This window comes from Micromonospora sp. NPDC048040, assembly GCF_055587185.1.
In genome coordinates this window covers 363,454-419,402 of record NZ_JBVJGT010000001.1, presented here as the reverse complement: position 1 = coordinate 419,402, position 55,949 = coordinate 363,454, and the positions used below count along the sequence as shown (strand labels likewise).

53 protein-coding genes (2 of these 53 only partly in view) are annotated in these 55,949 nt (G+C 75.0%); 21 read left to right on the top strand and 32 right to left on the bottom strand.

Annotated features, from left to right (window positions below):
- On the top strand, positions 1 to 132 hold the 3' portion of the coding sequence (locus ACZ6O2_RS01885; RefSeq protein WP_466021662.1) for a Prokaryotic metallothionein. 129 nt of this gene lie to the left of the window's left edge; only the last 132 of its 261 coding nucleotides appear in the window; the start codon falls outside the window, past its left edge; its stop codon occupies positions 130 to 132.
- A 7-nt stretch (positions 133 to 139) separates the two neighbouring features.
- Here the strand turns inward: ACZ6O2_RS01885 and ACZ6O2_RS01880 are convergent, their stop codons facing one another.
- Entirely contained in the window at positions 140 to 1,042 is a 903-nt protein-coding gene (locus ACZ6O2_RS01880; protein WP_466021661.1) for an EamA family transporter, read from the bottom strand.
- 89 nt (positions 1,043 to 1,131) lie between these two features.
- Between ACZ6O2_RS01880 and ACZ6O2_RS01875 the strand changes: the two genes are divergently transcribed.
- Both ACZ6O2_RS01875 and ACZ6O2_RS01870 read left to right on the top strand, forming a co-directional pair.
- Positions 1,132 to 1,632, top strand: coding sequence for a MarR family winged helix-turn-helix transcriptional regulator (locus ACZ6O2_RS01875; protein WP_466021660.1), 501 nt, complete (start codon positions 1,132 to 1,134; stop codon positions 1,630 to 1,632).
- 19 nt (positions 1,633 to 1,651) lie between these two features.
- Entirely contained in the window at positions 1,652 to 2,119 is a 468-nt protein-coding gene (locus ACZ6O2_RS01870) for a GNAT family N-acetyltransferase (protein WP_466021659.1), read from the top strand.
- Between the two features lie 158 nt (positions 2,120 to 2,277).
- Here the strand turns inward: ACZ6O2_RS01870 and hemQ are convergent, their stop codons facing one another.
- Genes hemQ through hemE form a run of 3 tightly spaced genes read right to left on the bottom strand, consistent with a single transcriptional unit; the run spans position 2,278 to position 5,488 of the window.
- Positions 2,278 to 2,979, bottom strand: a complete 702-nt coding sequence (gene hemQ, locus ACZ6O2_RS01865) for a hydrogen peroxide-dependent heme synthase (protein ID WP_350711044.1) — start codon at positions 2,977 to 2,979, stop codon at positions 2,278 to 2,280.
- Complete coding sequence (gene hemG / locus ACZ6O2_RS01860) at positions 2,976 to 4,385, bottom strand: protoporphyrinogen oxidase (protein WP_466021658.1); 1,410 nt, start codon at positions 4,383 to 4,385, stop codon at positions 2,976 to 2,978. The genes hemQ and hemG overlap by 4 nt, the downstream gene beginning before the upstream one ends.
- 5 nt (positions 4,386 to 4,390) lie before the next feature.
- A complete protein-coding gene (gene hemE, locus ACZ6O2_RS01855; protein WP_466021657.1) occupies positions 4,391 to 5,488 on the bottom strand; it encodes a uroporphyrinogen decarboxylase in 1,098 nt (365 codons plus the stop codon).
- 197 nt (positions 5,489 to 5,685) lie between these two features.
- Between hemE and ACZ6O2_RS01850 the strand changes: the two genes are divergently transcribed.
- Positions 5,686 to 6,258, top strand: coding sequence for a DUF3000 domain-containing protein (locus tag ACZ6O2_RS01850; RefSeq protein ID WP_350711038.1), 573 nt, complete (start codon positions 5,686 to 5,688; stop codon positions 6,256 to 6,258).
- 16 nt (positions 6,259 to 6,274) lie between these two features.
- On the opposite strand, the gene ACZ6O2_RS01845 is transcribed toward ACZ6O2_RS01850, so the two are convergent.
- Positions 6,275 to 7,159: a hypothetical protein gene (locus ACZ6O2_RS01845; protein ID WP_466021656.1), complete on the bottom strand. Its 885-nt coding sequence runs from the start codon at positions 7,157 to 7,159 to the stop codon at positions 6,275 to 6,277.
- Positions 7,160 to 7,237: 78 nt separating this feature from the next.
- Entirely contained in the window at positions 7,238 to 8,440 is a 1,203-nt protein-coding gene (locus ACZ6O2_RS01840; protein WP_466021655.1) for a S1C family serine protease, read from the bottom strand.
- A gap of 207 nt (positions 8,441 to 8,647) precedes the next feature.
- Between ACZ6O2_RS01840 and ACZ6O2_RS01835 the strand changes: the two genes are divergently transcribed.
- The 4 genes from ACZ6O2_RS01835 (at position 8,648) to ACZ6O2_RS01820 (ending at position 14,657) form a co-directional block, all read left to right on the top strand.
- Positions 8,648 to 9,976 (top strand): ribonuclease D, encoded by a 1,329-nt coding sequence (locus ACZ6O2_RS01835; RefSeq protein WP_350711032.1) that lies wholly within the window; start codon positions 8,648 to 8,650, stop codon positions 9,974 to 9,976.
- A gap of 287 nt (positions 9,977 to 10,263) precedes the next feature.
- Positions 10,264 to 11,460 carry a thiolase family protein gene (locus tag ACZ6O2_RS01830; RefSeq protein WP_350711030.1) on the top strand — a complete coding sequence of 399 codons (1,197 nt, stop codon included), beginning with the start codon at positions 10,264 to 10,266 and terminating at the stop codon, positions 11,458 to 11,460.
- Positions 11,457 to 13,523, top strand: coding sequence for a 3-hydroxyacyl-CoA dehydrogenase NAD-binding domain-containing protein (locus ACZ6O2_RS01825; protein WP_466021654.1), 2,067 nt, complete (start codon positions 11,457 to 11,459; stop codon positions 13,521 to 13,523). Before ACZ6O2_RS01830 ends, ACZ6O2_RS01825 begins: the two co-directional genes overlap by 4 nt.
- A 162-nt stretch (positions 13,524 to 13,685) precedes the next feature.
- Complete coding sequence (locus tag ACZ6O2_RS01820) at positions 13,686 to 14,657, top strand: RodZ family helix-turn-helix domain-containing protein (RefSeq protein ID WP_350711026.1); 972 nt, start codon at positions 13,686 to 13,688, stop codon at positions 14,655 to 14,657.
- A gap of 63 nt (positions 14,658 to 14,720) precedes the next feature.
- On the opposite strand, the gene ACZ6O2_RS01815 is transcribed toward ACZ6O2_RS01820, so the two are convergent.
- The 4 genes from ACZ6O2_RS01815 to ACZ6O2_RS01800 all read right to left on the bottom strand — a co-directional run bounded on the left by ACZ6O2_RS01815 (position 14,721) and on the right by ACZ6O2_RS01800 (position 17,588).
- Entirely contained in the window at positions 14,721 to 15,107 is a 387-nt protein-coding gene (locus tag ACZ6O2_RS01815) for a VOC family protein (protein ID WP_350711024.1), read from the bottom strand.
- Positions 15,104 to 15,514: a VOC family protein gene (locus ACZ6O2_RS01810; protein ID WP_350711022.1), complete on the bottom strand. Its 411-nt coding sequence runs from the start codon at positions 15,512 to 15,514 to the stop codon at positions 15,104 to 15,106. Before ACZ6O2_RS01810 ends, ACZ6O2_RS01815 begins: the two co-directional genes overlap by 4 nt.
- A gap of 167 nt (positions 15,515 to 15,681) precedes the next feature.
- Positions 15,682 to 16,863 carry a sensor histidine kinase gene (locus tag ACZ6O2_RS01805; protein WP_350711021.1) on the bottom strand — a complete coding sequence of 394 codons (1,182 nt, stop codon included), beginning with the start codon at positions 16,861 to 16,863 and terminating at the stop codon, positions 15,682 to 15,684.
- Between the two features lie 56 nt (positions 16,864 to 16,919).
- Positions 16,920 to 17,588: a response regulator transcription factor gene (locus tag ACZ6O2_RS01800; protein ID WP_350711019.1), complete on the bottom strand. Its 669-nt coding sequence runs from the start codon at positions 17,586 to 17,588 to the stop codon at positions 16,920 to 16,922.
- A 149-nt stretch (positions 17,589 to 17,737) separates the two neighbouring features.
- Here ACZ6O2_RS01800 and ACZ6O2_RS01795 point away from each other — a divergent pair, with 149 nt between their 5' ends.
- A complete protein-coding gene (locus tag ACZ6O2_RS01795) occupies positions 17,738 to 19,033 on the top strand; it encodes a peptidase C39 family protein (RefSeq protein WP_466021653.1) in 1,296 nt (431 codons plus the stop codon).
- A 70-nt stretch (positions 19,034 to 19,103) separates the two neighbouring features.
- Here ACZ6O2_RS01795 and ACZ6O2_RS01790 read toward each other — a convergent pair whose 3' ends face one another.
- Together ACZ6O2_RS01790 and ACZ6O2_RS01785 are read right to left on the bottom strand one after the other, a co-directional pair.
- Positions 19,104 to 20,381: an outer membrane protein assembly factor BamB family protein gene (locus ACZ6O2_RS01790; RefSeq protein ID WP_466021652.1), complete on the bottom strand. Its 1,278-nt coding sequence runs from the start codon at positions 20,379 to 20,381 to the stop codon at positions 19,104 to 19,106.
- A gap of 19 nt (positions 20,382 to 20,400) precedes the next feature.
- Positions 20,401 to 21,684: an outer membrane protein assembly factor BamB family protein gene (locus ACZ6O2_RS01785; RefSeq protein WP_466021651.1), complete on the bottom strand. Its 1,284-nt coding sequence runs from the start codon at positions 21,682 to 21,684 to the stop codon at positions 20,401 to 20,403.
- Positions 21,685 to 21,791: 107 nt separating this feature from the next.
- On the opposite strand from ACZ6O2_RS01785, the gene ACZ6O2_RS01780 reads away from it, so the two are divergent.
- A complete protein-coding gene (locus ACZ6O2_RS01780; protein WP_466021712.1) occupies positions 21,792 to 23,639 on the top strand; it encodes a DUF6311 domain-containing protein in 1,848 nt (615 codons plus the stop codon).
- A gap of 4 nt (positions 23,640 to 23,643) precedes the next feature.
- Here ACZ6O2_RS01780 and ACZ6O2_RS01775 read toward each other — a convergent pair whose 3' ends face one another.
- Together ACZ6O2_RS01775 and ACZ6O2_RS01770 are read right to left on the bottom strand one after the other, a co-directional pair.
- The gene (locus ACZ6O2_RS01775; RefSeq protein ID WP_466021650.1) at positions 23,644 to 25,434 is read right to left on the bottom strand and encodes a DUF6311 domain-containing protein; all 1,791 of its coding nucleotides are present in this window, start codon (positions 25,432 to 25,434) and stop codon (positions 23,644 to 23,646) included.
- Entirely contained in the window at positions 25,434 to 27,470 is a 2,037-nt protein-coding gene (locus ACZ6O2_RS01770) for a DUF6311 domain-containing protein (RefSeq protein WP_466021649.1), read from the bottom strand. Before ACZ6O2_RS01770 ends, ACZ6O2_RS01775 begins: the two co-directional genes overlap by 1 nt.
- A gap of 187 nt (positions 27,471 to 27,657) precedes the next feature.
- Here ACZ6O2_RS01770 and ACZ6O2_RS01765 point away from each other — a divergent pair, with 187 nt between their 5' ends.
- Positions 27,658 to 28,851: a hypothetical protein gene (locus ACZ6O2_RS01765; RefSeq protein WP_466021648.1), complete on the top strand. Its 1,194-nt coding sequence runs from the start codon at positions 27,658 to 27,660 to the stop codon at positions 28,849 to 28,851.
- Between the two features lie 145 nt (positions 28,852 to 28,996).
- Here the strand turns inward: ACZ6O2_RS01765 and dxs are convergent, their stop codons facing one another.
- The 4 genes from dxs to ACZ6O2_RS01745 form a co-directional block, all read right to left on the bottom strand.
- Entirely contained in the window at positions 28,997 to 30,946 is a 1,950-nt protein-coding gene (gene dxs / locus ACZ6O2_RS01760; RefSeq protein ID WP_466021647.1) for a 1-deoxy-D-xylulose-5-phosphate synthase, read from the bottom strand.
- 146 nt (positions 30,947 to 31,092) lie between these two features.
- On the bottom strand, positions 31,093 to 32,259 hold the full coding sequence (locus tag ACZ6O2_RS01755; RefSeq protein ID WP_466021646.1) for an anhydro-N-acetylmuramic acid kinase: 1,167 nt from the start codon (positions 32,257 to 32,259) through the stop codon (positions 31,093 to 31,095).
- Positions 32,260 to 32,268: 9 nt separating this feature from the next.
- Positions 32,269 to 33,519, bottom strand: coding sequence for a class I SAM-dependent RNA methyltransferase (locus ACZ6O2_RS01750; protein WP_466021645.1), 1,251 nt, complete (start codon positions 33,517 to 33,519; stop codon positions 32,269 to 32,271).
- Positions 33,516 to 35,591, bottom strand: coding sequence for an APC family permease (locus tag ACZ6O2_RS01745; protein WP_466021644.1), 2,076 nt, complete (start codon positions 35,589 to 35,591; stop codon positions 33,516 to 33,518). The genes ACZ6O2_RS01750 and ACZ6O2_RS01745 overlap by 4 nt, the downstream gene beginning before the upstream one ends.
- Before the next feature lie 163 nt (positions 35,592 to 35,754).
- Here ACZ6O2_RS01745 and ACZ6O2_RS01740 point away from each other — a divergent pair, with 163 nt between their 5' ends.
- Positions 35,755 to 36,420 carry a potassium channel family protein gene (locus ACZ6O2_RS01740; protein ID WP_466021643.1) on the top strand — a complete coding sequence of 222 codons (666 nt, stop codon included), beginning with the start codon at positions 35,755 to 35,757 and terminating at the stop codon, positions 36,418 to 36,420.
- Between the two features lie 3 nt (positions 36,421 to 36,423).
- On the top strand, positions 36,424 to 37,113 hold the full coding sequence (locus ACZ6O2_RS01735) for a potassium channel family protein (protein WP_350681297.1): 690 nt from the start codon (positions 36,424 to 36,426) through the stop codon (positions 37,111 to 37,113).
- A gap of 150 nt (positions 37,114 to 37,263) precedes the next feature.
- Here the strand turns inward: ACZ6O2_RS01735 and ACZ6O2_RS01730 are convergent, their stop codons facing one another.
- The 4 genes from ACZ6O2_RS01730 to dut all read right to left on the bottom strand — a co-directional run bounded on the left by ACZ6O2_RS01730 (position 37,264) and on the right by dut (position 39,776).
- Positions 37,264 to 37,986 carry a DUF3159 domain-containing protein gene (locus tag ACZ6O2_RS01730; RefSeq protein WP_350710995.1) on the bottom strand — a complete coding sequence of 241 codons (723 nt, stop codon included), beginning with the start codon at positions 37,984 to 37,986 and terminating at the stop codon, positions 37,264 to 37,266.
- A 31-nt stretch (positions 37,987 to 38,017) separates the two neighbouring features.
- Positions 38,018 to 38,398, bottom strand: coding sequence for an OB-fold nucleic acid binding domain-containing protein (locus ACZ6O2_RS01725; protein WP_350710993.1), 381 nt, complete (start codon positions 38,396 to 38,398; stop codon positions 38,018 to 38,020).
- Positions 38,399 to 38,524: 126 nt separating this feature from the next.
- Positions 38,525 to 39,199 carry a DUF3710 domain-containing protein gene (locus ACZ6O2_RS01720; protein ID WP_350710991.1) on the bottom strand — a complete coding sequence of 225 codons (675 nt, stop codon included), beginning with the start codon at positions 39,197 to 39,199 and terminating at the stop codon, positions 38,525 to 38,527.
- Positions 39,200 to 39,224: 25 nt separating this feature from the next.
- Positions 39,225 to 39,776 (bottom strand): dUTP diphosphatase, encoded by a 552-nt coding sequence (gene dut, locus ACZ6O2_RS01715; protein ID WP_350710989.1) that lies wholly within the window; start codon positions 39,774 to 39,776, stop codon positions 39,225 to 39,227.
- 90 nt (positions 39,777 to 39,866) lie between these two features.
- Here dut and ACZ6O2_RS01710 point away from each other — a divergent pair, with 90 nt between their 5' ends.
- Positions 39,867 to 40,367 carry a DUF3093 domain-containing protein gene (locus ACZ6O2_RS01710; protein WP_350711075.1) on the top strand — a complete coding sequence of 167 codons (501 nt, stop codon included), beginning with the start codon at positions 39,867 to 39,869 and terminating at the stop codon, positions 40,365 to 40,367.
- A 97-nt stretch (positions 40,368 to 40,464) separates the two neighbouring features.
- On the opposite strand, the gene ACZ6O2_RS01705 is transcribed toward ACZ6O2_RS01710, so the two are convergent.
- Positions 40,465 to 41,349, bottom strand: coding sequence for a hypothetical protein (locus tag ACZ6O2_RS01705; protein WP_466021642.1), 885 nt, complete (start codon positions 41,347 to 41,349; stop codon positions 40,465 to 40,467).
- Between the two features lie 137 nt (positions 41,350 to 41,486).
- Complete coding sequence (locus tag ACZ6O2_RS01700; protein ID WP_007075406.1) at positions 41,487 to 41,783, bottom strand: DUF4193 domain-containing protein; 297 nt, start codon at positions 41,781 to 41,783, stop codon at positions 41,487 to 41,489.
- A gap of 433 nt (positions 41,784 to 42,216) precedes the next feature.
- Between ACZ6O2_RS01700 and ACZ6O2_RS01695 the strand changes: the two genes are divergently transcribed.
- Positions 42,217 to 42,732 (top strand): LytR C-terminal domain-containing protein, encoded by a 516-nt coding sequence (locus ACZ6O2_RS01695; RefSeq protein ID WP_350711073.1) that lies wholly within the window; start codon positions 42,217 to 42,219, stop codon positions 42,730 to 42,732.
- Positions 42,733 to 42,867: 135 nt separating this feature from the next.
- Here the strand turns inward: ACZ6O2_RS01695 and ACZ6O2_RS01690 are convergent, their stop codons facing one another.
- Positions 42,868 to 43,683, bottom strand: a complete 816-nt coding sequence (locus ACZ6O2_RS01690; protein WP_350710985.1) for an inositol monophosphatase family protein — start codon at positions 43,681 to 43,683, stop codon at positions 42,868 to 42,870.
- A 288-nt stretch (positions 43,684 to 43,971) separates the two neighbouring features.
- Between ACZ6O2_RS01690 and ACZ6O2_RS01685 the strand changes: the two genes are divergently transcribed.
- Both ACZ6O2_RS01685 and ACZ6O2_RS01680 read left to right on the top strand, forming a co-directional pair.
- Positions 43,972 to 45,585 carry an RNA polymerase sigma factor gene (locus ACZ6O2_RS01685; RefSeq protein WP_350710983.1) on the top strand — a complete coding sequence of 538 codons (1,614 nt, stop codon included), beginning with the start codon at positions 43,972 to 43,974 and terminating at the stop codon, positions 45,583 to 45,585.
- 244 nt (positions 45,586 to 45,829) lie between these two features.
- Entirely contained in the window at positions 45,830 to 46,063 is a 234-nt protein-coding gene (locus tag ACZ6O2_RS01680; RefSeq protein ID WP_036374862.1) for a DUF7455 domain-containing protein, read from the top strand.
- 387 nt (positions 46,064 to 46,450) lie between these two features.
- On the opposite strand, the gene ACZ6O2_RS01675 is transcribed toward ACZ6O2_RS01680, so the two are convergent.
- From ACZ6O2_RS01675 to ACZ6O2_RS01665, 3 genes are all read right to left on the bottom strand, one after another.
- Positions 46,451 to 48,181 (bottom strand): DEAD/DEAH box helicase, encoded by a 1,731-nt coding sequence (locus ACZ6O2_RS01675; RefSeq protein WP_350710981.1) that lies wholly within the window; start codon positions 48,179 to 48,181, stop codon positions 46,451 to 46,453.
- Positions 48,182 to 48,489: 308 nt separating this feature from the next.
- Positions 48,490 to 49,140 (bottom strand): trimeric intracellular cation channel family protein, encoded by a 651-nt coding sequence (locus ACZ6O2_RS01670; protein WP_350710979.1) that lies wholly within the window; start codon positions 49,138 to 49,140, stop codon positions 48,490 to 48,492.
- Between the two features lie 40 nt (positions 49,141 to 49,180).
- Positions 49,181 to 49,399, bottom strand: coding sequence for a DUF3039 domain-containing protein (locus tag ACZ6O2_RS01665; protein WP_091096469.1), 219 nt, complete (start codon positions 49,397 to 49,399; stop codon positions 49,181 to 49,183).
- Positions 49,400 to 49,486: 87 nt separating this feature from the next.
- Here ACZ6O2_RS01665 and ACZ6O2_RS01660 point away from each other — a divergent pair, with 87 nt between their 5' ends.
- Together ACZ6O2_RS01660 and ACZ6O2_RS01655 are read left to right on the top strand one after the other, a co-directional pair.
- On the top strand, positions 49,487 to 50,416 hold the full coding sequence (locus tag ACZ6O2_RS01660; RefSeq protein ID WP_466021641.1) for a pseudouridine-5'-phosphate glycosidase: 930 nt from the start codon (positions 49,487 to 49,489) through the stop codon (positions 50,414 to 50,416).
- Positions 50,413 to 51,309, top strand: coding sequence for a carbohydrate kinase family protein (locus ACZ6O2_RS01655; protein WP_350710976.1), 897 nt, complete (start codon positions 50,413 to 50,415; stop codon positions 51,307 to 51,309). The genes ACZ6O2_RS01660 and ACZ6O2_RS01655 overlap by 4 nt, the downstream gene beginning before the upstream one ends.
- A gap of 46 nt (positions 51,310 to 51,355) precedes the next feature.
- Here the strand turns inward: ACZ6O2_RS01655 and ACZ6O2_RS01650 are convergent, their stop codons facing one another.
- Entirely contained in the window at positions 51,356 to 51,712 is a 357-nt protein-coding gene (locus ACZ6O2_RS01650; protein ID WP_350711071.1) for a DUF3099 domain-containing protein, read from the bottom strand.
- Positions 51,713 to 51,818: 106 nt separating this feature from the next.
- Here ACZ6O2_RS01650 and ACZ6O2_RS01645 point away from each other — a divergent pair, with 106 nt between their 5' ends.
- A complete protein-coding gene (locus ACZ6O2_RS01645; RefSeq protein ID WP_245724613.1) occupies positions 51,819 to 52,106 on the top strand; it encodes a hypothetical protein in 288 nt (95 codons plus the stop codon).
- 13 nt (positions 52,107 to 52,119) lie between these two features.
- Positions 52,120 to 52,431 carry a hypothetical protein gene (locus ACZ6O2_RS01640; RefSeq protein WP_350710973.1) on the top strand — a complete coding sequence of 104 codons (312 nt, stop codon included), beginning with the start codon at positions 52,120 to 52,122 and terminating at the stop codon, positions 52,429 to 52,431.
- 145 nt (positions 52,432 to 52,576) lie between these two features.
- On the opposite strand, the gene ACZ6O2_RS01635 is transcribed toward ACZ6O2_RS01640, so the two are convergent.
- The 3 genes from ACZ6O2_RS01635 to ACZ6O2_RS01625 all read right to left on the bottom strand — a co-directional run.
- The gene (locus tag ACZ6O2_RS01635) at positions 52,577 to 53,158 is read right to left on the bottom strand and encodes an HhH-GPD-type base excision DNA repair protein (RefSeq protein ID WP_350710971.1); all 582 of its coding nucleotides are present in this window, start codon (positions 53,156 to 53,158) and stop codon (positions 52,577 to 52,579) included.
- A 133-nt stretch (positions 53,159 to 53,291) separates the two neighbouring features.
- On the bottom strand, positions 53,292 to 53,963 hold the full coding sequence (locus tag ACZ6O2_RS01630) for a response regulator transcription factor (RefSeq protein ID WP_350710969.1): 672 nt from the start codon (positions 53,961 to 53,963) through the stop codon (positions 53,292 to 53,294).
- Positions 53,960 to 55,949: the 3' portion of a sensor histidine kinase gene (locus ACZ6O2_RS01625; RefSeq protein WP_466021640.1), read on the bottom strand. The gene runs 386 nt beyond the window's last position; 1,990 of the gene's 2,376 nt are visible here — the last part of the coding sequence; the start codon falls outside the window, past its right edge — the gene reads right to left on this strand; its stop codon occupies positions 53,960 to 53,962. The genes ACZ6O2_RS01630 and ACZ6O2_RS01625 overlap by 4 nt, the downstream gene beginning before the upstream one ends.

Genomic DNA, 55,949 nt, shown 5'->3' with positions numbered 1-55,949 from the left:
TGCCAGATAAAGATCGTCGGGCACGGGGTGGAGGTGTCCGGCCGGTTCTTCTGCTGCGCGCACTGCGCCCGGTCGGAGGAGGGCGCCCAGGGCGCCGAGATCCGCGACGCGGTGGGCGCCCGCCCCGCCTGACGCGGGTTCACCGGGGGGCCGCCGTCGACGGGGTGATGCGGCGCGGCGATCGGGCCGGGCGGGACGCCCGGGACTGCACGACGATGGCGGCGAGGACGACCAGCCCGCCCGACAGCTGCGCCGGGGTGAGTTCCTGGGCGAGCACGAGCCAGCCCAACGCCGTCGCCACCAGCGGGCTGAGCAGGCCGAGGAAGGTGACGGTGGTGGGTGTGAGGGCGCGGATGCCACGGAACCAGAGGGCGTACGCGAGGGCGGAGCCGACGAGCGTGAGGTAGCCGTACCCGATCAGGTTCCCGGCTGTCAGCACCGCCGGCGGGGGACCCTCGACCAGCACGGCGACCGGAAGGAGCAGCAGGCCGCCGGCGGCGAGCTGCCAACCCGTGGTGGCCAGCAGCGGCGCGGGCGACGACCACCGCTTGCTGAGCACCACGCCGCCGGCCATCACCACCGCGCCGCCGAGCGCGGCGGCGACGCCGACGCCGTCGAGGCGGGCGTCCGCCCGCAGCACCAGCAGCCCGACCCCGGCCACCCCCGCCGCGCCGGCGAGGATGGTACGCGGGGTCAGCCGGTCGCCGAGCACGCCGGCGGAGAGCGCGGCGACCAGGAGCGGCTGCACCGCGCCGACGGTCGCGGCGACCCCGCCCGGAAGCCGGTACGCGGCGACGAACAACAGCGCGAAGAAGAAGCCGATGTTCAGGGCGCCGAGCACCGCCGCCCGCCACCACCACGCGCCCCTGGGCAGTTGCCGGGTGACCGCGACCAGGAGGAGACCGGCGGGCAGGGCACGCACCACCGCGGCCAGCAGCGGGCGCTGCGGGGGCAGCAGCTCGGTGGTGACGAGATAGGTGGTGCCCCAGATCGCCGGGGCCAGCGCGGTCACGCCGAGGACGAGCGTTCGGTTCTTTAGCACTGAGATAATTTAGCTCAGCGCTAAGGTAAGTCCCGAGGTGTCCGCCGTGAACTACCTCACCGCTAAGGCACCGCTGCTAGGGTGATCGGATGGCCGATCACGTCGACCGGGTGCTGGCGCAATGGGCCGCCCAACGACCGGATCTGGACGCCTCCCCGATGGGGGTGTTCGGTCGCCTGTCCCGGCTCTACCGGCTCACCGGGGCGGAACTGCACCGCACGTTCAGCGCGCACGGCCTCGACTCCGCGTCCTTCGACGTGCTCGCCACGCTGCGCCGCAGCGACCCGCCCCACCGGCTGACCCCGACCCAGCTGATGCACTCGTCGATGGTCACCTCCGGCGCCGTCACCCAGCGGCTCGACCGGCTCGAGGCACGCAACCTGGTGACCCGCACCCGCAGCGACACCGACGGCCGCGCGGTGCAGGTCGGCCTCACCGACGAGGGACTGGCGCTCATCGACCGGGTCCTGCCCGACCACGTCGCCACCGAGAACCGGCTGCTCGCCGCGCTCACCCCGGCGCAGCGCGACACCCTCGCGGACACCCTGCGGACCCTGCTGGAGTCACTCGGCGACACGCGCAGCCCCTGAGTCGATCTACCATCGCCGCATGCCGCCGCAGAACCTTCCGGTCCGGGTCGCCTCGTTCGCCGACCTGGACGCCCGCACCTTCCACGACCTGCTCCGGCTCCGGATCGACGTGTTCGTGGTCGAGCAGGCATGCCCGTACCCGGAACTCGACGGGCGGGACGTCGAGCCCGGCACCCGGCACCTGTGGCTCGACGACGGCGGCGCGCCGACGGCGTACCTGCGGATCCTCGCCGACCCGGGCGGCGTGGCGCGGATCGGGCGGGTGGTGGTCACGCCGCGGGCGCGCGGCGGCGGGCACGCCGGTCGGCTGATGGCGGCGGCGCTGGAGGTGGTCGGCGACCGCCCGTGCGTGCTGGAGGCTCAGTCCCACCTGGTCGACTTCTACGCCCGGCACGGCTTCGCCGTCAGCGGCCCCGACTACGTCGAGGACGGCATCCCGCACACCCCGATGCTCCGGGAAGGCATCGCCCAACGCCAACAGACATGACTGCCTCCGGGCAGAGCGGAGCGCCGGGCCGCCCGGCGGGCCAGCCCTCCTCCGGGCACTGTCGAGCTGCCCCACCGGTGAGACCGGCGCCGGAAGGGCCGCCGCCCCACCGGACGGGGCAGCTCGACAGCGCGGTGCGGGCCGGTCTCGGGCCTACGTCAGACGAGGCCGTTGACGATGTCGGCGACCGAGCGGCGGCGGCCGGTGTAGAACGGGATCTCCTCCCGGACGTGCCGGCGGGCGCCGGAGCCCCGCAGGTCGCGCATCAGGTCGACGATCCGGTGCAGCTCGTCGGCCTCGAACGCCAGCATCCACTCGTAGTCGCCGAGCGCGAACGAGGCGACCGTGTTGGCCCGCACGTCGGGGTAGCCGCGGGCCATCTTGCCGTGCTCCGCGAGCAGCTCGCGCCGCTCGGCGTCCGGCAGCAGGTACCACTCGTAGGAGCGGACGAACGGGTAGACGCACAGGTACGGGCGCGCCTCCTCGCCGGCCAGGAACGCCGGGATGTGGCTCTTGTTGAACTCCGCCGGCCGGTGCAGCGCCATCTGGGACCAGACCGGGGTGAGCGCCCGCCCCAGGGTGGTGCGACGGAACCGCAGGTACGCGTCCTGGAGGTCGTCGCTGGAGGCGGCGTGCCACCAGATCAGCAGGTCCGCGTCGGCGCGCAGGCCCGAGACGTCGTACGTGCCGCGGACGACCACGTCCTTGCCGGCCAGTTCCTCGAAGAGGGTCTCGACCTCGCCGGTGACGTTCTCACGCAGCGACGGAAGTGGGCTGCTGGCCCGGTACACCGACCACATGGTGTAGCGGATGCTGGCGTTGAGCTCCCGCAGCCGGGCCGCGTTGGTCTGCTCGGTCATGTCCCCGATCCTCCCAGTGCTGTGATGATCTCTTCGGCCGCCGTCTCGCCGGAGCGGACGCAGACCGGGATACCGACGCCGTCGTACCCGGCGCCGGCCAGGACGAGCGTCGGGTGGTGCGCCCGCAGGACCGCCCGCGCGGCGGCCACCCGGTCGGCGTGACCCGGGGTGTACTGCGGCAGCGACCCGCCCCAGCGCTGCACGTGCCCGGCGACCGGGGTGGGCAGCGGCACACCGAGCACCGCCGACAGTTCCCGGTGCACGGTGGCGACCAGGTCCTCGTCGGTGCGCTGCACCTGCCGCTCCTCGCCGTACCGGCCGACGGAGGCGCGGACCAGCGCCAGCCCGTCCGCCCGGCGCAGGTGCCCCCACTTCGTGGTGAAGAAGGTCGACGCCTTGATCAGCAGCCCCTCGGTGCCGGGCACCAGGAAGCCGGACAGCTCGGGCAGCTCCGGCTCGGGCAGCGCGAGGGTGACCAGCGCGACGCTGGCGTAGTCCAGTTCGCCGACACGCTCGGCCGCCGCTGGCGCCGGACCGCCGAGCAGCCGCGCCGCCGGCCGGGCCGGCACGGCCAGCACCACGGCGTCGACGTCGACCAGCTCCGGGGCGCGGGTCGGGCCGACGGTCAGCCGCCACCCGGCCCCGGTCGGGGTCAGCTCGCGCACGGCCGCGTCCCGCCGGATCGTCGCCCCGCTCGCCGCCGCCGCGGCCCGGACCAGCGTGCTGAGCCCACCGGCCAGGGTGCCGAAGACCGGCGTACCCGGCGACCGGGGAGCGGCGGCCTGCGCGGCGCGCACCGCCCCCACCAGGGTGTGCTCCACCCGGGCGGCCCGGGCCAGCGCCGGCATGGTGGTCGCCAGGGACAGGTCGTCGGCCCGGCCGGCGTAGACGCCGCCGAGCATCGGGTCGACCAGCCGGTCGACCACCTCGTCGCCGAACCGGGCCCGGACCAGCGCGCCGACCGAGACGTCGTCGTCCGCGCCGAGCAACGGCCGGCCGGCGTCGGTGTCGGCGTCCGCCGCCGGGCGCGCGACCGTGGTCACCCGCTCCAGATCCCCCGGTACGCCCACCAGCGTGCCGCCCGGGATCGGGCGCAGCGCGCCGTCGACCACCAGCGCGGCCTGCCCGACGGTGGGGTGCACGATGCGTTCGCCCAGGCCGAGCCGGCGGACCAGGGCCACGGCGGCGGACTCGCCCCCGGCCGGGTCGCGCATCAGGAACGACTCCGCCCCGAACTCCACCGCCGAGCCGGCCAGCTCGCCGGTGCGCAGCTTGCCGCCGAGCGCGCCCGACTGCTCGTACACGGTGATCTCGGTGTCGGCGGGGGCGCGGTCGCGCAACCGGACCGCGGCGGCCAGCCCGGCGATCCCGCCGCCGACCACCGCCACCCGCCACGGCGCCCGCATGCCGCTCAGCCCCTGCCCGCCGGCTCGGCGGACAGCTCGTGCACCAGGGCCACCACCCGGGTCAGCACGTCGGGGTCGGTCTCCGGCAGCACGCCGTGCCCCAGGTTGAACACGTGCCCGGGCGCGGCCCGGCCCTGCTCCAGGATCCGCCGCACCTCGCCCTCGACGACCGGCCACGGCGCGAGCAGCACGCACGGGTCGAGGTTGCCCTGCACGGCCTTGTCCGGGCCGATCCGGCGGGTCGCCACGTCCAGCGGCGTACGCCAGTCGACGCCGACCACGTCGGCGCCGGCCTCGCCCATCGCGCCGAGCAGCTCGCCGGTGCCCACCCCGAAGTGGATCCGGGGCACGCCCGCGTCGGCCAGCCCCGCGAGCACCTCGGCGGAGTGCGGCAGCACGAAGCGGCGGTAGTCGGCCTCGGACAGCGCGCCGGCCCACGAGTCGAAGAGCTGCACCGCGGAGACCCCGGCGGCCACCTGGACCCGCAGGAACTCCAGCGTCACCTCGGCCAGCCGGCGGCAGAGCGCGTGCCACAGCTCCGGCTGGCCGTACATGAGGGCCTTGGTCTTCGCGTGGGTGCGCGACGGGCCGCCCTCGACCAGGTAGCTGGCCAGGGTGAACGGCGCGCCGGCGAAGCCGATCAGCGGGGTGTCGCCCAGCTCGGCGACGAGCAGCCGGACCGCCTCGTCCACGTAGGACACGTCGTCGCGGGTGATCGGCCGGATCCGTTCCACGTCGGGCAGGGTGCGCACCGGCTCGGCCACCACGGGGCCGGTGCCGGGCACGATGTCCAGGTCCACCCCGGCGGCGGCGACCGGCACGACGATGTCGCTGAACAGGATCGCGGCGTCCACCCCGTGCCGGCGTACCGGCTGGAGGGTGATCTCGGTTACCAGCTCGGGGCGGCGGCAGGACTCCAGCATCGCCACGTTGGCCCGGATCTCGCGGTACTCCGGCAGCGACCGGCCGGCCTGCCGCATGAACCAGACCGGGGTGTGCGGGACGGGCCGACGCCGGCAGGCCCGGACGAAGGGCGAGTCGGCCGGTCCGCCGGAGCGGAGGTCTTCGTCTCGGGCGTCGTCGCCCGTCGTGGTGGTGGTCATCGCGGCCATCGTGCCACGCGGCATGCTCGCGGCAGCGGGCAGCGCCGCCTTTTGTGACCCCCGTCAGCCCGCCGGGACGAAGGCGCCTCCAGCGGGGCTTCCCCGGCCCTCAGGGCCACCGCACACGGGCCGCGGGAGGGCCGGCTCCCGGCGTGCCGTTTCCGGCGGCGACGGGTCGCCGGGCATAGGCTGCCGGCATGGCCCCCCCGATCGCGCTCCCGGAGACCTTCGCCCGCGCGGTCGCCGGGCTGCGGTCCGCGGCACCCCGGTCGGAGATCGTGCTGGAGGAGATCGGCGCGCCGCAGCGCCTCGCCCCGTACGCCTTCGCGCTCTCCGCCACCGTCGTGCGCGACGACGACGAGGTGGCCTCCGGGCGACTGATCCTGCTGCACGACCCGGCCGGGCACGAGGCGTGGCGGGGCGACCTGCGGCTGGTCACCTACGTGACGGCGGAGCTGGAGGTCGACCTGGCCGCCGACCCGCTGCTGCCCGGAGTGGGCTGGACGTGGCTGACCGACGCCCTGGACGCGCAGGACGCCGGTCACACCGCGATCGGCGGCACGATCACCCAGACCATGTCGACCCGGTTCGGCGACCTGGCCGGGCCGCCCGCGGCCGGCGACATCGAGATCCGCGCCTCCTGGACACCGGTCGACGACGACCTCGCCCCGCACCTGCTCGCCTGGTGCGCACTGCTGGCCTCGACCGCCGGGCTGCCCCCGCCCGGGGTGACCGCGCTGCCGGAGCGTCGCCCCGCCGGCGCGGCCTGACCCCGCGACGGTCACCTCACAGGTACTTCTCGGCCTCGTTGCAGATCTTGTCCATGCCCTGGACGGCCTTGTCGTAGGCCGCCTTGTTGCCGGCCGCCGCCGCGCCGAGCGCGGTGGTGAGCTTGTCGAGGCAGTTGGCGATGACCTTCTTCTGCCGGGCCTGCTCGTCCCGGTCGTTGCGGGTGCCGGTGAGGTCCTGCTCGGTGTCGTCCAGCTTGTCCTTCACCGACTGCAGGTCGGCCTTGAGCTTCTCGATCTCCTTGCCGTTGGCCGCGATGGTGCCGTCGCGCTGGCTGACCTCGCTGGCCATCTTCTTCTCGGTGCGGTCCAGCTCGCTGCTCGTGCTGACGAACAGGCCGGTCATCACCCCGCCGAGGACGAAGAGCAGCCCGGCCACCACGGCCAGGACCAGCACCTTGCGGCTCTTGCCGGCACCCGGCGCGGGGGCGCCGAAGGGCGGGGCGGAGCCGGGCGGGCCGGACATCGGCTGCCCGTACGCCGGCCCGGACGCCGGGGGCACGGACATCGGCTGCCCGAAGGCGGGCGGAACGGAGACCTGGCCGGCCTGGGGCGCGGCGGCCGGCGTGCCGGCCGGGGCGTAGCCGGACCCGGCCGGCGGCGCGGACTGCGGATAACCGGCGGACCCGGCCGGCGGCGCGGACTGCGGATAACCGGCGGACCCGGCGGGCGGCACGGACTGCGGGTAGCCGGCGGACCCGGCGGGCTGGGCGCCGTACTGCTGCGGCACGGCCGGCTCGGGGGTGTGCTGGCGGGGGGTGCCGTAGGTGGTGCCGTAGGTGGTGCCGTGCGGGGCGCCGCCCGACGGCGGCTGACCGGGCGCGACCGGCGGCTGCGGCGGGTACGGCGGGTAGCCGCCCGGCCCGGTCGGTGGCTGGGACATGTCGTTCTTCCTCCACGTGAGCTGGTCCGGGCGGCATGGTCCGCCGGACCGGTGGGTACGGGTCGGGTGCTGACCGGGTCAGCAGATCTTGAAACCGTCGCAGGCGACCTTGATCGGCACGGCGAGGCCGATCCCCTCGGCGTCGCGGGCCTTGGCGGTGGCGATGCCGACCACCTGCTTGCTGCCGTTGATCACCGGGCCGCCGGAGTTGCCGGGGTTGATCGGGGCGTCGAACTGGATGACGGGACCCTGGCCGCCGCCCGCCTCGCGGAAGGCGCTCACCACGCCGGTGGTGACGCTGTCCTCCAGGCCGAGCGGCGCGCCGACGACGACGATCTGCTGCCCGGACTTCACGGCGGCCGGCGCGGCGACCAGGCCGGTGAACTTGCCGGTGGTCCGCAGGTGGGCGACGTCGTTCGCCTCGTCGACCCTGACGATGGTCGCCGGGAAACGCTGGTCGGTGCGCTCCAGGAAGACCTCCCGCTCGCCGGCCTCCCAGACCGACTCCACCACGTGGTAGTTCGTGAACAGGTTGGTGCCCCCGCCGGCGGCCGGCTTGCCGATGGCGAACGCCGTGCCGGTGGAGTTGCCGGCCCGGACCCGGAACACGCTGGGCAGCACCGCGCTGGCGACGGCCTCCGGGTTGAACGCGGCGCCCGCCTGCTTCTCCAGCGCCTCGGCCCGGCTCTCCAGCCCGTCGAGCCGGGTCCCGTCGGCTGCCTGCGCCGCGTCCAGCCGGCGGTCGGTGTCGCCGAGCCGGTCCGAGAGCCGGTGGATCTGGTACGCCTGCACGCCCGTCACCACGGCCAGCAGGCCGGCGAGCACGAGCGCGGTGACGGTCAGCCAGCGGCCCCGGGAGGCCGGCGCGGCGCCCGCCTGGACGGGGCCGGCGGGGTACGGCTGGGCCGGCCCGGCGGCCGGCGGCTGGCCGGGCACGGGCGGCTGCCCGGGGGCGCCCGGGGACGCCTGCCCGGCGGCGGGAGGCCAGCCGGCGCCCGGGGCGACTCCGGCGGACGTCGGGCCGCCGGGGGCTGTCGGGGCGGCGGACGGCGCGCCACCCTGCCCCCAGCCGGCGGGGGCGACCGGGGCGGCGCCCCACTGGCCCTGTTGCTGCGGCGGTGACCAGGTCGTCCGTGGCGGCGCGGCGGGGGCCTGCCCCGGGACGTTCGGCGGGTACGCCGGCGCGGGCGGCTCGATCCGGGGCGGCAGCGGCCCCGGCCGGTAGCTCCCGTCGCCCGGCCCCGCCGGACCCGTGTCCGCCGACCCGTAGCCAGCAGTCATGATCGCCTTGCCCTCCCCGTAGCCGCCCCGCGGTGTCCCGGGGCCTGATGATGCCGTACCGGCGCAAACGGCTCGATGGACCGTACCTGCGTGAAAGGGGTTTGTCTTCCCCGATGTCCGGCTGGGGGAGGACCCGGCCGACCGTCCGATCGACACGCACCGGACCGGCTGCACCCGCCGGATCGCGTCGCGCACTAGGGTTGTCAGGTGACCGACGAACCACCCCTGCGCCGTCGGGCCGCCGAAAGCCGCACGGGAAACGAAGCGCACCACCCGCCGTCGGCCCGGCCGGAGCCGGAGGACGCGGGGACCGAACCGCACGCCGACGGGCCCGTTCCGCTGACCGCCCCGCGCGAGGGCACACCCCAGCCGGCGGCCACGCCGGACGAGCTCGCCGAGGTCGTGGCCCGCTTCGCCGCCGGCACCGGCCCGGTCGCCCTGGACGCCGAGCGGGCCTCGGGCTACCGCTACAGCCAGCGGGCATACCTGGTGCAGCTGCGCCGGGCCGGCTCCGGCACGGCGTTGATCGACCCGCTGCCGCTGCCCGACCTGACCGCCCTCGACGAGGTGATCGGCGAGGCCGAGTGGGTGCTCCACGCGGCCAGCCAGGATCTGCCCTGCCTGGCCGAGGTGGGGCTGCGCCCGCGCCGGCTCTTCGACACCGAACTGGCCGCCCGGCTGGCCGGGTTCGAGCGGGTCGGCCTGGCCGCGCTGACCGAGCAGCTACTCGGCTACAGCCTGGAGAAGCACCACTCGGCAGCCGACTGGTCGAGTCGCCCACTCCCGGAGTCCTGGCTCACCTACGCGGCGCTGGACGTGGAGATGCTGGTCGACCTGCGCGACGCGCTCGACGAGGAGCTGACCCGGCAGGGCAAGTCCGCCTGGGCGGCGGAGGAGTTCGCCGCGCTGGTGCGCACCGGCGCCCGGCCGCCCCGGGTCCGCGCCGAGCCGTGGCGCCGCACCTCCGGCATCCACCGGGTGCGCGGGGCGCGCGCGCAGGCGCGCGTGCGCTCCCTCTGGTACGCCCGGGACCAGATCGCGGCCCGACGGGACGCCGCCCCTGGGCGGGTGCTGCCGGACTCGGCCATCGTCGCGGCGGCCGAGCTGGACCCGAAGGACGAGAAGACGCTGCTCACCCTGCCCGGATTCGGCGGCCGCTCGGTGCGGCGGCTGGCCCGCACCTGGCTGGCGGCGCTGGACGACGCCCGGCAACTGCCGGAGGACGCGCTGCCGGTCGCCCCGACGGTCGAGGGTCCCCCGCCGCCGCACCGCTGGGCCGAGCGGGACCCGGTGGCGGCGGCCCGGCTGGCCCGGTGCCGGGAGGTGGTGGTCCGGATCGCCGGGGCGCACCGCCTGCCCCCGGAGAACCTGATCACCCCCGACACGATCCGCCGCCTGGCCTGGGTCCCCCCGGAGGAGATCACCGAGGAGACCGTGACAGAGACGCTGCGCGGCTTCAACGCCCGCGAGTGGCAGATCGCCCTCCTCCTCCCCGACCTCACCGAGGCCCTCACCGACCCACCCCCATCCCCCTGACCCCCGCCCCTCCCTCCCCCGCCACCTCGCCGTTGATCATGAAGTTGTTGTCGCCCCGGCCGGGGCGACAACAACGCGCGCACCGGGTGGGGGCGGGGCCAGGGGGGGCGGGGCCAGGGGGGGGCGGGGGTGGGGTGGGTGTGGGGTTGGCCACATGGGGGTGGGTGCCGACGGTGGTTACTGGCGAGTAGCATCCGGAGGAACACGCCCGTGCCGGCGACCTTCATTCGGTCCGTCGTGCCGCCTGTCGGCGCGGAGGCCGAATCATGGTCGAAAAGGAGGCTCCAGTGCCCCGTGAAGTCCGGGATGTCGTCTTCGTCGACGGCGTCCGCACCCCCTTCGGCAAGGCGGGTGGCATGTACGCCAACACCCGCGCCGACGACCTGGTGATCCGCTGCATCCGCGAACTGCTGCGCCGCAACCCGCAGCTGCCGCCGGAGCGGGTCGAGGAGGTCGCCATCGCCGCCACCACCCAGATCGGCGACCAGGGCCTGACCATCGGCCGGACGGCCGCCCTGCTGGCCGGCCTGCCCAAGACCGTCCCCGGTTTCGCGATCGACCGGATGTGTGCCGGCGCGATGACCGCGGTGACCACCGTCGCCAGCGGCATCGCCATGGGCGCGTACGACGTCGCCATCGCCGGGGGCGTCGAGCACATGGGCCGCCACCCGATGGGCGAGGGCGTCGACCCCAACCCGCGGATCGTCGCCGAGAAGCTGGTCGACCCGTCCGCGCTGGTCATGGGTGCGACCGCGGAGAACCTGCACGACCGCGTCCCGCACGTCACCAAGGAGCGCACCGACGCCTTCGCGCTCGCCTCGCAGCAGAAGACCGCGAAGGCGTACGCCAACGGCAAGCTCCAGGACGACCTGGTGCCGATGGCGATCCGCGACGCCGACGGCGGCTGGGGCCTGGCCACGGTGGACGAGGCGCCCCGGGACACCTCGCTGGAGAAGCTCGCCACCCTGAAGACCCCGTTCCGCCCGCACGGCAAGGTCACCGCGGGCAACGCGGCCGGCCTGAACGACGGCGCCACCGCCAGCCTGCTCGCCTCCGAGGACGTCGCCCGCGAGCTGGGCCTGCCGGTCGCCATGCGGCTGGTCTCGTTCGGCTTCGTCGGCGTCGAGCCCGAGGTGATGGGCGTCGGCCCGATCCCGTCGACCGAGAAGGCGCTGCGCCTCGCCGGCCTGACCATCGACGACATCGGCCTGTTCGAGCTGAACGAGGCGTTCGCCGTGCAGGTGCTCGCCTTCCTCGACCACTTCGGCATCGCCGACGACGACCCCCGGGTCAACCCGTGGGGCGGCGCGATCGCCATCGGTCACCCGCTCGCCTCCTCGGGCGTGCGGCTGATGACGCAGCTCGCCCGGCAGTTCGCCGAGCACCCGGAGGTCCGCTACGGCCTCACCGCCATGTGCATCGGCATCGGCATGGGCGGCACCGTGATCTGGGAGAACCCGCACTGGGAGGGTGGAGACAAGTGAGCCTCGCCGCACCGAACGAGGTTGTCACCAAGGCGCTGCTGCGCTCGGTGAACGTACCGGGGCTGGACCGGCCGGCCGCCCTGATCACCCTGGACAACGGCTTCGACCACACCAAGCCGAACAGCTTCGGCCCGGGCGGCCTGACCAGCCTGGACGAGGCGATCACCGCCGCCGTGGCGGCGAACCCGGCGTTCATCGCGGTCACCGGCAAGCCGTACGTCTTCTGCGTGGGCGCGGACCTCACCAGCCTCCCGCAGCTCGCCGACCGCGAGCAGGCCCTGGAGATCGGCCGGCTCGGCCACCGGGTCTTCGCCCGGCTCCGGGACAGCGAGATCCCGACCTTCGCCTTCGTCAACGGCGCGGCGATGGGCGGCGGCCTGGAGCTGGCCCTGCACTGCCACTACCGGACGCTCTCCGGCGGCGCCGCGGCGCTGGCCCTGCCCGAGGTCTCCCTCGGCCTGGTCCCCGGCTGGGGCGGCACCCAGTTGCTGCCGAACCTGATCGGCATCCCGGCGGCGACCCAGGTGGTCATCCAGAACCCGCTGATGCAGAACAGGATGCTCAAGCCGAAGCAGGCCGCCGAGATGGGCATCGCGGACGTGCTGCTGGAGCCGGCGGACTTCCTGGAGCGGTCCCTGGAGTGGGCCGCCGGCGTGGTCCGCGGCGAGGTCACCGTGACCCGCCCCGAGGTCGATAAGGACATGTGGGCGGGCGTGCTCTACTTCGCCCGGTCGACACTGGACCAGCGGCTGCACGGCGCGGTCCCGGCCGCGTACAAGGCGCTGGACCTGCTGGAGACGGCGAAGGACGCCGACTTCGCGACCGGCACCGCCGCCGAGGACGAGGCCCTGGCGGACCTGGTCTTCTCGGAGGAGCTGCGCAGCGGCCTGTACGCCTTCGACCTGGTGCAGCGGCGGGCCAAGCGGCCGGCCGGCGCGCCGGACAAGGGCCTGGCCCGGCCGGTCACCAAGGTGGGCATCGTCGGCGCCGGCCTGATGGCCAGCCAGCTCGCCCTGCTCTTCGCCCGCCGTCTCCAGGTGCCGGTCGTGCTGACCGACCTGGACCAGGCCCGGGTCGACAAGGGCGTCGGCTACGTGCACACCCAGATCGAGAAGGCCGTGAGCAAGGGCCGGATGGACAAGGGCACCGCCGCCAAGCTGTACGGCCTGGTCAGCGGCTCGGTCGACAAGGGCGCCTTCGCGGACGCCGACTTCGTCATCGAGGCCGTGTTCGAGGACCTGAACGTCAAGAAGCAGGTCTGGGCCGAGCTGGAGAAGATCGTCAAGCCGGAGGCCGTGCTGGCGACGAACACCTCGTCGTTGTCGGTCACCGCGATGGCGGCCGAGCTGGAGCACCCGGAGCGGGTGGTCGGCTTCCACTTCTTCAACCCGGTCGCCATGATGCCGCTGCTGGAGATCGTCCGGGGCGAGCGGACGGACGACGCCACCCTCGCCACCGCCTTCGCGGTCGGCAAGCAGCTCAAGAAGTCCTCGGTGCTGGTGAAGGACGCGCCGGCGTTCGTGGTCAACCGGCTGCTCACCCGCTTCCTGGGCACCGTCTTCGCGGCCGTCGACGCCGGCACCCCGCTGGACGTGGCGAACAGCGCGCTGGACCCGCTGGGCCTGCCGATGCGCCCGCTCGCCCTGCTCCAGCTCGTCGGGCCCGCTGTCGCGTACCACGTGGGCGGCACCCTGCACGCCGCGTTCCCGGACCGGTTCGGGGTCAGCGAGAACCTCAAGCGGATCGCCGACTCCGGTCAGCCGATCGTCGTCGACGACCAGGTCAACGACGAGGTGGCGAAGCTGCTGGTGGTCGGCGACCAGCCGCTCACCGCCGAGCAGGTGCGCCAGAACGCGCTCGACGCGCTGGCCCAGGAGATCCGGCTCATGCTCGACGAGGGCGTCGTCGCCGAGGCGCAGGACATCGACCTGTGCATGATCCTCGGCGCCGGCTGGCCGTTCCACCTGGGCGGCGTCACGCCGTACCTGGACCGGACCGGCACCTCGGAGCAGGTGACGGGCCAGCGGTTCCTGCCGCGCGGAGTCGCCAGCCTGCCCGCCTGAGTCCACCCCGCTCCCCCGCGTTCGCGGTGGTTGCCCCGTCCAGCTTGGATGGTGGCGGCCACCGCGATCGTCGTTGCGGCCCGCCCGGCCGGGAAGCGGATAGCGGGACGCAGTTGTGGCTGGCTACCATCACGCGTTCGCAACGTCGCCTGGAGCTGATCCATGTCCTCACCGCCGGTCGATCCCTGGTCCGGGCAGCATGAGCACGACACCCACTACGACTTCCACCCGCCGCAGCCGGACAGCTATCCCGTGCCGCCGGCGGAGGGCTGGCCGCCGGCGGGCGGGCAGCCGCCGTACCACGGCGGCTGGTCCGCCGCGCCGGCCTCCGGCTCCCCCGCGGCCCCGTACCCCACCCAGCCGTACGGCGGATATCCCGTAACGCCGCAGGAGGGCTTCCCACCCGCCCCGCACGCCGGCTACCCACCGCAGTACGCCGGCGCGCCCCAGCCGGGTGGCGGGCCCGCACGGTCGCACCTCAACCTGGTCCTGACCCTGGGCATCGTCGGGCTGCTGGTGCTCTGCCTCGGCGGGGGTGCCGTGGGCTACGTCGCCCTCTCCGACAACGACACCCCGGTCGTGAACCCGACGCCGACGGCGACCCCGGCGTCGAGCGCCACGCCGAGCGCCCCGCCGTCGTCGGAGGCCGCCCCGTCCCCGGAGACCAGTTCCACCCCCCGGATCCGGGTCGTCACGCCGGAGACCCTCGCGGGCCGCCCGCAGAGCACCGAGCCGACGCTGAAGAAGCTGGCCGACGACATGGTGCGGGAACTGAAGACCTCGGTGCCGCAGGCGACGGGCGTGGCCGGCGCCTTCTACGGCAGCGCCGACGAGCGCGACATGGTCATGGTTGTCGCCGCCTCCACCTTCGTGCTCAACCCCGAGCGTGAACTCGACGACGCGGTCAAGGGGATCTCCAGCGAGTTGAAGGTCAAGAGGCTGACCAGCATCGCCCCGGGTCCGAACGGCGGCGAGGCCAGGTGCGGCGACGGCGAGTCCGCCGACGTGCCGCTGGGCGTCTGCGCGTGGGCCGACCACGGCAGCGTCGGGATCATCGTGATGTTCTTCTCGTCCTCGGCCGCCGCGGCGGCGGAGTTCGTCGAGATCCGCGGCCAGATCGAGCAGAAGTACTGACCGCCTGGCACGGAGGGGCCCGTCACCACCGGTGACGGGCCCCTGCCGCGTCAGCTTGCCGCGTCAGCCCGCCGCGGCCGCCCGCTCGGCGGCGCTGCGCAGCACGCAGAACTCGTTGCCCTCGGGGTCGGCGAGCACCACCCAGCCCGAACCGTCCGGGCGGATGTTGTCGGAGACGTGGGTGGCGCCGATGCCCAGCAGCCGCGCCACCTCCTCGTCCCGGGTCCGGTCCGCCGGCTCCAGGTCGAGGTGCAGGCGGTTCTTCACCTCCTTGCCCTCGGGCACGGCCAGGAAGAGCACCTCCGGGCCCCCCGGGGGCAGCAGCATGGCCTCCGGGTCACCGGGGAAGTCGTCCGGCTGCCGGGGGCAGTCGAAGACCTGCGCCCAGAAGCCGGCCAGGGCGTACGTGTCGCGGCAGTCGATGCCGATGTTGTGGATGGTCGCGCTCACTGGTGTTCCTCCTCTGTCGACGCGCCCGCCCGCTCCGCCGCGCCGCGCAGGACGCAGAACTCGTTGCCCTCCGGGTCGGCGAGCACCACCCAGCCCGTGCCGTCGGCACGTCGCTGGTCGTCCACCAGGACCGCGCCGAGCCCGAGCACCCGCTCGACCTCCTGGTCGCGGGTCCGACCGGCCGGTTGCAGGCAGACGTGCACCCGGTTCTTGACCGTCTTGGCCTCGGGCACCTGCTGGAAGAACACGCTCGGGGTGGTGTCGCCACCCGGCGGCAGCAGGACCGCCTCCGGGTCGCCCGGTGCGTCGTCGGCGTGCCGGGCGTAGCCGAGCACCGCCGACCAGAAGCCGGACAGGGCGTAGGTGTCGTGACAATCGAAACTGATGTTGTGGATCCGTGGATACACGGGTTCCTCCGCTGGGGATGGAGGCGCCCCGGATGCGTGAGGGTCAGCCGGCGAGACGGGGCGCGGAGATCATGACGGTGAACATTCGACGCACCCCCCTCCGGATGTCGGGCTGACGGCATGATCCTTTCATCGGGCCGGCCCGCCCCGCAACCCCCGGTGCCGCGTCACCGCCCGGCGGCCGGTTCCTCGGCGGTCACCGCCGGGGCGGCCTCCGCCGCCGGCAGGGTCACCGTGACCTCCAGCCCGCCGCCGGGCTGGGCGATCACCCGGACCGTGCCGCCGTGCGCGTCGCAGACCGCCCGGACGATGGAGAGCCCGAGGCCCGAGCCGCGCGCGCCGGTGCGCTCCCGGCCGCCGCGCCGGAACGGCTCGAACAGGCCCGGCACGTCGGCCTGGTCCACCTCGAAGCCGGTGTTGCCCACCACCAGCCAGGACCGGCACCCGTCCGAGCCCGTACGCACCCAGAGCCGGCCGTGCAGGTGGTTGTAACGCACCGCGTTCTCGATCAGGTTGCCGGCCAGCCGGTCCAGCAGCCCGGGGTCGCCGACCACCGGCGCGGACTCCAGCGAGGTCTGCACCCGCAGCCCGATCCGCTCCACCTCCCGGCGTACGGCCGACAGGGCGTTGGCGGTGCCGGCGGCGAGGTCGCACTCGGTGCGGCGGCCGAGCCGGCGGCCCGCCTGGGCCTCGCTGCGGGCCAGCACCAGCAGGGCGTCGACGAGCCCGTTGGCCCGCTCGGAGGCGTCCCGCACGACGGTGGCCATCCGGCGGTACTCGGCGGCGTCCGCCTCGTCGTCGCTGAGCGTCACGTCGATCTCGGTACGCATCACGGCGAGGGGGGTGCGCAGCTCGTGCGAGGCGTTGGCGACGAAGCGCTTCTGCGCCTCGAACGCGGCGGCGATCCGGTCCAGCATCGCGTCGAACGTCTTCGCCAGCTCGGCCACCTCGTCGTCGGCGCCGGAATAGCCGATCCGCTGGTCCAGGGTGGTCTCGCCGAGCCGCCGGGCGGTGGCGGTGACCTGGTGCAGCGGGCGCAGCGCCCGCCCGGCCACCGCGTACGCCCCGGCCACCCCGACGACGCTGATCGCCAGCAGCGCCACCAGGCCCTTGACCAGCAGCTCCGTGCTGGCGGCGTCGACCAGTTGCCGCTGCCACTGCGCGGCGTCCAGCGACCGCCCGTCGGCCAGCACCACGGTCGTGCCGGGGAGCAACTCGTCGGTCGGGCGCAGCGCGTCGCGGACCAGCAGCCAGGCCAGCAGCACCAGGATCGCCCCGGCGCCGACCAGCAGCACGCCGTTGAGCAGGGTCAGCCGCAGCCGCAGGGTGGGCCGCAGGCGCCTCCGCACGGCCGGGTCCTTCGGTTTGGACCGCGGGGCCCGCGACCCCGGCTCACTCCTCGCGCTCACCGTGCCACCTCCGCCGTGCGGTAGCCGGCGCCGACCACCGTCTCGATCAGCGGGGGGTCGCCCAGCTTCTTGCGCAGCGTCATCACGGTGACCCGGACGATGGTGGTGAACGGGTCGGTGTTGGCGTCCCAGACCCGCTCCAGCAGTTCCTCGCTGGAGACCACCGCGCCGCGTGCCTTGAGCAGCTCGCAGAGCACGCCGAACTCCTTGTTGGTCAGGTCGACCGGCTGCCCGCCCCGGGTGGCGACCCGGCGGGCCGGGTCGAGCACCAGATCGGCGAGTTCCAGCACCGGCGGCGCGGCCGGGGTGGCCCGCCGGCCGAGCGCCTGCACCCGGGCGACCAGCTCGTCGAAGGCGAACGGCTTGGGCAGGTAGTCGTCGGCGCCGAGCTGCAACCCCTCGACGCGGTCGGCGACGGTGCCGCTGGCGGTCAGCATCAACACGCGGGTGAGCGCGCCGGAGGCCGCCAGGTCCGCGCAGATCTGGTCGCCGTGCACGCCGGGCAGGTCCCGGTCCAGCACCACCACGTCGTAGCGGGTGACGAACGCCATCTCGTGGCCGCTGTCACCGTCGTAGGCGACGTCCACCGCCATGCCCCGCTTGCGCAGCCCCCGCACGATCGCGTCGGCGAGGTTGCGCTCGTCCTCGACCACCAGTACCCGCATCCCGGCCTCCTCGCGCCCTGACCACCCGACAACCTAGTGCGGGCCGCCAACCCGGGCCGCACCCGCCGTCCGGGCCGGCCACCGTTGCAGAAAACCTTCGTCGTACGCGATGCTTCCGGCATCAACCTTCGTGACGGACGGGGAGACGCATGACCGACGCGGCGCCGACGGCCGGGCGGGACGTCGCCTACCGGGGCTTCCGTCTGCCGGACGACGCGGACCGGGGCGTCCTGGCCGGGCTGCGCGCCGCCCCCGGGGGGCTCGAACTGGCCGACCCGGTCGACCGGCTCGACCACACCGACGCCGACGGCCGCACCCGCCGGTACGTCGCGGGCAGCTGGACCTCGCCGCCGGTGCCGGCCGGCTTCGCCGTCCGCGACGTGGTGCCCTCGTGGACCGGGCAGACCCCGGACGGCTGCTGGCTGCGGGTGGAGCTGCGGGGCTGGCACGACGACGCCCCGGCCACCGGCTGGTACGTCCTCGCCGACTGGGCCGCCGACGACGAGACGTTCCGCCGGACCTCCGTCCCGGGGCAGCGCGACGCCGACGCCCGGGTGGACACGGACACCCTGCTGGTCACGGGCGCGACGGTCACCGGCTGGCAGGCCCGGGTGACCCTGCTCCGGCCGGCGGACGGCGACACCGGCGGCACGCCGGTGCTGCGCACCGTCGGGGCCGTCGCCTCCGCACCGCGCACGGAGGCCGCGGCGACCCGGCCGGCGGCCGAGGGTCCACCGTCCGTGGCAACCCCGCCCGGCGTGGACGCCCGGCCCGCCGGAGTCGCCCCGGCCCCGGCCGCCGCACCCGGTGCCGCCCGGACGACGCCGGCCGCCTGGGGCACCGTGCTGGACGTGCCGCGCTACTCGCAGCGGCTGCACGCCGGCGCGCACCCGCAGTGGGGCGGCGGCGGGGACTCCTGGTGCAGCCCCACCTGCACGTCGATGGTGCTCGCCTTCTGGGACGCCGCCCCCGCCCCGGACCGGTACGCCTGGGTGACCCCGCCCGGCCCCCGCCCGGTGGTGGTGCACGCCGCCCGGCACTGCTACGACCACGCCTACGCCGGGGCCGGCAACTGGCCGTTCAACACCGCGTACGCCGGGCTGCACGGGGTGGACGCCTTCGTCACCCGGCTGCGCTCGCTGGCCGAGGCGGAGGCGTTCGTGGCGGCCGGCATCCCGCTGATCGTCTCCGCCGCGTTCACCGCCGGCCAGGTGCCCGGCCTGGACTACGACACCGCCGGGCACCTGTTGGTGCTGGTGGGCTTCACCGACACCGGCGCCCCGGTGCTCAACGACCCGTACGCCTCGGACGACGACGGGGTGCGCCGGACCGTCGACCGGGACCGGTTCGAGGCCGCCTGGCAGGCCGGCAGCGGCGGGGTGGCGTACGTGCTCCGGCCGCCCGGCGTGCCGCTGCCCCCGGCGCCGGAGCAGCCCAACTGGTGACCCGGCACCCGGGGCAGCCCGACGGGTGACCCGGCGGCGCGGGCCGGACGACCATCCGGCGTGCCCGGGCTCAGCCCTCGAACCGCCAGACGCCGTACTCGCCGGTGCGCAGCCGGCACAGCACGGCCTCCGTGCCGCCCCGGCAGTCCCCGGAGGCGTCCCTGAGCAGGTCGACCACCCGGGACCGGCCGGCCACGACGTCCAGCTCGCCGACCACCAGTCCGCCGCCGGATGCGGCCGGCCGCACGGCGAGGAGCCGGTCGCCGTCCTGCCACGGCATCAGCTGCCACGTGCCCAGGTCGGCGACCTGCCGACCGGTCGCCGCGTCGAGCACACTGAACCGCTCTCCGGTCGCCCCCGGCGCGAGCGCCAGGAGCCGCCCGTCCCGCCCGGACAGCACCCCCAGCCATCCCTCCGCGGTCCAGCGGAGCGCGCCGGTGGCCGGGTCGAGGGCACGGAACCCCCCGGTCTGCCCTGCGGCGCAGAGCAACTCGCCGCAGTCGATGACGTGCTCGACCAGCGGCACGCGTGCCGCCCACCGCGGTCGCAGCCCGTCCAGCCCGTACGCGGTCACCACGCCGGCCCGAGCGACCAGCAACAGGTCGTCGATGACCGTCGGCTGACCGAACGAGGGCTGCCCGTCGAGGCGCACGTCCGCCGCGTGCAGCAGGTCGCCCGAGCGGGGGTCGCGCACCTCCGCCCTCCCGTCGGCCGTGACCAGCACGATCCGCTCGACCAGCCCGTCGCGGAGGCCGAAGCGCACCCCCTCGGGCGGCGTCGGCACCGACCAGAGCGCCCGCCCGGAGGCCGGGTCCACCGACTTCAGGGCGGCGGCGTCCTGCATCAGCAGCGTCCCGGCGACGTCCGCCCAGTGGTAGCCGGCCTGTCGCCAGCGCTCCCGGCCGGTGGCGGGGTCGAGGGCGATCGTCTGGCCGAGGCTCTGGTCCCCGGTGACCGAGAACAGCACCACCCCGGGCCCGGTCTGCACCTGCCAGAACCGGCCCGGCGCGAGGAGGCGGGCGCGCCACAGGGGAGCCGGCGCCCGGCCGTCGGCGGGGGTCCGGGCGGGCAGGGCGTAGGCGCGCACCTCGACGGTCCCCCCGGGCTCCCCCTCGGCCGGTTCGACCACGTAGAACCGGTCGCCGTCGAGGAACGCCTCGGACCCGACGCGGGCCGGCACGACGACCGAGACCCGCTCCGGTGCCGGCGCGGCGCCCGCCAGGGTGGCCACGAGCAACGCGAGCACCAGCGCGATCCGCAGCGGCCGCCCGACGGCGCGGGGCGGGCGGGGCAGCGGCGCCTCGCCGTCCGGCTCGTCGCGTAGCTCGCCGAGGTCGATCAGGGTCATGCCCGCCCCTCCCCGCCGGTCATCCGGGCAGCTCCCAGACCCCGTACGCGCCGCCCTCCCGGCGGCAGACGACGAGCGACCCGTACGCGCCGCACGCCCCGACCACGCCGTGCAGGGCCGCCAGCACCCGGATGCCGTCCCCCCGCTCGTCGAGCCGGCCGACCAGGACCCGCCCGTCCCGCTGCCGACGGTGCAGGACTGCGCGGTCCTCCCACGGCGCCAGGTCGCCCAACTGCCAGCGGCCCAGCTCCCGCACCGGGCGACCGGTCGCCGCGTCGAGCAGCACGTGTTCCGCCACACCGCCGCGCGGATAGCCAGCAGCCAGCAGCCGATCGCCCACGGGTGTCAGCAGCGGCCAGTCGTCGGCGCGCCAGCGGGCACTGCCGGTGGCGGGGTCGAGCAGCCGCAAGCCGCGCCCGCCGTCCTCGACGCAGATGACGACGCCGCACCCGAAGGCGTACGGCCGGTCGGACGGGCCGCGCGGCGCGCTCCACCGCCGGCGCAGGGCGGCGGTGTCGTAGGCGGAGAGCACACCGGGCCCTTCGGACACCAGGACCAGGTCGTCGGTGACCCCGAGCACCTGGGGCGGCCCGGCCGTGGCGGGCAGGGCCGCCGCGCGCCGGACGTCGCCCGAGTCCGGGTCGCGCAGCTCCAGCCGCCCGCCGTCGAGCACCGTCAGCAGCGTCACCCGGCCGTCCCGGGCCGACCAGTGCAGGGCCTCCGGGGACAGCCGCAGCGTCCGGCGGACCGCACCGGTGGCGGCGTCCACCGACCGCAGCACCGGCACCCCCGGCCGGGTGCCGGCGACCCCCCACACGAGCAGGTTTCCGGCCGGCGTGGCGCCGTACAACTGCCCGTCGACGCGCCAGCGCATCGCGCCGTCGGCGGCGGCGAGCCCGACGACCTGTGGGGCCGCTTCCTCCGGCATGTCGAGCACCACCACGTCGCCGACGCGCACGACGGGGAAGGGACCCACCGGCCCGGTCAGCGGCAGCTGCCACAGTGGACGGCCCGAGGGCAGTTGATGGGCGGCCACCCGGGGGCCCGGGCCGGGGCCGCTCGCCGCGTCGGGCCCGATCCGGTCGACCACCAGCAGCAGGTCGCCCGCGACGACGACGTCGGCGTCCGGGCGGGCCGGGATGACGGCGCCGGGCGGCTGCGCGGCCCGGGGCGCGGCAGCGGTCAGCACGGCCGAGCAGAGCAGGGCGACCAGTGCGGGTACCCAGCGGCGGACCGTCCGAGCAGGCCCGGGGTCGACCGGCGGCGGGACGTCCCGCCGCTCACCGAGGTCGATGACCGTCACGTGCTGTCCTCCCCGTCACACTCCCGCATGGACCGGCAAACCGGCCGGGGAGGCACCGGCCCGGCAAAAGCGACGCATCCGCGCCTGTACGATGGCGCGTCGTGGCTGTGCCGGTGATAGACCCCTCGCTGAACTCCGTCTCCGCGCCCGTCGCGGCCGAGCCGTCGCGGCGGCCCCGGCGGAGGCCGGCCCGCGCCGACGTACTGGCCATCGGAGCCTATGTCCTGCTCGGCGTTCTCGTGTGCCTGAACTACTGGGTGGACGTGCAGAACCGGGTGTCGTCGCACCTGCCCACCGACCACAGTTGGTTCGAGTGGCTCTTCTCGCACGGCGCGTACTCGGTGCAGCACCTGGAGAACCCGCTGTTCACCGACCGCCAGAACGCCCCGGACGGGGTGAACATGATGGCGAACACCTCGCTGCTCGGGGTGACGCTGCCGCTGGCGCCGCTGACCATGCTCCTCGGCCCGCAGGTCATGTACGCGCTCTACCTGGGCGCCGCGCTGGCCGCGACGGCCGGCACGTCGTACTGGGTGCTGTCGCGGCACCTGGTGCGCTCCCGGGCGGCGGCCTTCGTCGGCGGCGCGTTCCTCGGCTTCGCGCCCGGCATCGTGCACCACGCCAACGGTCAGCCCAACTTCGTCTCGAACTTCCTGCTGCCGCTGATCGTGCTGCGGGTGTTCCGGCTGGGCGAGCCCGGCCGGTGGCGGCGCAACGGCGTCGTGCTCGGGCTGCTGGTGGCGTACCAGATCTTCATCAACGAGGAGATGCTGCTGCTGACCGCGCTGGCCTGCCTGGTCGCCGTGGTCGCGTACGCCGTGATGCGGCCGGCGCGGACGCGGGCGGTGGCCGGCACCTTCGCCGCCGCGCTCGGCGTGGGCGGTGGGTTGGCCCTGCTGCTGACGGCCTACCCGATCTGGTTCCAGTTCAACGGCCCGCAGTCCTACCGGGGCCTGCAGGGCGGGGTGTTCCACAACTGGGGCGAGGACCTGGCGGCCTTCGTCACCTTCGCCCGGGACACCGTCGCCGGGGACGAGGCGGTGGAGAAGACCATCGGGCTGACCGAGCAGAACACCTGGTTCGGCTGGCCGCTGGTGCTGCTGTCGCTGGTGGCGCTGGTGCTGCTGGTCCGCCGCTCGCTCGCGGCCCGGATCGTGGCGGTGCTGGTGGTGGTCTTCACCGTGGCCTCGATCGGCCCGAAGGTGCGCCTGAACGGGGTGGAGACCGAGACGGACGGCCCGTGGTCGTACATCCCCGACGACCTGCCGCTGGTCGAGATGATGATGCCGACCCGGCTGGCCCTGGTGGTGGGGGCGGCGGTCGGCGTGCTGCTCGCGCTGGCCTGGGACGCGGTGGCCCGCGACGGCCGCCCGCCGGTGCCGGCCCCCCGCGTCGGCGACGACACCACCGGTGGCGTCGGGCCGCGCCGCCGGTGGCTCCGGCCGGTCGGGTACGCGGCCGTCGCGCTCGCCGTCCTGCCGCTCGTCCCCCGCCCGCTGCCGGCGCAGCCCGTCGAGCCCCCGCCGCACTTCATCACCGCCGGCGGTTGGCGCCCGTACGTGCCGGCGGGCCGGACGCTGGTGCCGGTGCCGATCCCGAGCAACGTGCACGGCCTGCCCACGCTGCGCTGGAGCGCCCTGACGCAGCACGCGTTCCCCATCCCCGGCGGCTACTTCATCGGGCCGAACGAGCTGGGCGAGGGCGTCTTCGGCGCGCCGAACCGGCCGACCAGCACCCTGGTCTACACCACGATGGACTCCGGCGAGGTGCCCCCGCTCACCGACGAGAACCGCCGCCAGGCGGTCGAGGACCTGCGCTTCTGGAAGGCGTCCGTGGTCGTCCTCGGCGCGCACCCGCGCGAGGCGGTCCTCCGGGAGCTGATGACCGCGCTGATCGGCCCGCCGCAGCGCGTCGACGACGTCTGGCTGTGGGACGTCCGTCCCCTGGTCGGCTGACCCGTCACCCCACCAGCGGGCGCACGTCCCAGACGTAGGCGCCCGCGACCTCGCGGCCGGGGCCGAGGAGCGACTCGACCGTACGCCTAACCGGGTCGCCGTGGTGCAGTCCACCCTGGACCACCACGGCGGCGCGCCAGTGGCGCAGGTCCTCGACCGCGCGCCGGCGGTCGGCGTCGGTGACCGCCGGCACCTCGCCGGTCTCCGCCGCCCGGCGCAGCAGCGCGGCCGTGGGACGATCCGGCGCGCCCCAGCGGGCGGCCGGGTCGTCGGCGGCCCGGGGGCCGATGAAGTAGCCGCCCGGCGCCGGGAAGGCCAGCCCGGTGCGGGCCGACCAGAGCATCGCCGGGCTGACCCCGGCACCCGTCACCGGCGGCACCGGCACCACGGTCCGACCCGGCGGGACGTACGCGCGCCAGCCGCCCTCGGCCACGAAGGCCGGCACCGGCCAGGCCGGCACGGTCCGGATCGGGGTGGGGAACAGCGGCAGCAGCGCGGCGGCCACCGCCCCGCCCCAGAGCAGCCGCACCGGCACCCCGCCCGGCCGTGGTTCGGCCCCTGTGGCGGCGCGGAGGCGGTCCAGGGAGAGGGCGAGCAGGATGCCCAGCACCGGGATGCAGACCAGCGGGAAGCGCGCCGGCACCGCGAGGTCGAGCAGCGGCAGCTCCGCGACCAGCCGGTACGGGCCGGGGATGCCGGTGGCCGCGCCGTCCAGGCGCACCTGCGCGCCGAGGGAGAGCAGCGCGAAGAGCACCCCGCAGACGGCCAGCGCGCGGACCGACGGCCGGCGCCACAGCCAGATCACGACCACCACGGCGAGCACCAGCAGCCCCGGCCCGAAGAAGGAGTTCTCCTCGGTCGGGTTCGGCGCGAGCAGGCCCGGCAGGTGGTCGTCGCCGAACACGGTCTGCCGGGCGGAGGCGGTGAACGACGCGGCGTCGAGCTGGTAGCCGTACGTGTGGAAGGGCATCCCCCGGTAGTGGCCCGGGCCGAAGAACTGGAACCACAGCGGGTACGCCAGCAGCGGCAGCGAGACCGCCACGCCGATCCCCAGCCGCACGAGCAGCGCGGGCGCCGACCGGCGGGCCGCCGACCGGTCGGCCACCGCGTACGCGAGCGCGAACGTCCCGGCCGCCAGCACCAGGAAGACCAGCACCTCCTCGCCGAGGAAGACCTGGTACGCCACCAGCAGCCCCAGCAGCGCCCCGTGCCGCACCGCCCGGCGCGGGTCGGGGTGGAACACCAGCGCCAGGATCGCCGGCACCAGGAACTGCGCGGCCATGTGCAGGTGCGCCCCGGCCTGCGCGACCATGCCCGGGGCGAAGCCGCAGAACAGGCCGCCGACGGCCGCGGCCACCCGGGAGTCGACCAGCCGGCGGCGCAGCAGGACGTACCAGGCGGTCGCGGTGCCGGCGAGGCAGCCGACCACCGCCACCAGGAACGCCGCCTGCGAGCCGAACAGCAGGGTGACCGGGGTCAGCGGCACACCCAGGCCGAGCACCGACGTGTTGGCCATCAGGTTCACGCCGTCCGGCGCGTTCAGCGCCGAGCTGTACAGCGGGTTCTCCAGGCCCGTCACGGCCCGGGCCGCGCGGGCCAGCATCCACTCGAAGAGGATCTGGTCCCCCGCCTGGTGGAACAGCCGCCCCGGCCGCCCCCACTGGCCGACGGTCAGCAGCACCGCCAGGGCGAGATAACCGGCGACGACCAGCGCGTCGGCGGCGCGGGCCGGCAGCCGGCGCGGGCGCCGGGCTGGTGCCGCGTCGACGGTGCCGGTCGCCGCCGGGGCGGCCATCAGGCCGGCTGGTCGGTCAGCGCCCGGACGTCCCACACCCAGACGTCCAGCTCCCGGCGGCCGGGGCCGACCAGCTGCTCGACGGTGCGCCGCAGCGGCTCGGCGTGGTGCTGGTCGACCGGGAGCACCAGGATGGCCGCCCGCCAGTGCCGCAGCTCGTCGAGCGACCGGCGGCGCTGCCGGTCGTCCAGTTCGGGGGTACGGCCGGTCGACGCGACCTCCTCCAGCAACTGCCCCACCCCGCTGGGCCGGCCACCGAAGCGGCCGGGGTCGCCGGTGTTGCCGTTGCGCGGGGCCAGGAAGTAGCCGCCGGGGATCTTGAAGTCGAGGTTGGTGGACGCGGCCCAGCGCATCCCGTGGGTGTGGCCCATGTTCGGCACCGGGATCGGCACCAGGGTCTGGTCCGGCCCGACGTAGTCGCGCCACCGGTCGGCGGTGATGAAGTCCGGCACCGGCGGGCGCGAGGTGACCTTCAGCGGCATCGGCGCGATCGGCAGCAGCGCGAGGACGAGCCCGGCGACGGTGAGCGTACGCAGCGTCCGCGGCTCGACCGGCAGCGCCCGGGAGCGCTCGACGGCCAGCGCCAGCAGGATGCCGACCACCACGCCGGTGATGAGGCCGAACCGGGTCGGCACCACCGCGTCGAGCAGCGGCAGCCGGACCAGCCACTCCCACGGCCCGGTGACCAGCTCGCGGTCCCACCAGGACACCCGCTCGCCGAGCGAGAGCACGGCGAAGAAGACCCCGGTCACGGCGAGCGCCCGGACCAGCAGCTCCCGCCGCAGCCAGGCCACGATGCCGACGGCGATCAGGGAGAGGCTCCAGCCGAAGAAGGCGTTCTCCTCGGAGTAGTTCGGGGCGAGGTTGATGTTCGCGCGCTCGTTGCCGCCGAGCGTCGGCGAGCCGGGGGCGAAGAACGCGGCGATGTCGTTGCCGTAGTCGCGGACCGCGTCACTCAGCCCGTGGTACGCCATCGGCCCGGCGAACTGGACGTAGAGCGGGTACGCCAGCAGCGCCCCGGCGACGACGGTGCAGGTCGCCAGGGCCTTCGCCAGCGGCCGCCACGCCGCCGACCAGAGCGCCGGACGCTGGGCGAGCACGGCGAGCAGGAACACCCCGCACGCCAACGCCGTGAAGAGCAGGATCTCCTCGTTGATGAACGCCTGGACGGTGACCAGCAGGGCGAGCACCAGACCGTCGCGCCACGGCCGCCGGGACCGGGTGATGACCAGCACCCGCCAGACGATGAACGGCAGCAGGAACTGGGAGATGATGTTGGGGTGCCAGTTGGCGTGCGACAGCATCGCCGGCGAGAACCCGCAGAACCAGCCGCCGACCGCCGCCGCCAGCGGGCTGCGCACGACGTGCCGGGAGAGCACGAAGTACCAGGCCGAGGCGGTGCCGGCGAGGGCGAGGGTGACCAGCACCACGAACGTCACGGCCGGGCCGAAGAGCAGGGTCACCGGCACCATCGGGATGCCCAGCGCGAGGATGGCCGTGTTGGCCATCAGGTTGACCCCGTCGGGGTAGTTGAACTGCTCGGTGAAGAACGGGAACTCGCCGTGCAGCACCACGCGTACCGAGTGGGCGAGGAAGAACTGCACCTGGGCCGGGTCGCTGCTGTAGAGCGAGGCCACCCGGCCGGCCGGGTCCACCCAGATCTGGCTGGTCACCCAGACCGCGGCGAGCAGGAACAGGCCGAAGACCACGAGGTCCTGGCGGCGTCGGGCCCAGCGCCGCGGCCGGGCGGGGGCCGCCCCGTCGTCCGCCGCCGGCGCCCCGGCCCCGCCGTCCGCCGCCGGCGAGGTGCCGGCGACGGTCTTCGACGGCGTTCCGGCGGCGGCGTCGACCTCGGCAGCGGCGACCGACGGCCCGGTGGCCTCGGCCGGGGCCCGGGTGGCGGGGACGGGTGCGCCGCCGTTCGACGTACGGTCACCGGCGTCACCGCGGTCGGGCCGGGCGGCGGGGTCGGATGCGGAGGCCGCGGCGGCGTCGGATTCCGGCGAGGATTCGGCGCGGGTCTCGGCAGGCGTCACAGTCGGCGGAGTCTACCCGAGCGGGACATTCGCCCTGAAACCACGTCAGCGTCCACTGTGGCGCGTGTCGGCCGGCCGTGCGACCTGCGGCCGGTCGGCGGACGAGGCGCCGCGTCCGGGTGATCGGACATCTCGTACTATGGCGCTTTCCGTAGACCACGGCTGAGGCGATCGAGGGGGCGTACAGGTGGCTCCAGTCCGCCGGCGCGGCATCACGGCCACCGCACTGCTGACTCTGCTGCTCACCGCGACGGCCTGCGGTCCGGTCGCCGACCGTCAGCCGGGCGACCTGCGGGTCGGGTACGACAGCCTCGACGGCGACCTGGCGGTGTGGCCGCCGCGCGGCGCGCTCGCGGGCGACGCCACCGTGACCGCGGCGGTGACCGGGGCGGTCCGCGACTGGCGGTCGCCGGCCGAGGACCGGGTGCACCTGCCCACCTCCGGGATCCTCTGGTCCGGCGAGGTGGACGGCGCGCCGCTGGTGCTGGTGGCCGCCGACGTGCCCGGCGAGAGCGCGTCCTGGCTGCTCCAGGTCACCGCCGACGGCGGCCGGTACGCGGTCACCCGCGCCGCCGAGTACACCGACCCCGGCTACCTCGTCTACTCCGACGTGCTTCCCGTGCACACCGGCGCCGGCCGGCGCTACCTGACGTCGAGCCGGGTCGAGCGGCTGCTCGGGCCGGACGGCCGCGCGCTGCGCAACGTCGACGGCCTCACCGAGCCGGTGGACGTGCCGGCCTGCCGGGCCGTCGGGGTGACCGCCACGCTGAAGGCGACCGAGTCGCTGCCCCGGGGCCGCTCCGCCGACCGGCTGCTCGACCTGGGCACCGGCACCACCGACCCGCGCTATCCGCTCGTGCGGGACGAGAGCGGCTCCGGCAAGCGGGCCCTCAAGGGCCTCGACACCTGCGTGCTCGCCGGCGAGGAGGGGCCGTTCGGCAGCGTCCCCCGCCGCATCGGCGACCGGGACGCCCCGCGCTCCACGCCGTCGTCCTGGCCGATGTCCAAGCTGACGGTCCGCACCCTGGGCGAGGTCGCCCTCGGCGGCGGCGAGCCGGCGGAGCTGGAGCAGCTCAGCTGGGAGACCGCGGACGGGACGATGACCGCGGTGGTCTACCGCCCGTCCGACGGGGGCCCGCCGGTGCTCTCCCCCGCCGACCAGTCCAGCCCGTTGCAGGCGTACGCGCTGCCGGTGCCGGGGCAGCCGTTGGCGGTGCTGAGCTGGCGGTCCACCCGGGACAGCTCGCTGTCGACGCCGCCGGAGACCCCGCGCCTGGTGGACCGGCCCGGCCTGGTCGTCGTGCCGATGCCGGCCCGCTCGGAGACGTTCAGCCTGGCCAGCGCCGAGAAGACCCACTACCGCTCCCTCGGCGGGCGCTGACCCACCCCACCCCACCCCGTCCGGGCATAACGGGCCATTGACGGCGCTCGGGAAGCTGGCGGGCGGGGTGTCTGGTGCGTGGGGGTGGGTGACACGACGGCGGCGGGTGGCCCGGGAGGGCCGCCCGCCGCCTGCGTTCGGTGCGTCAGTTCTGCGCGGTCGCGTCGTCGGCGGTGATGACCGGCTCGACCGGCTCGACGTCCAGCCGGGAGATCCAGCCGGTGACGTCGCGGGCCACGTCCTGGGCGGTCAGGCCGAGGTCGGCGAGGATCTGCGCGCGGGTGCCGTGCGGGTGCCAGTCCGCCGGCACGCCGAGGTCGCGCAGCGGCACCCGGATGTCGGCGTCCCGCATCGCCTGGGCGAGGGCGTCGCCGACGCCGCCGACCCGCACGCCGTCCTCGACGGTGACCACGAGGCGGTGCCCGGCGGCCAGCTCGACCAGCTCGGCCGGGACCGGCCGGACCCAGCGCGGATCGACCACGGTGACGCCGTAGCCCTGCTCGGCGACGCGGGCGGCCACCTCCATGCCGAGGTGCCCGAAGGAGCCGACCGCGACCAGCAGCACGTCCGTACGCGCCGACTCGGCCAGCACGTCGACGGTGCCGATTCGGCGCACAGCCGGCAGGTCGGCGGCGACGGTGCCGGTCGGGAACCGGACGATGGTGGGGCCGTCGTCGACGGCCACCGCCTCGCGCAGTTCCTCGCGGAGGGTGGCGGCGTCGCGGGGCGCGGCGATCCGCAGGCCCGGCACGACCCCGAAGACGGACATGTCCCACATGCCGTAGTGGCTCGGCCCGTCGGGGCCGGTGATCCCGGCCCGGTCCAGCACGAAGGTCACCGGCAGCTTGTGCATCGCCACGTCCAGCAGGACCTGGTCGAAGGCGCGGTTGAGGAAGGTCGCGTAGACCGCCACCACCGGGTGCAGCCCGCCGAGCGCCAGGCCGGCGGCCGAGGTGGCCGCGTGCTGCTCGGCGATGCCCACGTCGTACACCCGGTTCGGGTGCTTGCGGGCCAGCTTGGCGATGCCGGTCGGCTCGGCCATCGCGGCGGTGATGCCGACCACGTCGGGCCGCTCGTCGGCGATCGCGACCAGCTCGTCGGCGAAGACGTGGGTCCACTTCACCGAGGGCCCGGCGAGCGACTTGCCGGTCTCGGCGTCGAAAGCACCCGGGCCGTGCAGGCAGTCCGCCTCGTCCTCCTCGGCCGGGCGGTAGCCGTAGCCCTTGCGGGTGACGGCGTGCACGATCACCGGGCCGCCGAAGTGCTTCGCCGCGCGCAGCGCCGACTCGACCGCCACCACGTCGTGGCCGTCGACCGGGCCGACGTACTTGATGCCGAGGTCCTCGAACATCGCCTGCGGGGCGACCGCGTCCTTGATGCCCTTCTTGACCGCGTGCAGCACCTCGTACATCGGCTTGCCGACCAGCGGCGTCGAGCCGAGCGCGTCCTTGACGGTGTCGAGGACCTTCTCGTAGCCGGGGTTGAGCCGCAACGAGGAGAGGTGGTCGGCGAGCCCGCCGATGGTCGGCGCGTACGACCGGCCGTTGTCGTTGACCACGATGACGAGCGGGTTGCCGGCGGTCGCGATGTTGTTCAGCGCCTCCCAGCACATGCCGCCGGTGAGCGCGCCGTCGCCGACCACCGCGACGACGCTGCGCTGCTCGCCCCGCAGGGCGTACGCCTTGGCCAGCCCGTCGGCGTAGGACAGGGCGGTGGAGGCGTGCGAGTTCTCGACCAGGTCGTGCTCGCTCTCGGCCTGGCTCGGGTAGCCGGAGAGGCCGCCGCGCTGGCGCAGCTTGTCGAAGCCGACCTGCCGCCCGGTGAGGATCTTGTGCACGTACGCCTGGTGGCCGGTGTCGAACAGGAGCCGGTCGCGCGGCGAGTCGAAGACGCGGTGCATGGCCAGCGTCAGCTCGACCACGCCCAGGTTGGGGCCGACGTGCCCGCCGGTGCGGGAGACCTTGGCGATCAGGAAGTCACGGATCTCGGCGGCGAGGATGTCCAGCTCCTCGGCGGACATCCGCTTGACGTCCTGCGGACCCCGGACGGTGGCCAGCAGCCCGGCGTGGTGGACCGTGCCCTCTTCAACACTCATGACGGAAGAGTCTATCGGCCGCCGCACAGTCCGCAGCCTGGCCGGGATCATCGCCGCCCGGTCGGGGTGCTGAGCGCCCGGTCAGCCGCGGATCCGCCCGGCCCGCTCCACCCGGCCGGGCGAGGCCCCCGGTCCGCCCGCCCTCGTCAGGGGCGGATCCGCAGCCGGCGGGGCGCGGCGGCCGGCGTGTGCCGGCCCGCCGGCCCGGACGGGGTCCAGGAGCCGAGCACGGCTGCCCGGGTGGCGCCGGTCACCGAGGGCAGCGCCCCGGGCAGCCCGTGCCAGGAGAGCCAGCCCAGCAGCGCGAAGGCGTACGCCTCCTTGGCCTGCGCCGGGACGCCCAGCTCGTCGGTGGTGCGCAGCCGCCACCGCCCGGCCCCGAGCGCGGCCAGCCGGGCCATCAGGGTGGGGTTGCGCACCCCGCCGCCGGCCGCCACCACCTCCGCGACGCCGTGCCGGTCGCACTCGGCGGCCACCACCCGGGCGGTCAGCTCGGTCAGGGTGGCCAGCACGTCGTCGGCGGGCACCGGCTCGCCGAGGGCGGCCAGCCGCGCGTCCAGGTAGCCGGCGTGGAACAGCTCCTTGCCGGTCGACTTGGGTGGCGGCGCCGCGTAGTACGGCTCGGCGAGCAGCGCGTCGAGCAGGCCGGGGTGCACCCGGCCGGCCGCCGCCCGGGCGCCGTCGAGGTCGCAGGGCCGGCCCAGGAGGCGCCGGGCCGCCGCGTCGAGCAGCGCGTTGGCGGGCCCGACGTCGTACCCGAGCAACGGCGCGCCCGGCGCGACCACGGTGAGGTTGGCGATGCCGCCCAGGTTGAGCGCGGCGCGCGGGGCCGCGCCGTCGGCCGGGTCGAGCAGCAGCGCGTCGAACGCCGGGACCAGCGGCGCGCCCTGCCCGCCGGCCGCGACGTCCGCCGAGCGCAGGTCGCTCAGCACGGGTACGCCGACCCGGGCGGCCACCCGCGCCACCGTGCCCAGTTGCAGGGTGCCCCGGGCCCGCCCGCCGTCGACCCAGTGGAAGACCGTCTGCCCGGGCGAGACCACGGCGTCGACCGCGCCGCCGGCCAGCTCGACGCCGACCGCCGCCGCCTCGGCGAAGACCTCGCCGAGGCGGTTGTCCAGCCGGCAGACCGCCTCGATCGTGGTGGCCTGCGGCGGCAGCAGCGCCCCGATCTCGGCGCGCAGCGCGTCGTCGTAGTCGAGGCCGCGATGCCCGAGGGGGCGCAGCCAGAGCGTGTCGCCCTCGACGGTGAACTCGGCGGCGGCCACGTCGACCCCGTCGTACGAGGTACCCGACATCAACCCGACGATCTTCATCGGGTCAGGCTAGCGGGCGGCTCGGCCGGGCGGCAGGAGCAGACCCACCAGCTCGACGTGCTGGGTCATCGGGAACAGGTCGAAGCCGCGCAGCGCGGCGAGCCGCCACCCCGACCCGGCGAAGGTGCGCACGTCCCGGGCGAAGGCGGCCGGGTCGCAGGCCACGTACGCGACCGCGCGCGGACCCGCGGCGACGACGTCCCGCACCACCCGGGCACCCGCGCCGGAACGCGGCGGGTCCAGCACCACCACGTCGACCGGGCCGGTGATCCGGCGGCGCGCGAGCGCGGCCTCCACCCGGGCCGGCACGATCTCGACCCTGGGCAGGTCGCGCAGGTTCTCCCTCGCCGCGGCGACGCCCGGCTCGGCCGACTCCACCAGGGTGACCCGGCCGGCGTCGCCGACCCGGCCGGCCAGCGCGGCGGCGAAGAGGCCCGCCCCGCCGTAGAGGTCCCAGGCGGTCTCCCCCGGCCGGGGGTCGAGCAGGTCGAGGACCGCGTCGACCAGGGTGTCGGCGGCGGCCGGATGGACCTGCCAGAACGACGACGCGGGCAGGACCCACTCCCGGCCGGCGGCGACCTCGCGGACCCGCTCCGGGCCGCGCACCGGGCGCGGCACCCCCTCGGCGACGGCGGTCACCGCCACGTCCCCGCCGGTGGAGGCCACCGTCTCGACCCCGTCCGCCGGCCAGCGCGCTCCGCTCGGGGCCAGCACGGGCAGCTCCTGGATCGCCGGGTGGGCGATCAGGCAGCGGTCGATCGGCACCACCTCGTGCGAGCGGTGCTTGAGCAGCCCGGCCCGGCCCGCGGCGTCGACGGCGTACCGGACCCGGGAGCGCCAGCCGAGCGGCCCGCCGGGCAGCGCCTCCACCCGGACGCCCAGGGCGTCCACCTCCGCGTCGGTCAGCCCGCCCAGGCGGGTGAGCTGCTCGCGCACCACCGCGGCCTTCCAGCCGAGCTGGGCGGCCGGGGCGACGTGCTGCAGGTCGCAGCCGCCGCACCGACCCGGCTTCGCGTACGGGCAGGGCGGCTCGACCCGGTCCGGGGCGGCCTCGAGCACGGTCACCGCGTCGGCCCGGACGAACCCCTTGTGCACCTCGGTGACCTCGGCGACCACCCGCTCGCCGGGCAGCGCGTGCCGGACGAAGACCACCTGGCCGTCCACCCGCGCGACGCAGTGCCCGCCCGGGGCGACCGCCCCGACGGTCAACTCGACCCGCTCGGCCTCCTCCAGCCCCCGGCCGTCCCGCGCCCCGGTCACCGCTCACCCCCACCGCTCGGGCCGCCCTCGCCGGGCGGCGCGGACACGACCGGCGGGACGCTCGGCGGCAGGGTGCCGCGTGGCGCCACCCGGGGCCCGCGGGCCGGTCCCCGGCTCAGCGTGGCGTCCAGCCGGTCCAGGTCCTTGCTCGCCGTCGAGGCGAGCTGCCACGGCACGCTGGTCACCATCACGCCCGGCTCGAACAGCAGCCGGCCCTTGAGGCGCAGCGCGCTCTGGTTGTGCAGCAGGTTCTCCCACCAGCGCCCGACCACGTACTCCGGGATGAAGACCGTGACCACGTCGCGGGGCGACTCGCGGCGGACGCCGGCCACGAAGTCCAGGATCGGGCGGGTGATCTCCCGGTACGGCGAGTCGACCACGGTCAGCGGGACGGGCAGGTCCCGCCGCTCCCACTCCGCCTGCAGTTCCCGGGTGTCCTTGTCGTCGACGTTGACGGTCACCGCCGTCAGCGTGTCCGGCCGGGTGGCCCGGGCGTACGCGATCGCCCGCAGCGTCGGCTTGTGCAGCTTGCTGACCAGCACGACGGCGTGGTTGCGGGCGGGCAGCACGGCGCGGCCCTCGTCCGGCGGGGTCAGCTCCGTGGCGACCCGGTCGTAGTGCCGGCGGATGGCCAGCATCAGCACGTAGATCATCGCCATGGCGGCGATGGCGATCCACGCGCCGAGCAGGAACTTCGTGACCAGCACGATGACCAGCACGGTGCCGGTCATCGCCATGCCGAAGGCGTTGATCGCCCGGGACCGGAGCATCCGCCGGCGCGCCTGCGGGTCCCGCACGGTCCGCAGGTGCCGGTTCCAGTGCCGGATCATGCCGGCCTGGGAGAGGGTGAAGGAGACGAACACGCCGACGATGTAGAGCTGGATGAGCCGGGTCACCTCGGCCTGGAAGCCGACGATCAGCACGATCGCGGCGACGGCCAGGAAGAGGATGCCGTTGGAGAAGGCCAGCCGGTCGCCGCGGGTGTGCAGTTGCCGGGGCAGGTAGCGGTCCTGGGCGAGGATCGAGCCGAGCACCGGGAAGCCGTTGAACGCGGTGTTCGCGGCCAGGAAGAGGATCAGCGCGGTGACCCCGGCGACCACGAAGAGCAGCACCGAGCCGGAGCCGAAGACCGTCTCCCCGAGCTGGGCGGTGACGGTCTTCTGCACGTACCCCTCGGGGCCGGAGACGATCTGCAGCTCCGGGTCCTCGACGAACTGCAGGCCGGTGAGCTTGGACAGCCAGACGATGCCGACCAGCATGGCCACCGAGATGGTGCCGAGCAGCAGCAGCGTGGTGGCCGCGTTGCGACTCTTGGGCGCCTTGAACGCCGGCACCCCGTTGGAGATCGCCTCCACGCCGGTCAGCGCCGCACAGCCCGAGGAGAAGGTGCGCAGCAGCAGGAATACCAGGGCGAAGCCGGTGACGCTGTGCTCGGCCTGGATCTCCAGGCCGGCGCTGGGCGCCCGCAGGTCGTCACCGAGCACGAAGACCCGGACCAGCCCGGTGAGCAGCATCCCGACCATCACGATGATGAAGCCGTAGGTGGGGATCGCGAAGGCCGTGCCGGACTCCCGCAGGCCGCGCAGGTTGACCGCGGTGAGCAGCACCACCGCGGTGACCGCGATGAGCACCTTGTGGGTGGCCACGAACGGCACCACCGAGCCCAGGTTGGCCACCCCGGAGGAGACCGAGACGGCGACCGTGAGCACGTAGTCGACCAGCAGCGCGCTGGCCACCGCGACGCCCGCCCGGGGGCCGAGGTTCACCGTGGCCACCTCGTAGTCGCCGCCGCCGGAGGGGTAGGCGTGCACGTTCTGCCGGTAACTGGCCACGACGGTGAGCATCACCACCACGACGGCCAGGGCGATCCACGGCGAGAAGAGGTACGCCGAGGCGCCGGCGATGGAGAGGGTCAGCAGGATCTCGTCCGGCGCGTACGCGACGCTGGAGAGCGCGTCGGACGCGAAGACGGGTAGCGCGATGCGCTTGGGCAGCAGCGTGTGCTTGAGCCGGTCGGACCGGAACGGTCGACCGAGGAGCAACCGCTTCAGCAGCGAGGTGGGTCTGGCCACAACCGCCAAGAGTACGACGACCCGGGCGGTCGGCGCGGGGTGGCCGAGCACGGGGCGGTGAACCGGCGGAGTACCGTCGGTCTCCGCCCCCGCCGGGAACGTGGCAGGCTCGCAGACGACACGCTCACCGGTCGGGCGGTTGCGCACCTTGAGGAGGGACGCGGTGCATGTCGTGATCATGGGTTGTGGCCGGGTCGGCTCGACCCTCGCCCACAGCCTGGAGTCCCGGGGTCACTCGGTCGCGGTCATCGACCAGGACTCCGACGCCTTCCGCCGGCTCGGCCCCGAGTTCGCCGGGATCACCGTCACCGGCGCCGGTTTCGACGGCGAGGTGCTCCGGCAGGCCGGCATCGAGCGCGCGGACGCCTTCGCGGCGGTCTCCAGCGGCGACAACTCCAACATCATCTCGGCCCGGCTGGCCCGCGAGACGTTCGGCGTCTCCCGGGTGGCGGCCCGGATCTACGACCAGCGCCGGGCGCAGGTCTACGAGCGGCTCGGCATCCCCACCGTGGCCACGGTCCGGTGGACCGCCGACCGGATGCTGCGGCACCTGGTGCCCGAGGGGAACGTGGAGATCTTCCGCGACCCGACGAGCACGGTGTCGATCGTCGAGGTGCCCGTGCACAAGGACTGGATCGGCCGGTCGGTGCTCGCCCTGGAGGAGGCGACGGGGGCCCGGGTGGCGTACCTGATCCGCTTCGGCATCGGCACGCTGCCGACCGTGTCCACCGTCGTCCAGGAGGGTGACCAGCTCTTCATGCTGGTCACCGACGACATCGCCGGGACGGTCACGTCGGCGGCGGCGGCGCCGCCGGAAGGAGGGCTCTGAGCCATGCGCATCGCCATCGCCGGCGCCGGCAACGTGGGCCGCTCGATCGCCCAGGAGCTGATCGACAACGGCCACCAGGTGATGTTGATCGAGCGCCAGCCCAAGATGCTCCGGCCCGACCGGGTGCCCGCCGCCGAGTGGGTGCTGGCCGACGCGTGCGAGCTGACCAGCCTGGAGGAGGCCAACGTCGCCGGCTGCGACGTGGTGGTCGCGGCCACCGGGGACGACAAGGTCAACCTGGTGGTCTCGCTGCTGGCCAAGACCGAGTTCGCGGTGCCCCGGGTGGTGGCCCGGGTGAACCGGGCCGAGAACGAGTGGCTCTTCACCGAGCAGTGGGGTGTCGACGTCGCGGTGAGCAAGCCGCGGGTGATGGCCGCCCTGGTCGAGGAGGCGGTCACCGTCGGCGACCTGGTCCGGCTGATGACCTTCCGGCAGGGCGAGGCGAACCTCGTCGAGATCACCCTGCCGCCGACCGCGCCGTACGTCGGGCAGCCGCTGCACGCGGTGCCGCTGCCGCGCGACTCCGCGCTGGTGGCGATCCTGCGCGGCAAGCGGGTGCTGGTGCCCAGCCCGGACGACCCGCTGGAGGCCGGCGACGAGCTGATCTTCGTCTGCACCGCCGAGGTCGAGGACGCGGTCCGCGCGGTGGTGCTCGGGCCGGACAGCGTGGAGCGGACCCGCGAGCAGCGCTGACGGCGCGGCGGCGAGCATCCGCCCGCGGGGCCCCTCCACCCGGGCCGACGTGCCGCACCGGGCCGTCGGCCGCCGCACTCGGCCACTCGGCCGCGGCACCGCCGTGCCGGCCTGGCCGGGGTGCGGGCGCGGACCGAGTGGGCGCGCCCGTCAGCCGGGCAGCGGGGCGGACCGGGGCTCCCGGGTCACCCGGCGGACCGTCCAGACCGTGATCAGCAGCAGCAACGCGTACGGCGGGTAGCCGAGCGCCAGCCGGGCGACGCCGAGCGCCGTCTCCATGTTGGCCGCGGCGGCCTCGTTGCCGGCGTCGTCGAAGTGGCGGGCGGCGAGGTAGAGCGCCGCCTGCACGCCGACCTTGGCCAGCCAGACGACGCCCCAGAGCACGGTCAGCCCGGTGAACGTCCGCACCAGGCGCGGGTCGTCGCGCCACTCGGAGCGCCCCTTGGCCACCAGCACCGACCAGATCCACCCCACCAGGGGCTGCCGGACGGCCGCCGAGACCAGCAGGGCCAGCCCGTAGCCGATGCCGTAGAGGATGCCGGGGAGGTAGAAGTCGCGTTCGTCGCCGGTGCGCCAGGCGATCGCGGCGCCGATGGCGACGCCGAACAAGCCGTTGACCGCGTGCCGGACGGGCCGCCGCTGGGCCAGCCGGAGCCCGGCGATCACCAGCGCCACCGCCACCGAGGCGATCACGGCGGGCCGCAGCTCACCGACGACGTTGGCCACCACGAAGACGACCACCGGGATGCTGGACTCGACCAGGCCCCGCCAGCCGCCGAGTTGGTCGGCCATCTGCTCGGCGAGGGTCGGCAGCTGCTCCTCGTCCTCCGGACCGCTCTCCGGCTGCGCCGCCCGGTGCTGTCCCGTCGTCATCGCACGCCTTCCGTCCGCCGCGCCCACCGGGTCACTTCGGCGGTTCCAGCTCGTAGTACGGGTTGTAGATCACCTTGCGGTCGTCACGCACCGCCACCCGCCCACGGGCGGTCAGGTGCCGGCCCGGCTCGATGCCGGCGATGTGTCGCCGGCCCAGCCACACCAGGGTCACCACGTCGCTGCCGTCGTAGAGGTCCGCCTCCAGGGTGGGCAGGTTGGTCCGCGGGGTGTAGACCACCGTGCGGAGCCGGCCGGCGACCGACACCACCTGCCCGCGCAGGCACTCCCCGACCGGCACACCGCCGTGCTCGGCGCACTCCCGGCGCAGCTCCTGCGCCTCGATCTCCGCCTCGCTCGCGGTGAGTCGTCGCAGCATGCGGCGCAGCGAGCCCCGGTCCTCGTCGGTCGACATGACCTCCGCGTCACCCTCTCCACGCTGGCCGGCGCTGCCGGCACGGGCCCGGCACCCGGCGGCGCCGGGACCGTGCCGCCAGCGTACGCCGACGGGACCGGTCCCGGCGTCGCCGGTGACGGGCGGTCAGGCCTCGCGCGGCCCGGGAGCGGGGTTGCCGCCGGCCGGCGCCCCGGCACCGGCCTGGTCGGCGACGTCGCGGGGCAGCCGCAGCGGCAGTGGCTCGCGCACCGGCTTCGCCTCCTGCCCCCGGTCGACCACCAGGCCGTCGAGGCACTCGGCGAGCGGGCCGGCGGCGGCCGGGTTGGTCGCCGCCTCGCCCTGGTAGACGCCGCGGACCATCCAGCGCGGCCCGTCGATGCCGACGAACCGCAGGTCGGTGATCCCGTCCTGGGTGCGCACCCGGGCGTGCAGCTCGGTGCCGTACTCGCCCTCGACCTCCTGGGCCGCCGCGCCGTCGTTGAACAGCGACTGGCGGATCTCCTCGCGCACCTCGTCCCAGATGCCCTCGGAGCGCGGCGCGGCGAAGACGCCGAGCTGGAGCGCGTTCTGGCCGTGCACCAGCACGACCTGCTGGATCACGCCCTCCGGGTCCGCCTGCACCCGCACCTCGACGTCGCGCACCGCGGGGATCTGCAGACTGCCCAGGTCGAGCCGCTGCACCCCGGCGGGCGCCTCCGAGACGTCGTACGGGCCGCGTGCCAGGGCCGCCGGGGCCGACTCGGTGGAGTCGAGGACCTCGGTCGTCCGCTCGTCACGGGCGTTCCGTCGGGCATCGTCCCGCTTACGGGAGAAGATCACTGCGCCAACCCTCCGCTGTTCGCACTCACCCTGCCACCTCTTCCGTCCGTCCGCCTGCCCGGTCCCGCTCGTCCGGCCGCCCGGTCGGCGCGTCCGGCGCCCGGAGGGCCGCCGGGGACGGCACCAGGCCGGCGTGTCCGCCGGTGGAGCCGTGCCCGCCGGTCCCGCGCCGGGACGTGGGCAGCTCGGCCACCGGCTGGAAATCGGCCCGCGCCACCCGCTGGACAACGAGCTGAGCGATCCGATCGCCACGGGAGATCTTCGCCGGCGCCTCCCGATCATGATTGATCAGGTTGACCAGGATCTCACCCCGATAGCCGGCGTCGACCGTACCGGGCGCGTTGAGCACCGTCACGCCGAGTCTGGCCGCGAGCCCCGATCGGGGGTGGACCAGGCCCACGTACCCCTCGGGCAACGCGATCGCCACCCCGGTCGGGACCAGGGCCCGACCGCCGGGTGGCAGCTCGACGTCCGCGGCCGCCACCAGGTCGGCCCCGGCGTCACCGGGATGGGCGTACGCCGGCAGCGGCAGCTCCGGGTCGAGCTGCCGTACGGGCACGGGTACGACGTCGGTCACGGTTCCCCTCTTCCGTCCGGTTCGTGGGGTGACCCTGACATCCTGCCGGTTCCGCCGGCTGCCGTGCGCCGTACCCTGGCAGGAGTGAGCCTGTCGCCATCCTCGCCGTCCCCGGCGTCGCCCGCTGCGGCGCCCCCGGAGCACACCGAGCGGCTCGGCCTGCCCTGGTGGCTGTGGCTGGGCGGGCTGGCCGCGGCCACGCTGCTGGCCGTGGAGCTGTGGATGGGCGCCCCCGGCGTGCGGGCCTGGCTGCCGTTCGTGGTGCTGCTGCCGGCGACCGCCGCCGGCCTGGCCTGGCTGGGCCGGATCCGGATCGCGGTACGCGACGGCGAGCTGCGGGTGGACGACGCCCGGCTGCCCGTCCGGTTCGTCGCGGACGTCGTCCCGCTGGACGCCGCCGGCCGGCGTGAGGTGCTCGGGGTCGGGGCCGACCCGTTGGCGTTCGTGGTGCAGCGGCCGTGGGTCCCGGGCGCCGTCCAGGTGGTCCTCGACGACCCGGCCGACCCCACCCCGTTCTGGGTGGTCAGCACCCGCCACCCGGTCGAGCTGGCCGAGGCGGTCCTCGCCGCCCGGGACGCCGCTCGTTCCTGAGCCGCCTCCGCGCCCGTCCCGCCGCCCGGCTGTCCGGCGCTCGCCCCCGGCCCCCGGGCCTGGCCCTCCCGCATCCTTCCCCGGCCCTGGCAGGGCGTCAGGCGGGGCCGGGCAGGGCCGGCGGGCCGCCGGGTAGGGCAGGGCTCCTGCGGCGCAGGTCCCGGCGGAGCTCGTCGGCCATCGTCCGGGTGGCCCGGCGGTTGAGGTAGCTCGCCACCGCCGCCCCGGTGAGGAAGGGGCCGAGCGTGGTCAGGTTGCGGCCGAAGCGCTTGAGCAGCATGTCCCGCAACTCCTTGCGGGCGGCGGTGCCGAGCACCGCGCCCACCCCGACGCCGGGCATCATCGGGTTGATCCCGCGCTGGCCGGCCCAGGACTGCACCAGCGTGACCGCCCGCTGGGTGCCGCCGGGCGCCAGCGGCACCCCGTAGACCTCGTGCAGCTCGCCGATCAGCTTGAGCTCGACGGCCACCACGGCGACCGTCTCGGCGGCGAGCAGCACCGGCGCGGAGAGCAGGGTCGGGGCGACGGCCCACTCGACCGCGGCGACTCCCCCGCCGGCGGCGCCGATCCCCGCCGTCGTCCGCGCGGCGTTGCGCACCAGCCGTTCGGCCAGCGCCTCGCCGTCCAGGCCGTCGAAGTGGCGACGCAGGGTGGCCAGGTCCCGCACGGGCACGTGCGGGGCGATCTCGGCGACCGTGTCGACCATCCACCGGACGGCGGTCTTCGGCTTGAACAGGTCGCCCAGCCCGCGCGCCCGCGCCTGCCCGACGAGCCGGCCGAGCAGTTGCCGCCGGCGGGCCGGTGCGACGTCGTCGGCGGTCAGGGCCGCGACGGTCGCGCCCAGCTCGTCGTCCGAGCCGGGCACGGTGTCCGCGCCGGGCACGGCGTCGCCCCGGCTCCCGTCCGGGTCGCCGTCGCGTGCGCCCTCGGCGCGGGTCCGGTCCGCGCCGCGCGTGCCGCGGGACTCGCTCCGCTCGCTCATGGGTCCGACCTCCCGAATGAACTGTCGCCGGCGTGGCGGCACCCGTCACGAGTGAAGCAGGTCCCCCGCCGCGTCGCACGGCAACTCGGGCAGCGGCGGCCCCACGAGGGAGCCGCCGCTGGTGGAGGCGCGCCGTGTCAGACGCACTCGCGGCAGATCAGCTCGCCGTTGCGCTCGACCGCCAACTGGCTGCGGTGGTGCACGAGGAAGCAGCGGGCGCAGCGGAACTCGTCCTGCTGCATCGGAAGCACCTTGACCGTGAGTTCCTCGTCGGCCAGGTCGGCGCCGGGCAGCTCGAAGCTCTCGGCCACCTCGGCCTCGTCGACGTCCACGGCGCCCGACTGTGAGTCGACGCGTCGGGCCTTGAGCTCTTCCAGGCTGTCCTCGCCGAGGTCGACCTCGTCGCGACGCGGGGCGTCGTAGTCGGTGGCCATCGGTTTCACTCTCCCATATCGATATTGTCGCTTCCGGTTGTAACGCCGGACGACGCTGTTTCGGTTCCGCTGGCCGGCCACCACTTGTGTCGGTCACCCGACCCGAAGACAGCACGGACGGAGACCTCCGGAGGAACCCCCAGCGAGCGCGGAACCTTACCCCCCCTTTGGGCGAGGCATGTATACCGCCCTCGTGGCTGAGATGTACGCCCCCGCACGCGAAGTTGTTCCCAATGTGACTCAGGCGACACGAAGATAGGGGTAGTAGTACCCGGTTCCCGGATGGCGCGCCGGCATGTCGGACTGTTTCCACGCGACGGCCGGACAACCGTTAACCTCAGCGGCGTACTCGACGGCCGGCGGGGCGGCCCGACCGCCGGCGGCCGCCGCCACCCACCTCTGTCCGGGGAGCACCCTGATGAGCTTTGCGCGAGTGCGAGCACTCGTTGTCGTCGGCCTGCTGGCGGTGCTGGCCCTGGTCTTCGTGGTGGTCGCCATGGTCCGCGACACCCAGGGCGACAGCGGCCTCGCCGGCGGCTGCCCGGAGGGCTGGCCGATGGCCGACGTGACCCTGCGCGAGCCCAAGGACGTCAAGATCAACGTGCTGAACGGCACGGACCGGATCGGCCTGGCCGGCGCCATCGCCGACGACTTCCGCAACCGGAAGTTCCAGGTCAAGAAGACCGGCGACGAGAAGAAGCAGATCGACGACATCGCGGTGCTGCGCTACGGCCCGAAGGGCGTCGGCTCGGCGCACCTGCTGCGGGCGTACTTCCTCGACAACGCCGAGTACGAGTACGACGCCAAGCGCACCGACGACGTCGTTGACGTGGTGCTGGGCAGCGGCTTCCAGCAGCTCGCCACCACCACCGAGGTCAACCAGTCCCTGGGCGACCTCGGCGCGCCGGTCGCCCCGGCGGGCTCCTGCCCGACGCGCGAGGACGACTGACGCACGGTGCCACGCCCCGGCCCGGCCGGGGCGCTCACCACGCCCGTACGACGCGGGAGCCGTACCAGCCACGTTGAGGGCCGTACCCGGTCACGTGAGGGCCGCACCGGCCGACGTGGCCGCCGGAGATCTCCGTCACGGGCCGCCGGAGGCGTCCAGGTCGGCGAGGCGGTCGTGCAGGGGCTTGAACAGGGCCGACGGGGCGGCGATCACCAGGTCCGGGCCGGCCGGCAGCCCGCCCAGCCCGGCCACCAGCAGCCCTGCCTCGGTGGCCACGAGGGCCCCGGCGGCCTGGTCCCAGGCGGCCAACCCCTTCTCGTAGTAGGCGTCCACCCGCCCCTCCGCCGCCAGGCAGAGGTCCAGCGCGGCGGCGCCGAGCCGGCGGATGTCGCGGACGTGCGGGATCAGCTCGGCGACCACCCGGGCCTGGTGCGCCCGGCGCGCCGGGTCGTAGCCGAACCCCGTGGCGACCAGCGCCTGGCCGAGGTCGGTCTCGGTGGAGCAGCGCAGCCGCTCACCGTCACGCCAGGCGCCCCCGCCGGCGGTGGCGGTCCACTCCTCGCCGGTGTTGACGTTGCGCACCACCCCGGCCACCACCTCGCCGTCGACCTCGGCGGCGAGCGAGACCGCGCAGTGCGGGATCCCGTACAGGTAGTTGACCGTGCCGTCGATCGGGTCGATGATCCAGCGCACCCCGCCGGGGCCGGTCGGGCCGGTCTCCCCCGCCCCGTACTCCTCGCCGAGCACGGCGTCACCCGGGCGCAGCCGGCGCAGCGCGTCGACCACCTGCCGCTCGACCGCCCGGTCGGCGGCGGTCACCACGTCGGTGACCGTGCTCTTGGTCGCGGCCACCGAGACGCCCTCGACCCGCATCCGGTACGCGGTCGCCGCCGCCTCGCGGGCCACCTCGACCGCGATCTCCAGCAGCTCCGCCGGCGCCGAGCGGTCCATCGTTCGTCCCCTTCCCGCACGGCCGGGGTGTTCCGGGTCACGCGCGGTACCATCCTTACAAAGTCCACATCTACGTCGAATCGGCGGTCCCCGCCGCCGGTCCACCGTGCGGCGACGGATGATCGCCGCAGACGGCGTTACAATTCACCCCTGCCCACGCTGCGACGGACCGCCAACGACCGGCCGGCCCGGGACACGGGGGTCCTTCAACCACATCGCCCGGCAAGGTGCACCGCTCTGCGTCGGACGACCCGGCCGTGCTCGCTCTTCGCCTCCGGAAGGTCATTCGTGACAGAACCCCGCCAGACCGGCGCCGACGTTCGCTCGCTCACCGACACCCTGATCGCCCACGCGCAGAGCGCCGGCGGCCAGCTCACGTCGGCCCAGCTCGCGCGCACCGTCGAGTCCGCCGAGGTGACTCCGGCCCAGGCCAAGAAGATCCTCCGGGCGCTCTCCGAGGCGGGAGTGACCGTGGTGGTGGACGGCTCGGCGAGCACCCGCCGCCGCGTCGCCGCCGCCCGCTCGGCCACCCCGGCGTCCCGGGCCACCACCGCCAAGACGACCAAGAAGGCCGCCGCGCCCGCCCCCAAGCAGGCGCCGGCCGCCGACGAGGCCCCCGCGCCCGCCCCGCGCAAGGTCGCCGCCCGCAAGGCCGCCGGCACCACCGCCGAGGTGGCCGCCAAGGCCGCGGCGCCCGCGAAGGCGACCAGGTCCACCCGGGCCACCAAGGCCACCGTCGCCGCGGCGGCCGGCGCCAAGCCGGCCAAGGCCGGCGGCAAGGCCAAGGGCGAGGGCGCCGAGGGCGACATCGACCCGGAGGAGTTGGCCGCCGAGATCGAGGACGTGGTGGTCGACGAGCCGGCCGAGCTGGCCCAGGCCGCCGAGACCGACGCCGCCAACTCGGCCAGCGACAACGACTTCGAGTGGGACGACGAGGAGTCGGAGGCGCTCAAGCAGGCGCGCCGCGACGCCGAGCTGACCGCCTCGGCCGACTCGGTCCGGGCCTACCTGAAGCAGATCGGCAAGGTCCCGCTGCTCAACGCCGAGCAGGAGGTGGAGCTGGCCAAGCGGATCGAGGCCGGGCTCTACGCCGCCGAGCGGCTGCGCGCGGCCGAGGAGGGCGAGGAGAAGCTCACCCGCGACATGCAGCGGGACCTGCTCTGGATCTCCCGCGACGGCGAGCGCGCCAAGAACCACCTGCTGGAGGCCAACCTCCGGCTGGTCGTCTCGCTGGCCAAGCGCTACACGGGTCGCGGCATGGCGTTCCTCGACCTCATCCAGGAGGGCAACCTCGGCCTGATCCGCGCGGTCGAGAAGTTCGACTACACCAAGGGCTACAAGTTCTCCACCTACGCCACCTGGTGGATCCGGCAGGCGATCACCCGCGCGATGGCCGACCAGGCCCGCACCATCCGCATCCCGGTGCACATGGTCGAGGTGATCAACAAGCTCGGCCGCATCCAGCGCGAGCTGCTCCAGGACCTGGGCCGCGAGCCCACCCCGGAGGAGCTGGCCAAGGAGATGGACATCACACCGGAGAAGGTGCTGGAGATCCAGCAGTACGCCCGGGAGCCCATCTCGCTGGACCAGACGATCGGCGACGAGGGCGACAGCCAGCTCGGCGACTTCATCGAGGACTCCGAGGCCGTGGTCGCGGTCGACGCGGTGTCGTTCTCGCTGCTGCAGGATCAGCTCCAGCAGGTGCTGCAGACGTTGTCCGAGCGTGAGGCGGGTGTGGTACGCCTGCGCTTCGGCCTGACCGACGGCCAGCCGCGCACGCTCGACGAGATCGGCCAGGTCTACGGCGTGACCCGGGAGCGCATCCGGCAGATCGAGTCCAAGACCATGTCCAAACTGCGTCACCCGTCGCGTTCGCAGGTGCTGCGGGATTACCTGGACTGATCGCGATCGTCAACCGAACGTGTCGTTTTGATCACCTGACGTGCAACGTCGGAAGGTGATCGTTCGGTTGCACGATTGTGATCGTTGACGTGGCACCCTTGGTGCACGGCACACTGTCCCTGCCATGTGTGACCTCGGTCCCCCGCGGGCACACAGGGAAGGCAGCGCCGGGACAGGGTGTTGCACGATAGGTGAGCAACGACCGAAGAGATTGTTCATCGGTGACGACCAGAGGAGGAAGGCGATGACCCCGACCCTCACGCCGCCGCCCGAGACGGTGGCTCCCCCAGCCGCCGATGAACGGTGCGACCGCTGCAATGCTGCCGGCAAGCTCCGGATCACTCTGGCGGGTGGGAGCGAGCTGGTGTTCTGTGGGCACCACGCGAACAAGTACGCGGAGGATCTCGTGAAGATCACCGTGCGGTACGCGACGGACCCGGAGTTCAGCTGGCGTGGCGCCGATCTGATGGCGAACTGAATCCGCAAACCCACGACATAGCCGGCCGGAGGCCCCCCAACGGGGAGCCTCCGGCCGGCTTTTGCGTACCCCCGCCCCTGCCCCACAGCCCCGGCGCGGGCGGAACGGATCGCGCGGCTTGTCCACGGGCCGCCCGACGGGCGCAGCGGGCACGGGCGGCGCGGAGCGCGCGGCCGGGCTCACGAGCGGCCGGCGGGCCCAGGGGGACGGGCGGGGCGGATCCCGCAGCCGGCCCCACGGGCGGCCTGACGGGCGCAACGGGCACGGGCCGGGCACCGGCGCTGCCGACCGCGCACCGCCGGCCACGGGCGGCCTGACGGGGCAGGGGGCGCGGACCGCGCGCCGGGTCCACGGGCGACCGCACGGGGCGTGCGGGGCCGTCCGCCGTCAGAGGGTCTGGACGGTGGCGATGCGCTCCTCGAGCTGCTCGATCGTGGCCTGGGCGCTCGGCGGGCCGCCGCAGAGGCGGCGCAGCTCGGCGTGGATCTTTCCGTGCGGCTGCCCCGTCCGGTGGTGCCGGGCGGCCACCAGAGCGTTGAGCTGCCGACGCAGGGCGACCCGGCGCTGGGCGGCACTCATCGGTGCCGCCGGCGCCGCGGACGGCTCAGCGGCCGACTCAGCGGGCCGCGCGGCCCTCCGGCGCTGGGCGGCGAGCTGCTCCTGCTGCCGCTTGGTCAGCAGCATGGCGACCTGGTCGGCGGTCAGCAGCCCGGGCAGGCCCAGGTACTCCTCCTCCTCGGGGGTGCCGGCCTGGGCGGCGGTGCCGAACGAGGCGCCGTCGAAGATCACCTGGTCCAGCTCGGCGGTCGCGGAGAGTGCGGCGAAGCGCTTCTCCAGCTCGCCGCTGGCCTGGTCGTCACGCTGGGCGCGTTCCAGCAGGTCGTCGTCGAAACCCTCGCGGTCCTTCGGCTTGCCGAGCACGTGGTCCCGCTCGGCCTCCATCTCGCTGGCCAGCCCGAGCAGGTGCGGCACGCTGGGCAGGAAGACCGAGGCGGTCTCCCCCTCGCGGCGGGCGCGGACGAACCGGCCGATCGCCTGCGCGAAGTAGAGCGGGGTGCTGGCGCTGGTCGCGTACACCCCGACCGCCAGGCGGGGGATGTCGACGCCCTCGGAGACCATCCGGACCGCCACCAGCCACCGCTGCTCGGACGCCGCGAACGTCGCGATCCGCGCGGAGGCCCCCACGTCGTCGGAGAGCACCACCGCCGCCCGCTCGCCGGTCAACTGCTCGATGAGCTTGGCGTACGAGCGGGCGGTCTGCTGGTCGCTGGCGATCACCAGCCCGCCGGCGTCGGGCATCCCCGCGTTGCGCAGCACGGTCAGCCGGGCGTCGGCGGCCCGCAGCACCTGCGGCATCCAATCGCCGGCCGGATCCAGGGCGGTACGCCACGCCTGCGCGACGAGGTCCTGGGTCATCGGCTCGCCGAGCCGCGCCGCCAGTTCCTCCCCGGCGTTGGTGCGCCACCGGGTCTCCCCCGAGTACGCCAGGAAGAGCACTGGGCGGACCACGCCGTCGCGCAGCGCGTCGGAGTAGCCGTACACCGAGTCGGCGCGGGAGCGGAGCAGGCCGTCCCCGCCCCGCTCGTACGTGACGAACGGGATCGGGTTGTCGTCGGAGCGGAACGGGGTGCCGGTGAGCATCAGCCGCCGCTCGGCGCCCTCGAAGGCCGCCTTCACCCCGTCGCCCCAGGAGCGGCTGTCCCCCGCGTGGTGGATCTCGTCGAGGATGACCAGCGTGCGCCGGGTCAGGGTGCGCCGCTTGTGCACCTGGGGTGCAATCCCCACCTGCGCGTACGTCACGACGGCGCCGTGGAAGTCGGCGGAGGAGTGCAGGTCGGCGTTGCGGAAGGCGGCGTCGAGCTGGATGCCGACCCGGGCCGCCGACTGCGCCCACTGGGTCTTCAGGTGCTCGGTCGGGGCCACCACGGTGACCGCCTCGACGGTGCCGTCGGCGAGCAGTTCGGCCGCGATCCGCAGGGCGAAGGTGGTCTTGCCGGCGCCCGGGGTGGCGACCGCGGTGAAGTCGGGGTCGCGCCGGCGCAGGTACTCCACCAGTGCCTTGCGCTGCCACGCGCGCAGTGCCGGAAACGTCTCGATCGCCGGCAACCGGGCCGCCACGCGAAGCTCCTCTCCGACCGCCTGATGGCGGACCCCGGCCGAGGGCCACGGGTGCCGCCGCCCATGAAAACGCCTCCGCGCCGATGGTGCCGCGAAGGCCGACTCAGCATAACCAGCGGGGCCCGCCCGACCCAGCCGACACCACGCGGCTCACATCCGCCGCACCCGCGACCCGACGGCATCGCCTCGGTGGACGACCCCGCGATCTTGCACCTTCGGCCCCCGCTTCGCACCTTGAGCGGCATGTGACCGGGCAGAAATTGCGGGATCGCGGGCGCAGGCGTGGTGGCGTGGCCGTGGGGTCGGGGTCAGGGGTGGGGGCCGGGGCTGTGGGTACGTGGGGGGCGGAGGGTGGCGATCGGAGCCGACCAGCGCCTGCGCAGGGCGACCAGGCGGAACAGGAAGACGAACGCCGCCGCCGCGGTCAGCCAGGCGGCGTTGGCGTGCCCGAACGCGTCCAGCAGCGCCACGGCGATCGAGCCGGCGAGCGCGGCGACCGCGTAGATCTCGCGCCGCAGCACCACCGGGATCTCGGCGGTGAGCAGGTCCCGCCCGAGGCCGCCGCCGATCGCGGTGAGCATGCCGATCACGCACGCCCCCACCGCCGGCACCTGGGCGTCGAGGGCCTTGACCGTGCCGGTGACGGTGAACAGCCCCAGCCCGGCCGCGTCCAGCACGAGCACGGTGGTGCGCAGCCTGGCGAGCTGGGGGTGCAGCCAGAAGACGGCGGCGGCGGTGACGGCGGCCGTGGCGGCGTACCGCCAGTCGGCGAAGGCCAGCGGCGGCACCTCGTCGATCGCCAGGTCCCGGAAGATCCCGCCGCCGAGCGCGGCGACGAAGCCGACGAAGACGACGCCGAAGAGGTCGAGCCGCTTGGCCACCGCCGCGGAGGCCCCGGAGGCGGCGAAGACCGCCACCCCGGTGAGGTCGGCGAGGAGCAGGGCGGTGGAGGTGGTCACCGCCGCAGGTTACGTGGGCGGCCGTCCCGGCCGCCCTGGTTCACTCGGCGTACGAGTCGTAGATCTCCTTGCACTTCGGGCAGACCGGCGAGCCGGGCTTGGCGGCCTTGGTCACCGGGAAGGTCTCCCCGCAGAGCGCGACGACGAAGGTGCCCATGACGGCACTCTCGGCGATCTTCTCCTTGCGCACGTAGTGGAACATCTCGGGACCGGTGTCGGCGTCCTTCAGCTCCGGACGCTCGAGAACCTGTGTGCTCACTTCTACACCTCCGACCGTCAAGTCTGGCAGGTCACCGCGGCCCGGTCCACTTCAGGCCACCCCCGGCGGAGGCCGTACGGTGGTGACGTGACCGACTTTCACATCCACTACGGCACCGAGGTGGCCGAGGCACTGCGCGCCGGACGCCCCGTCGTCGCCCTGGAGAGCACCATCGTCTCGCACGGCCTGCCCCGGCCGGACAACCTGCGGGTGGCCCGGGAGATCGAGCAGGCGGTCCGGGACGCGGGCGCGGTCCCGGCGACCATCGGCATGGTCGGCGGCCGGCTCGTGGCGGGCCTGGACGACGCGGAGCTGACCCGGCTCGCCACCGCCGACGGGGTCGCCAAGCTCTCCGTACGCGATCTCGCCGTGGCGGCGGCCACCGGCGCGGACGGCGCCACGACCGTGGCCGCGACCAGCGCGGTGGCCGCCGCCGCCGGCATCGGGGTGTTCGCCACCGGCGGCCTCGGCGGGGTGCACCGGGAGGCCGCACAGACCTTCGACGAGTCCGCCGACCTGGTCACCCTGGCCCGGACCCCGATCGCGGTGGTCTGCGCCGGCGTCAAGTCGATCCTCGACGTGGGCGCCACCCTGGAGCGGCTGGAGACCCTCGGCGTCGGCGTGGTGGGCTACCGGACCCGGCGGTTCCCCGGCTTCTTCATCACCGACGGCGGCTTCGACCTGGACTGGTCGCTGGACTCCGCCGAGCAGGTCGCCGACGCGCTGGCCGCCCGGGAGCAGCACGGCGTGCACCACGGCGGCCTGATCGTGGCCAATCCGCTGCCGGCCGACGAGCAGCTCGACCCGGAGCTGCACGACCGGACGCTCGCCGACGGGCTGGCGCTGCTCGAGCGCGACGGGGTGACCGGCAAGGCGGTGACGCCCTACCTGCTCGCCCACTTCCACTCGGCGACCGAGGGGGCGAGCCTGGCGGTGAACGTCCGGATCATCCTGCGCAACGCCGACCTCGCCGCCCGGATCGCGGTCGCCGCAGCCGCCCGTCGCGCCGACGCATGACCGCAGGCCGCGTCCTCGTCGTCGGTGACCTGATCACCGACGTGGTGGCGGTGCTGGACGGGCCACCGGCCACCGGGTCCGACACACCGGCGGCCATCCGGTTCAGCGGCGGCGGACAGGCCGCCAACACCGCGGCCTGGCTCGCCGCCCAGGGCGTGCCGGTGACGTTGGTGGGCGCGGTCGGCGACGACGGGCAGGGGCGGGAGCGGGTGGCCGAGCTGGAGCGTGCCGGGGTCGACTGCGCGGTGACGCGGCACCCGGAGCATGCCACCGGCACGGTCATCGTGCTGGCCACCGCCGGGGAACGGACGATGATCACCGAGCGGGGCGCCAACCTGCGGCTGGCCCCGGCGGACGTCGACGCGGCGCTGGCCGCCGCGCCGGACGCGCGGCACCTGCACCTGTCCGCGTACACCCTGCTGGACGCCGAGTCCCGCCCGGCCGGGCTGCGCGCGCTGGCCGCCGCCCGCGAGCGCGGGCTCACCACCAGCGTCGACGCGGCCTCCGCGGCGCCGCTGCGGCGGGTCGGCGCGGCGGCCTTCCTGTCCTGGGTACGCGGGGTCGACCTGCTCCTGGTCAACGCCGACGAGGCGACCGTGCTGGCCGGCGGGCTCGACCCGGCGGCGCAGGGGCGGGCGCTGTCGGCCTCCGCCCGGCGGATCGTCGTCAAGCAGGGCGCGGCGGGGGCGGTATGGGTGGACCGGGACGCCACGGTCGCCGTGGCGCCGGCCCGCCGGGTGGCGGTGGTGGACGTCACCGGGGCCGGGGACGCCTTCGCGGCCGGGCTGCTGGCCGCCTGGCTCGCCGGCGCGGACCCGACGGTGGCGCTGCGCCGCGCGGGCGACCTCGGTGCCATGGCGGTCTCCCAGGTGGGCGCGCGCCCCACTCCCTGACCCGAAACCCGCGCCCCGCCCCGCTCGCCGGACGGGAGCGGGTCGGTCAGGGCTCGGCGTCGATCACCTTGTGCGGCCGCTCCTCGGCGGTCAGGCTCATCGGCGGGGTCTCGTCGCGGTGCCGCGGCTGGAACCGGGACGCCAGCCGGTGCTGCTCCTTCGGCGGGCGGTCGTTCGCCAGCAGCACCGCCAGCCAGGGGATGAGCACCATGCCGAGGGCCACCAACGGCAGCCAGAGCCAGAGCAGCGGGGCCTGTACGCCGACCAGGACGGCACCGACGATCACGCACGCCACCCGGATCCCCATCATCAGCACGTAGCGCCGCTGACGGCTGGTGAGCTGGTCGTCCTGGCTGCGCGAGGCGTCGGTGATCAGGATCGGCTGGTACGCCTGACGCTTCACCACGGACCTCCTCGAGGGGGTTACGCCTCATCCTGTCACCTCGAACGCGTGATCAGCGAAAATCGGCGCAGCCGGGTTCGTATTACATCCGTGGTACGCTCGCGCCGTGGGCAGCAGGTTCAGCTTCACCGACGAGGCGTTGGCTAACCTGAGGGTCTACGACGTCACGCCCGGGGAAGTCTGGGAGGCGCTGCACAGCACCCGCCGGGTGATCCGTCACCTGGGCGACGACGTGATGGTCGTCTACGCCGCCGCCCGCCGGGGGCGCCGACTGGCCGTGCTGCTCGCCGAGGCCGACGGCACCGACAACGACTGGGACATCCTCTCCGCCCGCGAGCTCAGCGACGCCGAGGCGAAGCGCTACGACGAGGCCGTGCGGAGATCTCGCCGATGAGGAGGCGGTGACGATGAACCGTAACGACGCGACCAAGCAGTTCCACAGCGGCGGTGACCGGCTCGCGGAGCTGATCGACGAGACTCAGCCGGTGGAGCTGCCCACCCCCGACACCGAGACCCCCATGGTCAGCCGCTCGGTGCGCCTGCCCCTGGAGACGTACGAGCGGGTCCGCGCGGCCGCCGACGCCCGCGGCATCGGGGTCACCACTCTGATGCGGCAGTGGATCGAGGCCGGCCTGGCCGACCTGGACGACTCGGCGACGGTCTCCCTCGCCGACGTCCGGCGGGCGCTGGCCGCCCTGTCCCGCCCGACCGCCGCCTGACGGCGCGGCGCACCGAGGCACACCCACGACCGCCTGACGTCACCGCACCGAGGCACGAGGCACACTCACGACCGCCGCCTGACCTCGGCCCGCACGGGGCCGCCCGGGAACTCCCGTCCACCGGCCTCGCCACGCGACGGCGGCGTCAGCCCTGGGCGGCCTTCGCCTTCGCCGCCGCCTTCACCTGCTGCTTGTAGTCACGCACCCGGCGCAGCGATTCCGCGTCGACGACGTCCGCCACCGACCGGTGGGCGTCCAGGTCGCCGTACCCGCCGGCTGCCTCCCGCCAGCCCTCCGGCGTGACCCCGAACCGCTTGCCGAGCAGGGCGAGGAAGATCTGCGCCTTCTGCCTGCCGAAGCCGGGCAGCTCGGCGATGCGGCGGAACAGTTCCCGGCCGTCGGCGACGTCGGACCAGAGCCGGGCGGCGTCGCCGTCGTACCGGTCGACGAGGACCCGGCACACCTCCTGCACCCGGGCCGCCATCGCCTTCGGGAACCGGTGCAGCGCCGGTGGCTGGGCGAACAGGGCCACCAGGGCCTCGGGATCGTGGTCGGCGATCTCCCGGGCGTCCAGGTCCCGTCCGAGGCGCTGGGTCAGCACGTACGGCGAGGAGAAGGCCTTCTCCATCGTCACCTGTTGGTCGAGGACCATCCCCAGCAGCAGGGCCAGCGGGCTGCGGTCCAGCAGCCGGTTGGCCTCGGGGTCGATGGGCAGCGCGAGCGTCATGGGACCATCCTGCCCAATGGCGGAGGCCGGGCGAAGGGGCCGCGCCGATCCGCCCGCGCCTTCCGTGCCGGCGGCCACCGGCACCGGGCAGGGCGTCGCCGCCCGACCCCGGGGGTGTGCCCGGCCGACGCCCCTACGCGGGTGACCGCCGGGTGCCGGGCCGGACGAGCCCGAGGTCGTAGGCACGGATCGTCGCCTGCACCCGGTCCCGCGCACCCAGCTTGCCCAGCAGGGCGTTGACGTGTGCCTTCACCGTGCCGGTCGCGACGCCCAACTGCGCGCCGATCTCCGCGTTGGTCAGCCCGGCCGCCAGCCGGACGAAGACCTCGCGCTCCCGTGCGGTGAGCGCGGCCAGCTCGGCGGGCTCCGCCGGCGGGGTGAGTGCCCCGGTGGCGAAGGCGTCGATCAGCCGGCGGGTGACGGTGGGGGCGAGCAGCCCGTCGCCGGCGGCCACCACCCGGATCGCGTGCAGCAGGTCGACCGGTTGGGCGTCCTTGAGCAGGAAGCCCGAGGCGCCCACCCGCAGCGCCTCGAACACGTGGGCGTCCAGGTCGAAGGTGGTCAGCACCAGCACCCGGGGGCCGGCCGGGTCGGCGGTCAGCCGGGCGGTGGCGGTGAGGCCGTCCATCCCCGGCATCCGGATGTCCATCAACACCACGTCCGGTCGGCTCCGGGCGGCCTGGTCGAGCGCGTCGGCGCCGTCGGCGGCCTCCCCGACCACCGTCAGGTCCGGTTCGGCGTCGACGATCGCCGCGAACCCGGCCCGGACCACCGGCTGGTCGTCCACCACCAGCACCCTGATCATCGCGCCCCCTCCGGCACTCGTTCGCCCCGCTGCCCGGGCCGGGCGGCGACCACGGGGACCGGCGGCAGCGGCAGCCGCGCCCGCAGCTCGCCGCGGCGCAGCGCGAGCCGGCCACCGAGCGCGTCGACCCGGGCCCGCAACCCGGCGACGACCAGCGGGTCCGACACGGTGGGCAGGCCCGTGACCGACACCCGCAGCTCACCGCCGGTCAGCCGCAGCACCACCCGGGCCGGCCCGACGCCCGCGTCCAACGCGGCCTCCACCAGCCGGTACGCCGACACGTCCACGTCGGTCGGCAGGGCCGGCACGGTCGCTGGCGCGTCCAGCAGGACGTCGCGACCGTGCGCCTGCCGCGACGCGCAGAGCCCGCCCACGTCGGCGAGGGTCGGTTGCGGACCGTGCGGCACCGGCCGGTCGTCGGCGCGCAGGTCGTCCAGCAGGCCGCGCATCGCGGCCAACGTGGCCCGTGCCTCGACCAGGATCTCGGCGAGCCGGCCCTGGTCGGCGACGACCACCAGGCGGCCGGCCCGGTCCAGCACCGCCGAGCGCAGTCCGGCACCGATCCGCTCCCGCTCGGCCCGGGCCGCCGCCACGGCCCGGGCGGTCGCCGCGGCCAGCGCGTCGCCCTCCCGGCTGAGCACCCGCCGCCGCCGGCCCCGGACCAGCACGCCGCCGCCCCAGGTCAGCAGCATCGGCGCCAGCAGCAGCCCGGCGACGAACACGGTCATGAAGACGGTCACGGGCACGTGCACGGGCTCCCCGGCGATCGAGCCGTCCGCCGCCGCCGTACCGACCAGGCCCACGGCGAGCACCGTGGCCGCCGACGGCGCGGCCAGCCACGTGGGGCCGGCCCGCCGGGCGTACGCGGCCACGGCCCAGACGGCGGCCAGGTCGGCGAAGCCGGCGGTCAGCAGCACGAACTCCGCACCCCGGGGCAGCCCGACCAGCAGCGCGGTGACCGGCCAGAGCAGCGCGGTCCCGGCGACGCCCGCGAACGCGGCCCACGGTCGGCGGCACCGCCACGCCAGCGGCGCGGCGTGCGCCACGGAGAGCAGCAGGAACTGGAGCAGGACGATCGGGTCACGCAGCCCCGCCAGTTCGGCGTCGGTCTCCACCGAGACGAGGGCCGCGGCCACCGGAAGCACCAGCGCGTTGCCGACCAGCGCGGCGGTCACCAGGGACCGGCCGTTCTCCGACCGGACCGGCGACGGCCGGCTGCCGGGATCCGCCCCGACCGGCGGGCTGCCGGGATCCGCCCCGACGGGCAGCCGTGCCTCGACCCGCCAGCCGTCGCCGTCCGGGCCGGCGCGCAGGGTGCCGCCCAGGGCGGCGACGCGCTCCCGCAGGCCGCTGATGCCCCGCCCGGCGCCCAGCGTGAAGGCGGCCGTCGGCCCCGGTACGCCGGTGTCGGCGACCGTGACCGTGACGGTCCCGGCGGCGACCGCGACCCGAACCGAGACGTCGGCTCCGGCGGCGTGCCGCACCACGTTGGTCAGGGACTCGCGGACGACGGCGTGGACGACCCCGGCCAGGGCGGCCGGCGGTTCCGGACCGGTGCGGTCGAGGCGCACCGGCTGGCCGAGCCGGTGAAAGCCGGCGACCAGGTCGTCGAGCCGCTGCCGCAACGGCCGGTGCGCCTCTGTGTCGTCGCTCATCACCGCGACCAGGCGGCGCAGCGCGACCAGGGTCTCCCGCCCCGTACGCGCCGCGAACTCCACCGCCTCCGCGGCCAACTCCGGACGCCGGGCCGCCAGGCGCTCGGCCGCTCCCACCGTCACCACGATGGAGGTGAGGTGGTGGGCGCTGACGTCGTGCAGCTCCCGGGCGAGCCGATGGCGTTCGGTCTCGGCCGCCTGACGGGCCTCCGCCTCGGCGGCGACGAGCCGGCCGGCCACCGCCGCCCGCCCGGTCATCCAGTGCCGGCGGCTGCGCCCGAGACCCGCGGCCAGCAGGTAGCCGAGCACGGCGACGACGACCTCTCCCAGG

Excerpts from the sequence above, each read along its gene's own strand:
- ACZ6O2_RS01875 (WP_466021660.1), top strand. The coding sequence starts at position 1,132 with ATGGCCGATCACGTCGACCGGGTGCTGGCGCAATGGGCCGCCCAACGA.
- ACZ6O2_RS01870 (WP_466021659.1), top strand. The coding sequence starts at position 1,652 with ATGCCGCCGCAGAACCTTCCGGTCCGGGTCGCCTCGTTCGCCGACCTG.
- hemQ (WP_350711044.1), bottom strand. The coding sequence starts at position 2,979 with ATGACCGAGCAGACCAACGCGGCCCGGCTGCGGGAGCTCAACGCCAGC.
- hemG (WP_466021658.1), bottom strand. The coding sequence starts at position 4,385 with ATGCGGGCGCCGTGGCGGGTGGCGGTGGTCGGCGGCGGGATCGCCGGG.
- hemE (WP_466021657.1), bottom strand. The coding sequence starts at position 5,488 with ATGACCACCACCACGACGGGCGACGACGCCCGAGACGAAGACCTCCGC.
- ACZ6O2_RS01850 (WP_350711038.1), top strand. The coding sequence starts at position 5,686 with ATGGCCCCCCCGATCGCGCTCCCGGAGACCTTCGCCCGCGCGGTCGCC.
- ACZ6O2_RS01845 (WP_466021656.1), bottom strand. The coding sequence starts at position 7,159 with ATGTCCCAGCCACCGACCGGGCCGGGCGGCTACCCGCCGTACCCGCCG.
- ACZ6O2_RS01840 (WP_466021655.1), bottom strand. The coding sequence starts at position 8,440 with ATGACTGCTGGCTACGGGTCGGCGGACACGGGTCCGGCGGGGCCGGGC.
- ACZ6O2_RS01820 (WP_350711026.1), top strand. The coding sequence starts at position 13,686 with ATGTCCTCACCGCCGGTCGATCCCTGGTCCGGGCAGCATGAGCACGAC.
- ACZ6O2_RS01800 (WP_350711019.1), bottom strand. The coding sequence starts at position 17,588 with ATGCGGGTACTGGTGGTCGAGGACGAGCGCAACCTCGCCGACGCGATC.
- ACZ6O2_RS01795 (WP_466021653.1), top strand. The coding sequence starts at position 17,738 with ATGACCGACGCGGCGCCGACGGCCGGGCGGGACGTCGCCTACCGGGGC.
- ACZ6O2_RS01790 (WP_466021652.1), bottom strand. The coding sequence starts at position 20,381 with ATGACCCTGATCGACCTCGGCGAGCTACGCGACGAGCCGGACGGCGAG.
- ACZ6O2_RS01775 (WP_466021650.1), bottom strand. The coding sequence starts at position 25,434 with ATGGCCGCCCCGGCGGCGACCGGCACCGTCGACGCGGCACCAGCCCGG.
- dxs (WP_466021647.1), bottom strand. The coding sequence starts at position 30,946 with ATGAGTGTTGAAGAGGGCACGGTCCACCACGCCGGGCTGCTGGCCACC.
- ACZ6O2_RS01755 (WP_466021646.1), bottom strand. The coding sequence starts at position 32,259 with ATGAAGATCGTCGGGTTGATGTCGGGTACCTCGTACGACGGGGTCGAC.
- ACZ6O2_RS01735 (WP_350681297.1), top strand. The coding sequence starts at position 36,424 with ATGCGCATCGCCATCGCCGGCGCCGGCAACGTGGGCCGCTCGATCGCC.
- ACZ6O2_RS01730 (WP_350710995.1), bottom strand. The coding sequence starts at position 37,986 with ATGACGACGGGACAGCACCGGGCGGCGCAGCCGGAGAGCGGTCCGGAG.
- ACZ6O2_RS01725 (WP_350710993.1), bottom strand. The coding sequence starts at position 38,398 with ATGTCGACCGACGAGGACCGGGGCTCGCTGCGCCGCATGCTGCGACGA.
- ACZ6O2_RS01705 (WP_466021642.1), bottom strand. The coding sequence starts at position 41,349 with ATGAGCGAGCGGAGCGAGTCCCGCGGCACGCGCGGCGCGGACCGGACC.
- ACZ6O2_RS01700 (WP_007075406.1), bottom strand. The coding sequence starts at position 41,783 with ATGGCCACCGACTACGACGCCCCGCGTCGCGACGAGGTCGACCTCGGC.
- ACZ6O2_RS01690 (WP_350710985.1), bottom strand. The coding sequence starts at position 43,683 with ATGGACCGCTCGGCGCCGGCGGAGCTGCTGGAGATCGCGGTCGAGGTG.
- ACZ6O2_RS01680 (WP_036374862.1), top strand. The coding sequence starts at position 45,830 with ATGACCCCGACCCTCACGCCGCCGCCCGAGACGGTGGCTCCCCCAGCC.
- ACZ6O2_RS01655 (WP_350710976.1), top strand. The coding sequence starts at position 50,413 with ATGACCGCAGGCCGCGTCCTCGTCGTCGGTGACCTGATCACCGACGTG.
- ACZ6O2_RS01640 (WP_350710973.1), top strand. The coding sequence starts at position 52,120 with ATGAACCGTAACGACGCGACCAAGCAGTTCCACAGCGGCGGTGACCGG.
- ACZ6O2_RS01635 (WP_350710971.1), bottom strand. The coding sequence starts at position 53,158 with ATGACGCTCGCGCTGCCCATCGACCCCGAGGCCAACCGGCTGCTGGAC.
- ACZ6O2_RS01630 (WP_350710969.1), bottom strand. The coding sequence starts at position 53,963 with ATGATCAGGGTGCTGGTGGTGGACGACCAGCCGGTGGTCCGGGCCGGG.